We start from the raw sequence: 54,753 nt of genomic DNA on the forward strand, positions 1-54,753 counted from the left end.
CCTTGCCCCTGCCTGATCTGCAGCGTCGCGAAGGCGGTGACGGGATACCCGAGGGCCGTGGGATCCACCTGCGGGCCGAACCCCCGGATGACTCCATTCGACTGAAGCCGGTCCAGCCGCGCCTGCGCGGTCCCGCGCGCGACGCCGAGCCGCCGGGACATCTCCAGCACACCGATCCGCGGCTCCCGCGCGAGCAGGACCAGCAGCCGCCCGTCCAGATGATCGATCGCCATGACGGCCTCCCAGATGGTCATCCTGTACATAAAGCCCGGCCCCATAGGCCTATCAGTAGGCATATTGCCCAGCAGATCCGCCAACTATTGCGCACCTTGCGGAACGGAGAGAGCCTGCGGCCATGACACAGACCACGCACCACACCCCCGATACCGCACGGCAGGCAGATCCCTTCCCGGTCAAGGGAATGGACGCGGTCGTCTTCGCCGTGGGCAACGCCAAGCAGGCCGCGCACTACTACTCCACCGCCTTCGGCATGAAGCTCGTCGCCTACTCCGGGCCGGAGAACGGCAGCCGCGAGACCGCGAGCTACGTCCTGGAGAACGGCTCCGCCCGCTTCGTCCTCACCTCCGTCATCAAGGCCGCCACCCCCTGGGGCCACTTCCTCGCCGAGCACGTGGCGGAGCACGGTGACGGCGTGGTCGACCTCGCCATCGAGGTCCCGGACGCCCGCGCCGCGTACGCGTACGCCATCGAGCACGGCGCCCGCTCGGTCGCCGAGCCGTACGAACTGAAGGACGAGCACGGCACGGTCGTACTCGCCGCGATCGCCACGTACGGCACGACCCGCCACACCCTGGTCGAGCGCACGGGCTACGACGGCCCGTACCTCCCGGGGTTCACGGCCGCCGACCCGATGGTCGAGCCGCCCGCCCGCCGTACCTTCCAGGCCATCGACCACTGCGTCGGCAACGTGGAACTCGGCCACATGAACGAGTGGGTCGCCTTCTACAACAAGGTCATGGGCTTCACGAACATGAAGGAGTTCGTGGGCGACGACATCGCCACCGAGTACAGCGCCCTGATGTCGAAGGTCGTCGCCGACGGCACGCTCAAGGTCAAGTTCCCGATCAACGAGCCCGCCATCGCCAAGAAGAAGTCCCAGATCGACGAGTACCTGGAGTTCTACGGCGGTGCCGGCGTCCAGCACATCGCCCTCAACACGAACGACATCGTGGCGACCGTACGGACCATGCGGGCGGCCGGAGTGAAGTTCCTCGACACCCCGGACTCCTACTACGACACCCTCGGCGAGTGGGTCGGCGACACCCGCGTCCCCATCGACACCCTCCGCGAACTGAAGATCCTGGCCGACCGCGACGAGGACGGCTACCTGCTGCAGATCTTCACCAAGCCGGTCCAGGACCGCCCGACCGTCTTCTTCGAGATCATCGAACGCCACGGCTCGATGGGCTTCGGCAAGGGCAACTTCAAGGCACTCTTCGAGGCGATCGAACGGGAGCAGGAGAAGCGCGGCAACCTGTAAGCGCGGCAGCCCGCAAGGCCGTTGGGGGGCGCTGTCACACCGAGCGGTACCGAGTCTCACCGACTCACACCGAGCCCAGCGCCCCCAACGCCTTCTTCGCCGCCGGCACGCCCAGCGGCGAGAAGTACGGACTGATCCGCAGCGCCTCCTCCAGATGGCGGCGCGCGGGTCCCTCCAGCTCCAACTCCCGCTCGATCATGCCCCGGTGGTACGCGTAGGGCGCGCTGCGCACCTCGCCCCCGTGCTCCTTGTCCGTGGCCTTCGTGGCGAGGACGAGCGCCTCCTCGTCCTTCCCGGCGCGGTGCAACGCCCACCCCAACGCATCCGCGACCGCCACGGAAGGGTGCCGCTCCCACTCGCCCCGCAGCCGCCGCACGGCGGACCCGGGGTCACCGTGGTCCGCCTCGAAGAGGCCCGCGACGAGCTCGGAGTCCACCCCGCCGGCGGCACCCTCCCGCAGCCGGGCCCGCGTCGCCTCGTACTGGCCCCTCGCCTTCGCGCCCAGCCCCTTCGACTCGTACAACTCGCCCAGCTCCCACGCGTACTGGGGCAGCGCCCGCTTCTCCGACGCGGACCGGTAGGCGTGCGACGCCGCCGAGGTCCGCCCCAGCGCGGCCAGGGCCCGCCCCTGGCCCGCGAGCGCCGCGTGCCCGTCGGGATCGGCCCGCACCGCCTCCTCGAACGCGCGCAGCGCCTCGGCGGGCTCCCCCTGCTCCCAGGCCAGCTCCCCGGCCCGTACGAGACAGTCCGCCCGCTCGGCCGGAGCGGAGGCGAGCGCCACCGCGTCCCAGAGCGCGGCGGCGGCGTCCTCGCGGAGCCCCTGGTCCCGGTACACGAGCGCGGCCCGCGTCAGCACCCGGGCCCGCGCCGCCGCGCCTCCCGACGGCAGCCGGACGAGCCTGGCCAACGCGTGGCGCGCGGCCCTGTAGTCCCCGAGCCCCCGGTACGCGTCGATCAGCGACGGATAGGCCGTCCACCGCTTCGGCGCCGCGGCCACCGAGGCCTCGCCCCACTTCCGTGCCGTCCGGAAATCGTGCCGGGCGTTGGCGAGCGCGGCCAGAGCGTCGAGCGCCTCCACGTTCCCCTTCGGCTTCGCCCTCAACGACGTACGCAACGCCTTCTCGGCCTTCGGGAAGTACCGCGCCTCGCCGGTCCGCTCACCCCGCTCCGCATACGCCGCACCGAGCACGGCCCACGACCGCACATCACCCGGATGGGCCCGCAGATGCGCCTCGCGGTCCCCGATCAGCGCGTGCAGATCGGGCGGCGAGGCGGGCGCCCCGGCCCCGACGGCGGTCATGGCCCGCGCCACGGGACCGGGCGCGGGCGGCGGCCCGTCCGGCCCAGGGGGCACCGCCACCAGCACACCACCGAGCACGGCACACCCCACGACGGCCCCGACGAGCACCCACCTTCTGCCCCCACGACCCGCACGACGCCTCGCACGACGGCCCCCCGATCCACCCGCCGGACCCTTCCCCGAACCGTTCCCCGGACCATCCGCCGAATCCGAGGCCAGCTCTTTGCCCGTGCCGCTCTCGATGCCGTTACCGATACCGCTCTCCATGGCGCTCACTGTGCGCCAGTACGAAGAGCACACCCCGCCACCACCCCGGCACGGACAGCCACGCGCGGGCGGGGTTCACACCGATGGCCCCGAGTGCGACGCTGTGATCATGAGCCGTATCGAAGCCCCACGTGACGAGGTGACGAGCAACCTCGTCGACCGTCTTCTCGCGGGCCTGCCGGCCGAGGCGGTCATCACCGACCCGGACGTCACGGCCTCGTACGCCCACGACATGGCCAGCTTCTGCGAGGCCGGCGCCCCGGCCCTCGTCGTGCTGCCGCGCACGGTCGAGCAGGTCCAGCACGTCATGCGTATCGCCACGGAACTGCGCGTCCCGGTGGTCCCGCAGGGCGCCCGTACGGGCCTGTCGGGCGCGGCCAACGCCTCCGAGGGCTGCGTCGTGCTGTCCCTGACCAAGATGGACCGCATTCTGGAGATCAACCCGGTCGACCGGATCGCGGTGGTCGAGCCGGGCGTCATCAACGCCACACTCTCCCGCGCCGTCAACGAACTGGGCCTCTACTACCCGCCGGATCCGTCCAGTTGGGAGATGTGCACGATCGGCGGCAACATCGGCACGGCGTCCGGCGGCCTGTGCTGTGTGAAGTACGGGGTGACGGCCGAGTACGTCCTCGGCCTGGACGTGGTCCTCGCCGACGGGCGCCTGATGTCCACGGGCCGCCGTACGGCGAAGGGCGTCGCCGGATACGACCTGACCCGCCTCTTCGTCGGCTCGGAGGGCTCGCTCGGCATCGTCGTACGGGCCACTCTCGCGCTCAGACCGCACCCGCCCCAGCAGCTGGTGCTGGCCGCCGAGTTCGGGTCCGCGGCGGCCGCCTGCGACGCGGTCTGCCGGATCATGGAGGGCGGGCACGTGCCGTCCCTCCTGGAACTGATGGACCGTACGACGGTGAGGGCCGTCAACGCCATCGGGCACATGGGCCTGCCGGAGTCCACGGAGGCCCTGCTCCTCGCCGCCTTCGACACCCTCGACCCCGCCGCCGACCTGACGGCCGTGGGCGCGCTGTGCGAGGCGGCCGGCGCCACCGAGGTCGTACCGGCGGACGACGCCGCCGAGTCCGAACTGCTCCTCCACGCCCGCCGGTTGTCCCTCACGGCGCTCGACGCGGTCAAGGGCACGTCGATGATCGACGACGTGTGCGTGCCGCGATCGAGGCTCGCCGAGATGCTCGAAGGGGTCGACCGGATCGCCGAGAAGTACCGGCTGACCATCGGGGTCGTCGCCCACGCCGGTGACGGCAACACCCACCCGACCGTCTGCTTCGACGCCGGCGACCCCGACGAGACCCGGCGCGCCCGCGAGTCCTTCGACGAGATCATGGCCCTCGGCCTGGAACTCGGCGGCACGATCACGGGCGAGCACGGCGTGGGCGTCCTCAAGAAGGAGTGGCTGGCGCGCGAGATCGGCCCGGTGGGCGTGGAGATGCAGCGGGCGGTCAAGACGGCGTTCGACCCGCTCGGCATCCTCAACCCGGGCAAGCTGTTCTGAACGCCGGGCAAGCTCTGCCGAGGCACGTCCTCTCGTCCGGGGGCCCTGTGGCGGGCCCGTACGAGTGGAGAGGGCGCGGGGTCCGCAGCATTACGCGGGTTCGCGGAAGTTTTTCCGAGAGCGGTTCCACACCCGGGCGGCACACGACCGGCAGGCGATCGGCACCCGACCCGAAGTTGCCTGAAACGTGGCGGAACCTTGCTCGAAGGGGGAAGGTACGCGACGAGCGGCGGTGGTGGTTGCGCCGGTCTGATAGATGTGGACGTTCAACACGACCCCCGAGCAGATACGGGACGACGGACATGAGCGCCCCAACCCCGGCCCCCGGCGACGACAGGCCCCGCGAAGGGTATTACCCGGACCCGTCCATTCCTGGATATGTCCGGTACTGGAACGGTGCCTCGTGGGTGCCGGGAACCAGTCGGCCGGCGCCGTCCGGCGGCGAGCCGCTCTCACCCGCGGGCGGACCCGCCCCTGCCTCCGTGGAGGAGACGGGACCGCACTTCTTCGACGAGGACCCGCCGGCCGCGAGCCCGTCGCCCGCCGAAGCCCAGCACGGCAGCCGGCCCGAACCCGCGACCGCGTGGGGCGCCGACCGCTCACGGCAGACCGGCTTCGGCGGTGACCCGGACCGCAGGGTCCGCTGGGGCAAACCCGATCCCCGCCTCCCCGCCGACTCGGCCGAGTCCGGCCTGACCGGCCTGCCGTCCCGGCCCGACGGCAGGGCGGACCACACGGACGGCATGGCCACGTTCCAGTCGTACGAGTCCGAGTCCGGGGCGGATTCCGGGCCCGGGTCCGGGTCGGGGTCGGGGTCGGGGTCGGGTTCCGAGTCCGGCGGGGGCTCGGGGGCCGCGGGCTCGCCCGCCTCCAGCGGCAAGGTCGTGTTCCGCAGGCCCACCGGACCGGTCCGGCCCACCGGAGCCGCGGGCTCCGACCCGGCCACGGACCCGGCCACCGGGTCGGCCGGGGGAGCGGGCAGGGCGGCGGGTGGTGCCATGGGTGCGGGGCGCGCGCACCTCGCGGGCGCCGGTTCGGCCGCGTCCGGGGGCGGCGGCGCCGCGGGCCCCGACCGCTCCGGTGTCCCGGGCTCCCGTGAACCCCTCGCCTCCGAGGGCACGATGGCCTTCAGGCCCGTATCACCGCGCGCGGGACAGCAGCGCGGGGCGGGGCCTTCGGCGGCCCAGTCCGCCGCGGCCCAGTTTTCGGGAACGCAGCCTTCGGGGGCGCAAGGCCCCGCGACCGCCTCCCCTTCCGCCTCCGCCTCCGCCCCCGCCACCCCTCAGCAGTCCACCCCTCAGCAGTTCGCCCCCGGCGTCCCTCCGCAGTCCGGCACCGGCGCCCCCATGGCCCCGGGCGTCGGCGGCGGACAGCCCTCCTGGGCGCAGCAGGTGCACCGCCTGGCCGGGCCGGACGACGACCAGCCCGTCGTGCCGTGGAAGCCGGTGCGGGAGGACCCGTTCCAGGCGGCGGCCCGCTCGCAGGCGAACGCGCGCCCGGCGGGACTCGGGAAGCGGCTGGCGGCCCGCCTCGTGGACACGCTCGTGCTGGCCGCTGTCACCGGCGCGGCCGCCGTTCCGCTGGGCACCAAGGCCCTCGACCACGTCAACGAGAAGATCGACGCGGCCAAACTGTCGGGAGAGACCGTCACGGTCTGGCTGCTGGACGGCACCACCGCCGCCTACCTCGGCATCATCCTCGCCGTACTGATCCTCTTCGGTGTCCTCTACGAGGCGCTGCCCACCGCCAAGTGGGGCCGCACCCTCGGCAAGAAGCTGTTCGGCCTCCAGGTGCGGGACATCGAGGGTGGCGAACCCCCGTCGTTCGGCCTGGCCCTGCGCCGCTGGCTCGTCTACAGCGTTCCCGGTGTCCTCGTCATCGGTGTCGTGGGTGTCGTGTGGGGCCTGTTCGACCGGCCGTGGCGCCAGTGCTGGCACGACAAGGCGGCCCATACGTTCGTCGCGGGCTGACCGGTACCCCGGACGGCTGTCCGGCATTGCGGGGTCGGAGGGTTCGGGGTCGACTCGGGTTATGACGACCGAGCCGCCGCCCCCTCCGGATGACGATCCGTTCAAGAAGAAGCCGCCGGAGGAGAGCCCGTCCGGGGAGCCGCCACCACCCGGCGAGGGCCCGCCGTTCGATCCCACCTACGGCAACCAGCCCCCGCCGGGCACCGGTTCCCCGTACGGCGCGACACCGCCCCCGCCCTACGGTGGCGGTGACCCGTACGGCAGCGGTGGCGGTGACCTCTCTGGCGGCGGTCCGTACGGCGACGACCCGCTCGCCGGGATGCCTCCGCTCGCCGACAGCGGCAAGCGCACGCTGGCGCGGATCATCGACATGATCCTCGTCATCATCGTGGTGTGGCTGGTGACGTGGGCCTTCAACGTCAACGAGTACGACGTGGACTCGGACAAGATCAACTACGGCAGGTCCTTCGGACAGTCACTGATCGCCGCCGTGCTCTTCGTCAGCTACGACACCGTCATGACCGTCAGGGCGGGGCAGACCCTCGGCAAGAAGTGGCTGCATCTGCGGGTGGCGAACCTCGACAACGGCGCTACGCCCTCCGTGCAGACCTCGCTGGTCCGCGCGCTGGTCCTGTGGCTGCCGTTCGCGTTCTGCTGCGCGTGCGTCTGGACCGCGATCGCGGGCGGCTGGAGCTACTTCGACAAGCCGTTCAAGCAGGGCCTGCACGACAAGGCGGCCAAGACGGTGGTGGTCAGCACGGGCTGAGCCGGCAGGTCGTACGGTGACGCGGGCGACGGGCGGCGCGAGCGGCCGGAAGCGCAAGCCGCAAGCCGCGGGCGGCGGCGCACGCGGCAGGCGGCCGGAGGCCCAAGTGGCAGGCGGTGCAAGCGAACGGCGGGTCCGTGGTCAGCGGGCCCGCCGTTTCGCGTACTGGTGCCGGAGTCCCGGGGCTTCGGAGTCGGGCTCAGGCGCGCTCGCGTACCGGCTCAGGCGCGCTCGCGTACCGGCTCGGGCGCGCTGGCGGCCGCGACCGTCTCGCGCTGTGCCGGAACACGCTGTTCCGTCTGTGCCGCGACACGCTTCTCCGTAGCGGCGGCAGGCCGGGGCGGGGCGACGGACGCCGTCGGCGCGGCCGGCTTCGGTACGGGAACCGTCACGGCCACGAGGAGGCCGAGCACGAGGGCGGAGAGCGAGATCACCACGACTCCCAGGCCCGAACTCGTCTGTGACAGCAGCAGCATGGCAAGGGTCGAGAAGATCACGGTGCAGGAACCGTAGACGAGCTGTGCGGCGGTCGGACGAGGCATGGCTATTCCGATCCTCGGGGTGGGGGTCTCCCCCCGTGCCTCTCGCGATGGGGGAGGGGTGCGGATAAGAATCAGGGGTTCGACAACGGTGTCGGGTTGGCAAACCACCGGAAATCCGGCGAGCCGCCAACCGACTCTAATCGGCTGTCTGCCCTGGCGGAACGAGCGGTAAGCGTGACCTAACCCACGGTGCCGGTGCACAGGGGGCGCACGGAGTCATGACGTCCATCAAGTGGACGTTCGAACGCGCCTGTTGAGCGCTGCACCGTTCGGTCGTGAGCGGACGGATGCCCGTGCGCGGCGCACGACCGCCGGTGTATATATCACTTGACCTGTGCAAGTCAAGATCTGTCTTTTCTCCTTCAACTCCGGTCGAATGTCGTCACTTGTGACGCGCATAGAGCGCGCGCGGACTCCATGACCTGGATACCCCTCCATTCCGCGCGCCCGGGCGCGGGGGAGGACTGCATCAAGTGACCAGCAGACCATGGACGTTCAGAGCAGCCGCAGTAGGTGTGGCGCTCGCCGCGGCCGCTGCCACCTTCTCGACCTTCGCGGTGGCGCAGGCCGCCGCCGGCGACCAGGCGGCCGCGGCCGCGGGCCGCCAGGATCCGGCCGCGAACCGGCAGGATCCGGCACGCGCCGAGAACAACACCGAGCGGGAGCACGACCTGAAGGGCCCGCTGACCGAACGTCAGGAAGCCCAGCGCGAAGAGGCGCTCAAGCAGGTCATATCCGGCGACGCCACGGTCAGGAACCGCGGCGGCTCGCAGGTCGTCAAGCTCCAGGACGGCAAGTACGTCGAGCTCGGCCGGGAGAAGACCGACCAGATCTTCACGGTCCTCGTGGAGTTCGGCGACAAGACGGACCCCCGCTACGGCGGCACGCCCGGCCCGCTGCACAACCAGATAGCCGAGCCGGACCCCGCCCAGGACAACAGCACGGCCTGGCAGGCGGACTACAACAAGAAGCACTTCGAAGAGCTCTACTTCGGCACCGGCAAGGGTGTCGAGTCGATGAAGAAGTACTACGAGAAGCAGTCCTCGGGCCGCTACTCCATCGGCGGCGCGGTCTCCGACTGGGTCAAGGTGCCCTACAACGAGGCCCGTTACGGCTCCAACAAGTGCGAGCCCGACACCTGCGCGTGGAACGCCGTCGCCGACGGTGTCACCGCCTGGGTCGAGGCCCAGAAGGCGGCCGGCAAGTCCGACGCCGACATCAAGGCCGAGCTGGCCGCCTACGACAAGTGGGACCGCTACGACTTCGACGCCGACGGCATCTTCAACGAGCCCGACGGCTACATCGACCACTTCCAGATCGTGCACGCCGGCGAGGACGAGTCCGCGGGCGGCGGCGCCCAGGGCGAGGACGCCATCTGGGCCCACCGCTGGTACGCGTTCGGCACGGACGCCGGCGCCACCGGCCCCACGGGCAACAAGATGGGCGGTGCGCCGATCGGCGACACCGGCATCTGGGTCGGCGACTACACCATCCAGCCGGAGAACGGCGGACTCGGTGTCTTCGCCCACGAGTACGGCCACGACCTCGGTCTGCCGGACCACTACGACACCACCAACACCGCTGAGAACTCCACCGGTTACTGGACCCTGATGTCCTCCGGCTCCTGGCTCGGCACCGGCAAGAACGCCATCGGTGACCTGCCCGGCGACATGACCGCCTGGGACAAGCTCCAGCTCGGCTGGCTGAAGTACGACACGGCCAAGGCCGCGACGGGCTCCACCCACAAGCTGGGCGTGGCCGAGTACAACACCAAGAACGCGCAGGCGCTGGTGGTCGAGCTGCCGGAGAAGGAGGTCACCAACCCGGTGGTCACCCCGGCGGAGGGCGCCACCCAGTGGTGGAGCGGCAGCGGTGACGACCTCAAGAACACGCTGACCCGTTCCGTGGACCTCACCGGCAAGTCGGCGGCCACGCTGACCCTCGACGGCTGGTACGACATCGAGGCCGACTTCGACTACCTCTACACCGAGGTCTCGACCGACGGCGCCAACTGGACGCCGCTGGACGGCACGGTCGACGGCGCGGCCATCCCGCGCGACGGCAGCGGCAAGCCCGCGCTGACCGGCACCGTGGACGCGTACAAGAAGCTCTCGTTCCCGCTCGACGCCTACGCGGGCAAGAAGTTCGACCTTCGCTTCCGCTACCAGACCGACGGCGGGGTGGCCCAGAAGGGCTTCGCGGCCGACGTGATCACGGTGACGGCCGACGGTTCGCCGGTCTTCTCGGACAACGCCGAGACCGCCGACGCCGCCTGGAAGGCCACCGGCTTCTCCCGCATCGGCGCGGCCGTCACGGACGACTACGCGCAGTACTACATCGCCGAGAACCGCCAGTACGTGTCGTACGACAAGACCCTCAAGGTCGGCCCGTACAACTTCGGCTTCTCGACCACGCGCCCGTCGTGGGTGGAGCACTTCCCCTACCAGAACGGCCTGCTGATCTGGAAGTGGGACACCTCCCGGAACGACAACAACGTCAGCCAGCACCCCGGCTCCGGCCTGCTGCTGCCGGTCGACGCGCACCCGGCGCAGCTGAAGTGGTCCGACGGCACGCTGATGCGCAGCCGCATCCAGTCGTACGACTCGCCGTTCAGCTCCTACCGCACGGACGCTCTCACGCTGCACAAGGCGGACGTGGCCACGAAGATCCCCTCGCTCCCGGGCAACCGGATCTTCAACGACCGCACCAACACGTACTACGACGAGAGCAACCCGACCGCCGGTGTCAAGATCACTGACACCAACACCAAGATCGCGATCGTGAAGGAGCCCCGCGACGGCTCGACGATCACGGTGAAGGTCTCCGCCGCGACGAAGCAAAAGCCATAACCGCAGGTCAAACCATGATCGGCCGTGACCCCCTGGCGGGTCGCGGCCGATCGTGTTTAGGTGCGTGCTGTGACTCTCTTATTGACACCAGTTCTCACGGGGGTGTGACTGCATGGCCGCAGGAGGTTTCTGCAAGCTGCCGAACGGCACGGTGGTGGTGGCGTTGAACCTGCCCCGACCGACCGCCGCGGGCAGCGGCTCGGTACGCGTGCTCGTGCACGCCCAGAACCGTGCCCGCGCTCTGACGCGGCTGCGCAACCTGGGCATGCGGGCGGTGTACCTGCGCGGCAACGCGGAGCCCCCGACCCCGGACGAGATCACCGCGGTCCTGCACCACCCCGACGGCCTCATATGGCGCACGGCACCCGGCGCCGACGCCTGCGCGGCGGAGCTCTGGCACCCGATCCGGGCGCTGATGCGGCGTACGGCGACACCGCAGGGGTTCTAGCCCGAAGGGCACGAAGGGCACGAAGGGCTTGGAAGGGCTGGAAGGGCTACACGACCGGCTTGCCGCTCAGCTCCACGCCTGCCGCCCTCATCTCCTTCAGGGCCCGCTCGGTGGTCTCCTCGGCCACACCGGCCGTGAGGTCGAGCAGGACCTGCGTACGGAAGCCCTGACGGGCCCCGTCCAGGGCGGTGGCGCGGACGCAGTGGTCGGTGGCGATGCCCACCACGTCGACCTCGGTGATCTCGCGGGCGCGCAGCCAGTCGCCCAGCGGTACGCCGTTCTCGTCGATGCCCTCGAAGCCGCTGTACGCCGCCGAGTACGCGCCCTTGTCGAAGACGGCGTCGATCGCGCCGGAGGCGACCACGGGCGCGAAGTTCGGGTGGAAGCCGACGCCCTCGGTGCCCGCCACGCAGTGCGCGGGCCAGGAGTGGACGTAGTCGGGGTTGTCGGCGAAGTGGCCGCCGGGGGCGATGTGGTGGTCGCGGGTCGCCACGACGTGGCGGTAACCGGCGGGCGCCTGCCCGATCAGCTCCGTGATCGCGGCGGCGACGTCGGCGCCGCCGGACACGGCGAGGCTGCCGCCTTCGCAGAAGTCGTTCTGCACGTCTACGACGATCAAGGCGCGGCGCATGTCGGTGTCCTTCTGCGGGTTGTAGTGGGCTGAACGCGCAGTTCCCCGCGCCCCTTCAGGGCGCGCTCTCCGTGGAACCGAGCCTAGAGACTTCGAGGGCTTGACGGGAGGGTGCAATCGTTGCCGTTGCCATTCCCGCTCATCGCCTGTTCATGCCCGTTCGGGCACGGGATGGCCGGAGGCGTGCCTCGGGCACCCCCGGGAATCGGGTCCCACGCGTCTCACATGTACTCGGTCGGAATGACGGCTTCCCCGCGGGAGAGCTGGGTCGCCGACAGGGGCAGGTTCGCGCGGGCCGCCGCGTGCCGGTCGCGTACCACGTCGAGGGACTCGCGGGCGAGCACTTGCCCGCCCTTGACGAGTTCCACGAGGAGCTGACGGTCGCTGAGCTCGGCGGGGACGGCCCCGACACCGATCACCTCGGCCTCGGCGACCCCGTACGCGTCGAGCCGCCGCGCGGCCCATTTGCGGCCGCCGATGGACGTCTTGCCGCCCGTCGACTTCTTCGCCACCGGAACCAGCGGAGCCTTCGGGTCCGCCGACTCGGCACGGGCGACGAGCTTGTAGACCATCGAACATGTCGGATGGCCGGATCCCGTCACCAGCTGCGTACCCACGCCGTACGCGTCCACGGGCGCTGCGGCCAGCGAGGCGATCGCGTACTCGTCCAGGTCCGAGGTCACGATGATCCGGGTGTTCGTGGCGCCCATGTCGTCCAGCTGCTGGCGCACCCGGTGCGCCACGAGCAGCAGGTCGCCGGAGTCGATACGGACCGCCCCGAGCTCGGGCCCGGCCACCTCGACGGCCAGCCGGACGGCCTCGGCAACGTCGTACGTGTCGACCAGCAGCGTCGTGCCCCGGCCGAGCGAGTCCACCTGGGCCTGGAAGGCGTCCCGCTCGCTGTCGTGGAGGAGCGTGAAGGCGTGGGCGGACGTGCCGACCGTCGGAATGCCGTAACGGAAGCCCGCGGCCAGGTCGGAGGTGGTCGCGAAGCCGCCGACGTACGCCGCCCGGGACGCCGCCACCGCCGCCAGCTCGTGGGTGCGCCGGGCACCCATCTCGACCAGCGGGCGCTCCCCGGCGGCCGAGGCCATCCGGGAGGCGGCGGCCGCGATCGCCGAGTCGTGGTTGAGGATGGAGAGGATCACGGTCTCCAGGAGGACGCACTGGGCGAAGGAGCCCTCGACCCGCAGGATCGGCGACCCGGGGAAGTACACCTCGCCCTCCGGGTAACCCCAGACATCGCCGCTGAATCGGTAGGAGGCCAGCCACTTGAGGGTCGGCTCGTCCACCACGCTGCGCTCGTGCAGGAAGCCGAGGACGTCCGCGTCGAAGCGGAAGTTCTCGATCGCGTCCAGTACCCGTCCGGTCCCCGCCACGACGCCGTAGCGGCGGCCCTCGGGCAGCCGGCGCGTGAAGACCTCGAAGACCGAGCGCCGGTCGGCGGCCCCGCCCTTGAGGGCGGCCTGCAGCATGGTCAGCTCGTAGTGGTCCGTGAAGAGCGCGGTAGAGGGAACATCAACCGGCAGCCCTAGGTCCGCAGTGTTCATGGCAACGGATGGTACTCCTCATCTCGTCACTCTGACGATTTGTGGGGTTCGTTTGGCCGGGCACCCACCAGTGGTGGCAGCATGGGCCGTGTGACGGCTCCCGCACCCCTAGAGACCGAAAAAACCGAGTCGGCGGAAGAGGTCTTCGCCGTACCCGAGCCCGACGTCCCCTGGGTGACCATCGTCCACAACGACCCGGTCAACCTGATGAGCTACGTGACCTACGTCTTCCAGTCGTACTTCGGCTACCCGAAGGACAAGGCCACCAAGCTGATGCTCGACGTCCACCACAAGGGCCGGGCCGTGGTCTCCAGCGGCACCCGTGAGGAGATGGAGCGCGACGTACAGGCCATGCACGGCTACGGTCTGTGGGCCACCCTCCAGCACGACCGGAAATAGGCCGGAAGCAGACCGGAAGAAGCCGGGCGAAACACGGCCCGACCGGAAGCAGACCGGTGAGACACAGCCCGACCGGCAGTTGCCCGACGCCCGCGCAGTACTGGAAGTAGCGACGCACCTGATGCCAGGACACTTCGAACCGCTCCCCGGCGGCGGCGCGGCCGTCGCCCTCGACGAGGTCGAGATCTCCATCATCCGCTCCCTCGCCGTACAGCTCCTGGAGCTCATCGGACCGGGACCGGGCGAGGACGCCTCCGACGACCCGCTCGCCGAACTGTTCGCGGAGGGCCCGAGCGAACCGCCCTCCGATCCCGTGCTGAAGCGGCTCTTCCCCGACGCCTACAGCGGGCCCGGCGTCGAGGCCAACTCGCCCGAGCAGGCCGAGGAGCAGCGCACGTACTCCGCGGAGTTCCGCCGCTTCACCGAGAACGACCTGCGCGCGGCCAAGCGCGACAACGCGCTCACGGTGATCCGCTCCCTCGACACGCTCTCGGCCGTGGGGGAGGGCGGCGCGGTCCTCAAGCTGTCCGCCGAGGAGTCCGAGCAGTGGCTGCGCGCCCTCAACGACCTGCGCCTGGCCATCGGCTCCCGCCTCGACGTCATCGACGAGGAGGACACCGACCTCCTCTACCGGCTGCCGGACGAGGACCCGCGCAAGCCGATGGTGATGGCGTATCTGTGGCTCGGCGGCCTTCAGGAGACGTTGGTTGAAACGTTGATGTCCTGACACGTTTCGTTCGCTCAGCTCGTTCGCTCAGCGGACGCTCAAATCCGAATAACGATCCCGTCACCGTGACCGCGTCCTATGGGGCGCGGTCAGACTTTTGTCCGGTTCTCCCTGTGGTGTGCGCTACACGTACCCCGGGTGATCAGCGTTGCGGCCGTGATAGATCTTCACGACCGCCCGACAGGACACCACCCATGTCCGGCCGGGTGCGCCACCGAGCCGGCGGACCGCCGGCCAGGCACAGCTCCACGTATCCGGGGGGATCGGAACCCGATCCGAGGCCAGGCGACTGGCTCGGACCGGCATGGAGAAAGGCGCACGACGTGACCTCATCGCAGGTCGACAAGCAGGCCGACGGCAGTGAGGCCGTGGGCGGCGACACCCCCGAAGAGGGGTACGAGCGCGGGCTCGGCAGCCGTCAGGTCCAGATGATCGCGATCGGCGGCGCCATCGGCGTCGGCCTCTTCCTGGGAGCCGGGGCGAACATCGCCAAGGCCGGCCCCAGCCTCATCCTCATGTACGCCCTCGCGGGCGGCATCATCTTCTTCATCATGCGGGCCCTCGGCGAGCTCCTGCTCTACCGTCCGGTCTCGGGCTCCTTCGCGGAGTACTCCCGCGAGTTCCTCGGCCCGTTCTTCGGCTACTTCACCGGCTGGACGTACTGGCTGATGTGGGTCGTCACCGGCATGGCGGAACTCACCGCCGCTGCGATCTATGTCCACTACTGGTTCCCGTCGGTCCCGCAATGGGTGACGGCACTGGTGTTCCTGCTGGTCCTCTTCGTGGCCAACCTGATCTCGGTGAAGCTCTTCGGAGAGATCGAGTTCTGGTTCTCGATGGTCAAGGTCACCGCCCTCATCGGCATGATCGTGATCGGCCTGGGCGTCCTCACCTTCGGCTTCAGCTCGGCCGGTGACACGGCCGCGGTCGCCAACCTCTGGCAGTTCGACGGCTTCTTCCCCAAGGGCATCGGCTCGTCCCTGATGACCCTGCAGGGCGTGATGTTCGCGTACCTGGCCGTCGAACTGGTCGGCGTCACCGCCGGCGAGTCCGAGAACCCGGAGAAGACCCTCCCCAAGGCGATCAACACCCTGCCCTGGCGCATCGCCCTCTTCTACGTCGGCGCCCTCACGGTCATCCTCTGCGTGGTGAAGTGGACCGAGTTCGCGCCCGGCGTCAGCCCCTTCGTGGCGGCCTTCGCGAAGATCGGCATCCCGGCGGGCGCGGGCATCGTGAACTTCGTCGTCCTGACGGCGGCCCTGTCCTCCTGCAACTCCGGCATGTACTCCACCGGCCGCATGCTGCGCACCCTGGCGGACAACGGCGAGGCCCCGAGGATCTTCAACAAGCTCTCCTCGACCAGGACCCCGGCCTTCGGCATCACCGTCTCCGTGCTCTTCATGGGCATCGGCGTGATCCTGAACTACATCGTCCCGGAGAAGGCGTTCGGCTACGTGGTCTCGGTGGCCACCGCGGCCGGCATCTGGACCTGGCTGATGATCCTGATCAGCCACATCCTGTACCGCCGCGCGGTCGACGCCGGCCGCCTGCCCGCGTCCTCCTTCCCCGCCCCGGGCGGCGCGAAGTTCAGCTGGGTCGCGGTCGCGTTCCTGCTCTTCGTCACCGGCCTCATCGCGTACGACGCCGACTCCCGCGTCTGCCTGTACGTGATGGCGGGCTGGGCGGCGGCACTCGGCATCGGCTGGGCCGTACTGAAATCACGGAACCCGGAGGTCACGGAGCGCCGCGACCCGGCGTACGGGAAGGTCGGCTGACGCACCTCGCGCAAGGCCGCCCGGCACACCGCGTGTGAGACGTGCCGAGCTCGACGACTCAGCATGTGGGCCGCCTCGTACCACCCTTCGGTACGGGGCGTCCCGCCCGTCTCCCGCCGCCACCCTGCCTGACCCGCTCAGCGCGGCCCCATTTGATTCCTGCTTATCCTGACGACCATGCTGACCATCACCCAGGCCCTCGTCGACCAGATCGTCGCGCACGCGCGCCAGGACCACCCCGACGAGGCGTGCGGCGTGGTCGCCGGCCCGGAGGGCACCGGCCGCCCCGAGCGGTTCATCCCGATGCTCAACGCCGCGCGCTCGCCCACGTTCTACGAGTTCGACTCCGGCGACCTCCTCAAGCTCTACCGCGAGCTGGACGACCACGACGAGGAACCGGTCGTCATCTACCACTCGCACACGGCCACCGAGGCGTACCCGTCCCGCACCGACATCTCGTACGCGAACGAGCCCGGCGCGCACTACGTCCTGATCTCCACGGCGGACGCCGACGCCGCCGGACCCTTCCAGTTCCGCTCGTTCCGGATCGTGGAGGGCGAGGTGACGGAGGAGGAGGTCACGATCGTGCAGGCGTACTGATCTCGCCCCAGCTCAGCTTGCCTCGCCCCGCTGACCGAGCCGGTCGGGTTACGGTCCGTTCTGCCGGATCCCGCATTTCGGTCAGAATTCATCCACCATCTGAGATCACATTCCAGTACCCGGACCGGGAATCGATACGATGAGCCCATGGTTTCCCCTGACGTGAGCGACAAGACGCCGGGCATGCTGCTCGTGGCGCGGCTGCACGTCGACCTGTGCAGGCTGCAGAGCGCCATCTGTACGCGCTGACCCCTGCCGCCGTACGGCCGTGAGCCGCGGCGCTCACGATGTAGTGCCCGCTTTCTGCGCTGCCGCGCGCCCACCGACTGACTCACTCCCGACAGGAGCCCACAGCCATGGCCATCGAGGTCCGCATCCCCACCATCCTCCGCACCTACACCGACGGTCAGAAGGCCGTCGAGGGCGGCGGGGACACCCTCGCAGCGCTCTTCGCCGACCTTGAGACCCGGCACGCGGGAATCCAGGCCCGCATCGTGGACGGCGGCGAGCTGCGCCGCTTCGTGAACGTGTACCTGAACGACGAGGACGTCCGCTTCCTCGACGGCATCAACACCAAACTCACGGACGGCGACAACGTCACCATCCTGCCGGCCGTGGCCGGCGGCATGGTCTGACCGGCACCGGGCTCTGATCGCTGATGCGTTACGACTCCCCGCTGGCCGCGGTGGGCAACACCCCTCTGGTGCGCCTGCCGCGGCTCTCGCCGTCCGCCGACGTCCGCATCTGGGCGAAGCTGGAGGACCGCAACCCGACCGGCTCGGTCAAGGACCGCCCCGCGCTCCACATGATCGAGCAGGCGGAGAAGGACGGCCGCCTGACGCCCGGCTGCACCATCCTTGAGCCCACCTCCGGCAACACCGGCATCTCGCTCGCCATGGCGGCCAAGCTCAAGGGCTACCGCATGGTGTGCGTCATGCCCGAGAACACCTCCCAGGAGCGACGGGAGCTGCTCGCCATGTGGGGCGCCGAGATCATCCCGTCTCCGGCGGCGGGGGGCTCGAACACGGCGGTGCGGGTGGCGAAGGAGCTGGCCGCCGAGCACCCCGACTGGGTGATGCTCTACCAGTACGGCAACCCCGACAACGCGGGCGCGCACTACGCGACGACGGGCCCGGAGATCCTGGCCGACCTGCCCTCGGTCACGCACTTCGTGGCCGGGCTCGGCACCACGGGCACGCTGATGGGCGTGGGCCGGTTCCTGCGCGAGCACAAGCCCGACGTCAAGATCGTCGCGGCCGAGCCGCGCTACGACGACCTGGTGTACGGGCTTCGCAACCTCGACGAGGGTTTCGTCCCCGAGCTCTATGACGCGTCCGTCCTGACGACCCGCTTCTCGGTCGGCTCCGCCGACGCAGTGACGCGTACGCGGGAGCTGTTGCAGCAGGAGGGGATCTTCGCGGGGGTCTCCACGGGGGCCGCGCTGCATGCGGCGATCGGTGTCGGCAACAAGGCCGTGAAGTCGGGCGAGCCCGCCGACATCGTCTTCGTCGTCGCCGACGGCGGCTGGAAGTACCTCTCCACCGGCGTCTACACGGCCGCCACCACGGAAGAGGCCATCCAGACGCTGCAGGGCCAGCTCTGGGCGTAGCTCAACTCCGGAGGGGCTGATCTTCAGCCCGTCCGGCGTTTGAGGGAGCGCGTTCAGCGCGCGATACGGGGGTCTGGGGGCGGAGCCCCCAGAGAGGGATCCATGAAATCCATGGGATCCATGAAATCCATGGATCCCATGGATACGACGGCCCCGGCGTGACCCCGCACACGCTTGTGCACCCCGATGGCCCCCGAACCGGTGACACCGCAGGTGAGTTCCCCCACAACAGCCCTCGCTGGAGGCGCGACCGGACCTTTTGCGCCTTACGCTCGACGGACCGCACGACCCCCGTCTTCACTCCCCGCCAGCGGAGGTTTCTGCTTTATGAAGCTCACCGTCGTCGGCTGCTCGGGGTCGTTCCCGTCCGCGGAATCGGCCTGCTCGAGCTACCTCGTCGAGGCCGACGGCTTCCGGCTGCTTCTCGACATGGGCAATGGTGCCCTTGGCGAGCTGCAGCGCCACTGCGGTCTCTACGACCTTGACGCGATCTTTCTCAGCCACCTGCACGCCGACCACTGCATCGACATGTGCGCGTATTTCGTCGCGCGCTACTACCGCCATGACGGCGGCCGCTGCGATCCGATCCCGGTCTACGGACCCGAGGGCACGGAGCAGCGCCTCACCACCGCGTACGCGGACACTCCCTCCGCCTCCTCCATGAGCGAGGTCTTCGACTTCCACACGGTCAAGCCGGGCTCCTTCGAAATCGGCCCGTTCTCGGTGCACACCGAGAAGGTGTGCCACCCCGTGGAGGCGTACGGCATCCGTGTCGAGCACGGCGGGCGGTCGCTCACGTACTCCGGGGACACGGGCGTGTGCGACACGCTCGACGAACTCGCCCGGGACGCCGACCTGTTCCTCTGCGAGGCCGCGTTCACCCACGGCAAGGAGAACATCCCGGACCTCCACCTCAACGGCCGCGAGGCCGGCGAGACCGCGACCCGCGCCGCGGCCCGCCGCCTGGTCCTCACCCACATCCCGCCGTGGACGGACCCCCAGGCGAACCTGGCGGACGCCCGCGCGGTGTTCGCGGGCCCGGTGGAACTGGCGGCGCCGCGGGTGTCGTACGAGATCTAGAGCCCCTGCGCGTTCACAGTTCACCGCCCATACGCGGTGCACAGTCCGTACGAACGAGAAAGCCCCCGGAACGGTCTCCGGGGGCCTCTTCGTCTGAGCCGCTGAAGCGTTGAAGCGTTGAAGCGCTGAGTCGCGGTCTCGTGCGAACCGCTACTTGGCCTCGGCCTTCTGCAGCTCGGCCAGTTCCTCGTCGGACTCGCGGCCCGGGGTCGGGAGGTTGAACCTGGTGATCGCGAAGCGGAAGACCGCGTAGTAGACCACCGCGAAGCAGAGGCCGACCAGGGCCAGCCCCCACGGGTTGGTGGCGATGCCGAGGTTCAGGCCGAAGTCGACCGCGCCGGCTGAGAAGCCGAAACCGTCCTTCATGCCGAGCGCCCAGGTCAGCGCCATGGAGACACCGGTGAGGACCGCGTGGATCGCGTACAGGACCGGCGCGATGAACATGAACGTGAACTCGATGGGCTCGGTGACGCCCGTGACGAAGGACGTCAGCGCGAGGGAGAACATCATGCCGCCGACGACCTTGCGGCGCTCGGGACGGGCGCAGTGCACGATCGCGAGGCAGGCGGCGGGGAGCGCGAACATCATGATCGGGAAGAAGCCGGTCATGAACTGCCCGGCGCTCGGGTCACCGGCCAGGAAGCGGGCGATGTCGCCGCTCCTGCCCTCGTACTCGCCCGCCTGGAACCACGGGAAGGAGTTCAGCAGGTGGTGCATGCCGATCGGGATCAGCGCACGGTTGGCGACACCGAAGATGCCCGCGCCCACCGCGCCCGAACCGACCAGCCACTCACCGAAGTTGTGCAGACCCGTGCCCAGGACCGGCCAGATGTAGCCGAAGACGATGCCGATGAGCAGACCCGCGAAGGCGGAGAGGATCGGGACCAGCCGGCGGCCGCCGAAGAAGCCGGCCCAGTCGGGCAGCCTGGTGCGGTAGAAGCGCTGGTAGAGGAGCGCCACGACCAGGCCCATGACCACGCCGCCGAGGACCTTGGCGTCCACCGGAGCGTCGACCATGACGACCTTGCCGTCGACGGCCTTGGCCACCTGCGGCAGGTTCTTGTCGGTGAACGTGGCCAGCACGTTCTTGAAGACCAGATAGCCCACGACCGCCGCGAGAGCCGTCGAGCCGTCCGACTTCTTCGCGAAGCCGATCGCGATGCCCACGGCGAACAGCAGCGCCATGTTGTCGAGGATCGCGTTGCCGCCCGCCGCCATGAAGCCGGCGATCTTGGTGATGAACTCCGGGAACGACTCGCGACCGAGCATGTCGGTGTTGCCCAGCCGCACCAGGAGTGCGGCCGCGGGCAGAACGGCGACCGGGAGCATGAGGCTGCGGCCGATGCGCTGCAAGACAGCCATCGCGCCGGAGCCCTTCTTCTGCGCAGCCGCGGGAGCGGCGCTGGCCGTGGACACAACTTCCTCCAGTAGGCAAGACGCCGCCCTGGGACAGGGAAGGAGCGGGATGGCGGCGTCTCCGAAAGAACGCGGCCGACGACCGCGTGGTCTACACCATTCACTGGTGTAGACCTGTTGTAGCACGGTGAAGGCGAGATAAGGAACCCGCCAATTTTCCGGTCCCCGGAGTAGACGACGGCGAAGCGCAGGCCGATCGGAATGATCGCCCACGGCTGCAGGTCGCTCCGTCGCCCGCCCGCGGCCCCCGAACGGGGCCGGGCTTGGCGGCCGCTGAAAACTGGTGTAGACCAGTCGGCGAACGGTTGCGCTGTCGTGATCGCCATCATTCGGTACGGGTGACGTGATCGCTCGCGAACATGGGCCAACTGTGGGTTACTGCGACAAAGCGGTTCGGATCAGGGAGTAGGACATGGCCAGCAAGGCTGAGAAGATCGTCGCCGGGCTCGGTGGCATCGACAACATCGAAGAGGTCGAGGGCTGCATCACCCGCCTCCGCACCGAGGTCGTCGACCCGAGCAAGGTCGACGAGGCCGCCCTGAAGGCCGCGGGCGCCCACGGTGTCGTCAAGATGGGCACCGCGATCCAGGTCGTCATCGGCACCGACGCGGACCCGATCGCCGCGGACATCGAAGACTTGATGTGAATCATCGGAGTCCGGTCCGGACTCCGGTCCGGACACCGGTCCACGGCCCGCAGGTCTGACCGTCCGGCCCGAGCCTCACTCCTGAGGGGCCGCTTCCGTTACCCGGGGCGGCCCCTCACCCGTATACGACTAGGCTCGACGCCATGTCTCGAATCGACGGCCGCACGCCCGAACAGCTCCGCCCGATCACCATCGAACGCGGCTGGAGCAAGCACGCCGAGGGCTCCGTCCTCGTCTCCTTCGGCGACACGAAGGTCTTCTGCACCGCCTCCGTCACCGAGGGCGTCCCGCGCTGGCGCAAGGGCAGCGGCGAGGGCTGGGTCACCGCCGAATACTCCATGCTGCCGCGTGCCACCAACACCCGCGGCGACCGCGAATCCGTCCGCGGCAAGATCGGCGGCCGTACGCACGAGATCAGCCGCCTCATCGGCCGCTCCCTGCGCGCCGTCATCGACTACAAGGCGCTCGGCGAGAACACCATCGTCCTCGACTGCGACGTCCTCCAGGCCGACGGCGGCACCCGCACCGCCGCCATCACCGGCGCGTACGTCGCCCTCGCGGACGCCATCTCCTGGGCCCAGGGCAAGAAGATCATCCGCGCCGGCCGCCAGCCCCTGACGGGAACGGTGTCCGCCGTCTCGGTCGGCATCGTGGGCGGCATCCCCCTCCTCGACCTCTGCTACGAGGAGGACGTCCGCGCCGACACCGACATGAACGTCGTCTGCACCGGCGACGGCCGCTTCGTCGAGGTCCAGGGCACCGCCGAGGCCGAGCCGTTCGCCCGCGAGGAGCTCAACTCCCTTCTCGACCTGGCCGTTCTGGGCTGCGGAGAACTCGCTGTCGCCCAGCGCACGGCACTTGATACGGTCCTGGAAAGGTAAAGGACACACCAAGACAGCCGGACGCCGCGGGCAACCACGGCACCGGCCGTCGCGTCCCTACGGGTACGGGCGTACGGCACACCGCTGGTACGCCCGGCCAGCACCGCACGGGGGCCCTGGGGCCTACGAAACGGGGCCCTCACCCTTTTCCGGGGGCCTGACCAACGGGAGGACCGTTCCATGGCCGCGAGCCGCCGCCGAGTACGCCGTACCACCGCCATCGCCTCAGTCGTGGCGGCCGTCGCGCTGACGGCCGGGCTGACCACCGGCTGCGACGCCGTCAACAAGGCACTGGACTGCGTCCAGACCGCCGACACCATCGCCGACAGCGTCACCGACCTCCAGCAGGCGGTGGAGAACGCGGCGAACGACCCGACGCAGGCCGGCGAGGCGCTCGACTCCATCGACAAGAACCTCGACACCATCGGCGACAAGACCGACGACGCCGACATCAACAAGGCGGTGGACGACCTCCAGAAGGCGGTCACCAACGTCCGCGACGCCATCAAGAACGGCGACGAGACGCCCAACATCAGCCCCGTCACGGACGCGGCGGGCGAACTCACGAAGGTCTGCACGCCGTAGCGGCAACGCCCGCCCCTCCGCGGGGGCAAGCGATCACGGGCACCGGCCGCCAACCACGGGCACCGGCAGGCGGTCACGGGCCCGGGTGAGCGATCACAGGCATCGCAGGAGCGAAACGCCCGCCTGGCGCCGGCCAGGGCTGGCTAGGGTGACCACCATGACCCGCCTGATCCTCGCCACCCGCAACCCCGGAAAGATCACCGAGCTGAGGGCGATCCTCGCCGCCGCAGGTCTCCACCACGACCTCGTCGGCGCGGACGCCTACCCGGAGATCCCCGACGTCAAGGAAACCGGCGTCACCTTCGCCGAGAACGCCCTCCTCAAGGCGCACGCCCTCGCCCAGGCCACCGGCCTCCCGGCGATCGCCGACGACTCGGGCCTGTGCGTCGACGTCCTCGGCGGCGCCCCCGGCATCTTCTCCGCCCGCTGGTCCGGCTCCCACGGCGACGACCGCGCCAACCTCACGCTCCTCCTCGACCAACTCGGCGACATCGCCGACGAACACCGGGCGGCCCACTTCGCCTGCGCCGCCGCCCTTGCCCTGCCGGACGGCACGGAGCGCGTGGTCGAAGGCCGCCTGCGGGGCACGTTGCGCCACGAGCCCACCGGCACCCACGGCTTCGGCTACGACCCGATTCTCCAGCCGGACGGGGACACGCGGACGTGCGCGGAGCTGACTCCGGAGGAGAAGAACGCGATCAGCCACCGGGGGAAGGCGTTCCGGGGGCTGGTGCCGGTGGTGCGGGAGTTGCTGGGCTGAGGGTTGGGCACGGCGAAGGCCCAGCTCGTGGGGTAAGTGAGCTGGGCCTTCGACTCAGAGATGTGCGGCCGGTGGGACTCGAACCCACATGGGATTTCTCCCAAGGGCACCTAAAACCCTCGCTTATACCATTCAGCAACGGCCGCTAGTCGCAAGCCATCGTAGCGGGCCAGCGACGGTGGCGCTGCGGCGGCTTTAGCTCGAGCGCTGGCGCTGGCCCCCTCGGCACCAGGTGTCTGTGGTCGCGTGGCAGTTGGGGCACAGCAACCGGAGGTTCTCCGGGCGGTTGTCGCTCCAGTCTCCGTTGATGTGGTCCACCTCCAGCGTCATGGGTCTACCGAGCCACTCGGGGCCGATACCGCACTCGGTACACTCTTCAGGTAAGCCGATTTCGCGGAGCGCCCGCCGTAGTAGCGCAGTTCGCGTCCGGTGCTTGTCGTCACGCTTGACCAGAATCTCCTCCGGCTTCTTGATCAGCGCCGGGCGAGACTTCCCTCGCTGATGTGCCTGCCCCAAGAGGTGCGCGGTTGTGAGGCGCTCTTCGGCGATCCACTGACGCAGCAATGCGCGTTGCCTGCCGTTGTCCGGGCGCTCCAGGTGGCGGAGCGCCTCTGCAATGGAGGTCGACTTGGCGACTACGGTACGCAACTCGCCGGAAGTGGGCCGGGCTCGCTTGCCCCAAGGGCTGAAATGCGAGATTTCGATGCCGAAGTGAGCGAAGCGTCTGGCGAGGTAGCGGCGGAGTGTGGCGTACGGACGGGTGCCGAAGAAGGCGATGACCTCGTCGATGTCGGAACACTGAGCGGCGGCTTCGGCCAGTCGCTCGCGGGTGTACTGCACGCTGTTGCTCATGATGCTCCCCCCTTGGGGCGCCCCTTGCCGCGCCCTCGGTAACTATCCGTTGTCGAGTGGCAGTTGGGGCACAGAAACCGCAGGTTCTCGATGCGGTTGTCTCGCCAGTTGCCGTCGATGTGATCCACCTCAAGCGGGAGCGGACGGCCTCGCCAGATCGCCTCCGTACCGCAGAGGGCGCACCGCTCCGGTACGTCCAGAGTCGTCATCGCCCACTTGAGACGGTCGCTATGGATGCGTCGCGCGTGTGCGGGCTGCTGCTCGACGAGCAATCCTTCGGGCGTGCGGGGGTGCCGCACCTCGCCGCGCCGGGATGGCACCTGGAAGTGCGAGGTGTCGATGCCGTACGCCTTGATCCGGCCGCTGATGTGCGTGTGCTGCCCGCCCACCACCTCAAGCCCGAGATGGCGCAGCACCCCGCACATGTTCGTGGAGGCCGCAACAGCCCGCTCAAGGATCTCCCTCGTCCACTTGACCCCTTCGCGTTCGAAGTGCGACGTGTCCACCTCCAGCCTTTTCATCCGCTCTCTGATGTAGTGCCGCGTCGAACTCTTCGGATCCACCCCCAACTTCCCCAACGCCTCCGACAACGTCCGTGACGAACTCGCCGCCCCCTCCAGGCGCTCCCTGGTGTACGGGCTGACCGGCATGATTCCCCTCCGTTCCGGCCGCCTGTTCGCGACCTCGTACGGAGTAACGAACCGTTTATCGGATGGTCACGTCCAGAATGTGGAACGGCCCGCGCCGCTTGTCGCGGGGCGGGCCGTTCCGAGGGAGTGAAAGGCCACACGGCCCAAGGGGAGGTCGGTGCTCAGATCCCCAGGTCCTTGATGATCTTCGCCACGTGGCCCGTAGCCCGGACGTTGTAGAGGGCCCGTTCCACCTTGCCCTCCTCGTCCACGATGATCGTGGAGCGGATGACGCCCATGTACGTCTTGCCGTAGTTCTTCTTTTCGCCGTAGGCCGCGTACGACTCCGTGACCGTCTTGTCGGGGTCGGCGAGCAGGGTGATCCTCAGGTTTTCCTTGTCGCGGAACTTGGCGAGTTTCTCGGGCTTGTCGGGGGAGATGCCGATGACGTCGTAGCCCGCGCCGGCGAGGAGTTCGAGGTTGTCCGTGAAGTCGCAGGCCTGCTTGGTGCAGCCGGGGGTCAGGGCGGCCGGGTAGAAGTAGACGATGACCTTGCGGCCCTTGCGGTCGGCCAGCGAGACCTCCTTGCCGTCGGCGTCCGGCAGGGTGAAGGCGGGGGCGGTGTCGCCGGGCTGGAGTCGCTCGCTCATCTCGTTCGGTCTCCTTGCGAGGTGGTGGATACGCACCCGAGCGTAATGGGGGTGCCGGGCGGTGCGCGGCGGGCGGAGCTGACAGACTGTCGACCAGAGAAAAGGCCGAAGAGAACAGGCCACGGGAAGAAACGACCACGACCACGGAGGCAGCGCGTGTCGGACACGTCGAGCACGCCGGACACCAGGACTCCGGCGCAGATCGAGGCGGACATCAAGCGCCGTCGCGAAACCCTCGCCGAGACGCTCGACGAGATCGGTGTGCGGGTGCATCCGAAGACCATCGTCGGGGACGCCAAGGCCAAGGTGGTGTCCAGCGTCGACCACTCGCTCGGCCGTGCCTACGTCGGCGTCAACCGCGTCGTCGGCGATGTGAAGGGGCAGTTCGTCACGGAGGAGGGGGCGCCGCGTCTGGACCGCATCGTGCCCGTCGCCCTCGTCGTGGTCGGCGTCGTCGGGCTGCTCACCCTGGGCACCAGGCGCCGCAGGGGCTGACACGCCCGGAGCCCGTTCGTACTCCGCCCGTACCCCACCCATAGTCCGTCCGCACCGCGCGGGTGCAGCTGCCCACACCTCTCCGGCGCAGCCGCCCGCACCCCACGTACGTACGAGCCGTTTGAAGGCAGGTAGGTTCGAGACGTGAGCGAGAAGAACCATCACGACAAGCTGCCCATCCGGATGCTGCACGACCGTGTGCTCGTGCGGCAGGACACCGCCGAGGGCGAACGCCGTTCCGGCGGCGGGATCCTGATCCCCGCGACCGCGGCCGTAGGCCGACGGCTCGCCTGGGCCGAGGTCGTCGCGGTCGGGCAGAACGTACGGACCGTGGAGCCGGGCGACCGTGTCCTGTACGACCCGGAGGACCTTGCCGAGGTCGAGGTGCGCGGCACCGCGTACGTGCTGATGCGCGAGCGGGATCTGCACGCCGTGGCGGCGGACCGGTTCGAGGGCTCCGAGGACTCGACCGGCCTGTACCTCTGAACCAGAGGCCGATGGCGGAGGTGCGGAGGAGCGGAGGAAGGGGCTGGTGACCATCGTCACCAGCCCCCTTTGCTTGCCTTTGCTACCTTTGGAAGGACCCCGACGAGACGCGCCGTACCGGGACTCGCAAAGACGACGCACCCCTGTTGATCAACGCCTGTTGATCCGTTCACGGAGGTGCCTCATGGCCTGGGTCCTGCTTGTCGTCGCCGGTCTGCTGGAAGTCGGCTGGTCGATCGGCATGAAGTACACCGAGGGTTTTACGCGGCTCGTGCCGAGCGTCCTGACCGGCGCGGGCATCGTCGCCAGCATGTTCCTGCTGTCGTACGCGGCGAAGTCGCTGCCCATCGGTACCGCCTACGGCGTCTGGGTCGGCATCGGCGCGGCCGGGGCGGCGGTGTTCGGCATGGCGGTGCTCGGTGAACCGGCGACCGCCGCCCGGGTTTTCTTCGTCTGTTTGTTGCTGGTGGCCGTGGTGGGGCTGAAGGCGACTTCCGGTCACTAGCCGCCGCCACCAGCCGCCGCCACCAGCCGTCGCTACGGGAAGCTGCCCAGTGTCGTGCCCGTGGTCGCGTCCTCCTCGCCTCCGCCGTCCGTCGTGGCGCCGTCGGTCGTCGCGCCGGTGTCGTCGCCGGTGGTGCCGCCCGTGGTGCCCTCGGTGGTGTCGCCCGTCGTCCCGCCGTCGGTGGTCGTGCCGCCGTCGCCGGTGGTGCCACCGTCGGTGGTCGTCCCGCCGTCGCCCGTGGTGTCGCCCGTGGTCGTGCCGCCGTCCGTCTGGCCCTCGGTCGCCGGGGTCTCCTCGCCGCCGGTGGTCGCGCCGCCGTTGTCCTCACCGGCGTCCGTGCCCGGCTGGTCCGTGCCGGGGTCGGACGGGGGCAGTTGCTGTTCCTCCGCGCCGTCCTGGAGGTTCAGGTCGAAGTCCTCGACCTCGGCGCCGTTCAGCGCGTCCTTCGTGAACTGGGCCCAGATCTGCGCCGGATAGCCGCCGCCGTTGATCCGGGGCTGCCCGAGCGCCCCGTACAGCGACTTGTGGGCGCCCGTGTCGGGGTCCTGGCCCATGATGGCGACGACCGTGGCGAGGTTCGGGGTGTAGCCCGCGAACCAGGCCGCCTGGTCCTCCTCCGCCGTGCCGGTCTTGCCCGCCGCGGGCCGCCCGGCGGCCTGGGCGGCCGTGCCGGTGCCGCCCTCGACGACGCTCTGCAGGATCGAGGTCGTGGTGTCGGCGGCCTCGCGGCTCACCGCCTGCCAGGTCTTGCGCCCGGGCAGGTCCACCACGTCCGCGCCGTCCTTGGTGATCTTCCCGATCATCGTGTACGTGCCGCGCTTGCCATGGTTGGCGAGTGTCGCGTACGCCTCCGCCATGTCGAGGACGCTGGCCGTGGCCGTGCCGAGCGCGATCGACGGGGACGCGTTCAGGTCGGGGGTGTCGGACGGGATACCGAGGCCGACGGCCGTCTTCTCGACCTTCTCCGGGGCGACGTCCACGGCCATCTGCGCGTACACGGAGTTGACGGAATTGTCCGTGGCGGTGCGGACGCTGATCGGGCCGTACGAGGCCTGGTCCTCGTTCTCCGGGGCGTACGTGTCGCCGTTCCAGCCTTGTACGGGGCGCTCGTTGGTGCCGTCGTAGACGGTGTTCGGGGTGATCGTGCGGCCGTCCTGCGTGGTCGAGTCGTTCTGTACGGCGGCGGTGAACACGAAGGGCTTGAAGGTGGAGCCGACCTGGTAGTCCCGGCGGGTGGCGTTGTTGTAGTACTGCTTCGTGTAGTCGATGCCGCCGTACATCGCGAGGACCTTGCCGGTCTTCGGGTCGATGGAGGCGCCGCCCGCGCGGACGTAGTTGTCGACCTTGCGGCCCTTCTTGTCGAGCTGCTCCATCACCTGGTCGTCGACGGCCTTCACGAACGCGGCCTGCTTGGGCTTCTGCAGCGTCGTCGTGATGCGGTAGCCGCCGGCGTTCAGCTGGTCCTCGTCGACGATCTTGTTGTCGATCAGGTAGTCGTTGACGGCCTTCACGATGTAGCCGCGCTGCCCGGACATGCCGGCCGCGATCACCGTCTGCCGGGGCTCGGGGAGCTTGACGCCCGAGCGCTCCTCCGCGCTGATCCACTTCTTCTTGACCATGCCGTCGAGGACGTAGTTCCAACGGGCCAGTGCCGCGGGCTTGTTCTCGGGGTGGGCGACCACGTCGAACTCGCTCGGCGCGTTCAGCAGCGCGGCCAGGTACGCGCCCTGGCCGACCGTCAGGTCCTTGGCGTCGACGCCGTAGTAGGCCTGGGCGGCGGCCTGGATGCCGTACGCGTTGCGGCCGAAGTAGCTGGTGTTGAGGTAGCCCTCCAGGATGTCGTCCTTGCTCTTCTCGCGGTCCAGCTTGATCGCGATGAAGAACTCCTTCGCCTTCCGGGTGACCGTCTGCTCCTGGGCCAGGTAGTAGTTCTTCACGTACTGCTGGGTGATCGTGGAGCCGGACTGCTTGCCCTTGCCGGTCGCGGTGTTCCAGCCGGCGCGGACCATCGCCTTGGGGTCGACCGCCGACTCGGTGTAGAAGTCGCGGTCCTCGGCGGCCAGTACCGCGTGCTGGGCGTCCTTGGAGATCAGCGTCAGGGTCACGTTCTCCCGGTTGACCTCGCCGTCCCGGGCGAGCTGGCTGCCGTCCGCGTACAAGTACACGTTGCTCTGCTTCACCGCCGCCGAGTTCGCCGCCGGGATCTTCACCAGGTAATAGCCGAGTGCGAACGCGCCGATGAGCAGCAGGGTCACCGTGATGAGGGTGCCGAGCACCAGCCGCCAGGTCGGGATCAGGCGCCGCCATCCGGTGCGCCGGGGCCGCTTGGGCTTCTTGCCGGGAGTGTCCGGCCTCGCCGCGGAGACGGCCCCTGGTTCTCTCGGTACCCAGCCCTCGCTCGGTTGCTGCGGCTGCGGCTGGTCGTTCATGTTGTGCCGGACTCCCGTTTCGCGTCGTACGTCTCGTACGTCCTCGTACGCCTGTTGCGCCCCTCCTTTGAAGACTCTCGCACTCCGCGAAACGTTCCCGGCACGTGGCACGCATCCGGCGGCGAAAATGCCTGGCACGTGGATCGGAGTCGCGGCTAGTGCGTTGGCCACGAACGTTCGCCGGGTCTGGTGATACGCCGGTCGATGTCCGGGGTGCCTGGGTCTGTCAGTCTCACTCTCGATAGCGACGTGGTTGTCGTGGGGAGTGAGGTCATGCATGGCAGAGCCGGTCAGAGCACGGCGGTTGACTGATCAAGAGGGCCAGAGACTGCAGCAGATCGTCCGGCGGGGCCGCCATGAGTCCGTACGGGTCCGTCGGGCACTGATCATCATGGCGTCGGCGTCGGGCACTCCCGTGGCGGCGATCGCACGGCTGGCCGCCGCGCACGAGGACACCGTCCGGGACGTGATCCATGCGTTCAACGAGAAGGGCCTGGCCGCGCTGGACCCTCGGTGGGCGGGAGGCCGTCCCCGCCTGATCAGCGATGACGAACGCGAGTTCATCATCGCGACGGCCAGGACCCGCCCAGTCACGCTGGGACGCCCGTTCACGCACTGGAGCCTTCGCAAGCTCACCGAGTACCTGGCCCGCAACCGGGTCCGGACGGTGAAGGTCGGCCGGGAACGACTGCGGCAGATCCTGCGCGAGCACGGGATCTCGTTTCAGCGGACCCGCACCTGGAAGGAGTCCAGGGATCCCGACAAGGACGCCAAACTCGACCGCATCGAGCACGTGACCAGCCGTTTCCTGGACCGGTGCTTCGCGTTCGACCAGTTCGGTCCGCTGTCGATCCGGCCCTGCCACGGCTCCGGCTGGGCCGGGGAGAAGAAACCGGACCGGCTGCCGGCCACCTATCACCGCACTCACGGTATCCGGTACTTCCACGGCTGCTATTCCCTCGGCGATGACCAGTTGTGGGGCGTGACCCGCCGCCGCAAAGGCGGTGACCACAGCCTCTCGGCGCTGAAGTCGATCCGGGCCGCCCGCCCCGACGGCGCCCCCGTCTACGTGATCATGGACAATTTGTCGGCGAACAAGACCCCGGCCATCCGGACCTGGGCCAGGAAGAACAAGGTCGAGTTGTGCCTGACGCCGACGAGCGCGTCGTGGGCCAACCCGATCGAGGCTCAGTTCGGGCCCCTGCGCAACTTCGTCATGGGCAACTCCAACCACCCCAACCACACCGTCCTGTCCTGGAAGCTTCAGGACTACCTGCGCTGGCGCAACGCCAACGCCCGTCACCCCGACGTCCTGGCCGCCCAGCGCCGCGAACGCGCCAAGGTCCGCAGCGAACGCCAGCAACGCTGGGGCCGACCACGACCCAAAGCCGCCTGATCAAACCCGGCGAACGTTCGTGGCCAACGCACTAGGCTCTTGCGCTTTGGCCCGGATCGGTGGAAGGGGCGCGACGTGGGGACATGGCGGTTGTACGCGGCCGTCGCGGTGAGCGGGTTCCGGCGGTACGCGACCTATCGGGTGGCCACCGCCGCGGGTGTGTTCACCAACACCGTCTTCGGGCTGATCCTGGCGTACACGTACATCGCGCTGTGGGACGAAAGGCCTGGTCTCGGCGGGTACGACCAGTCCCAGGCGGTGACGTACGTGTGGCTGGGGCAGGGGCTGCTCGCGGCCGTCGCGGTGCTGGGCGGCGGTTTCGAGGAGGAGATGGTCGAGAGAATCCGTACGGGTGACATCGCGATTGACCTTTACCGGCCCGTTGATCTTCAGATGTGGTGGTTGGCGGCCGAGGCGGGGCGGGCCGGGTTCCAGTTGGTGGGGCGCGGTGTGGTGCCGATGGCGTTCGGGGGGCTCGTGTTCCATCTCGCGCTCCCGGCCGACGTCGGGACCTGGCTGGCGTTCCTCGTCGCCGTCGTCCTCGGCGTCCTCGTGAGTTTCGCGATCCGCTACATCGTGGCGCTGCTGGCGTTCTGGTTCATGGACGGGACGGGTGTGCAGCAGCTGGCCGTTCTCGCGGGGATCTTCTTCTCCGGGATGACGCTGCCGCTGAACGTCTTCCCGGGCGCCCTCGGCGAGCTGGCCCGCGCGCTGCCCTGGTCGGCGCTCATCCAGGCCCCGGCGGACATTCTGCTCGGCGAGCGCACGGGCTTGGGGCTGCTGCGTACGTACGTCTTCCAGGCCGCCTGGGCTGTGGGGCTGCTGGCGGTGGGCCGTCTGGTGCAGTCGGCGGCGACGCGCAGGGTGGTGGTCCAGGGTGGCTGATGTCGAGGAGCGGCGCGACGCGTACCGCGGCTTCGAGCCGGTCGGCGGCTCGCGGCTGGTGGACGGGCTGCGTGTCTACCGGCTGATCGCCTGGATGTGGATCCGCTCGACGATGGCGTACCGCGCGTCCTTCGCGATGACCGTCTTCGGGAACTTCGCGGGGACCGCGCTCGACTTCGCCACGATCCTGCTGATGTTCTCGCGGGTCGACGAGCTCGGCGGCTACACGCTGGGCGAGGTGGCGTTCCTGTACGGGCTGTCCAGTACCGCGTTCGGTCTCGCAGAGCTGATGCTCGGCTCGACGGACCGGCTGGGGCAGCGAGTGCGCGACGGCACGCTCGACACGCTGCTCGTACGGCCGGCACCGGTGCTCGCGCAGGTCGCCGCGGACCGGTTCGCGCTGCGCCGCCTGGGCCGGATCACGCAGGGGCTGCTGGTCCTCGGGTACGCGTTCGTCGTACTCGACATCTCCTGGACGCCGCTGAAGGCGCTGCTGATGCCGGTGATGGTGGTCAGCGGGGCCGCCATCTTCGCGGCGGTGTTCGTGGCGGGCGCGGCCTTCCAGTTCGTGGCGCAGGACGCGTCCCAGGTGCAGAACTCCTTCACGTTCGGCGGCACCACGCTGCTGCAGTATCCGCCGACGGTCTTCGCGAAGGACCTGGTGCGCGGGGTGACGTTCGTGCTGCCGCTGGCCTTCGTCAACTGGGTGCCCGCGCTGTACGTGCTGGATCTGCCGTACCCGCTCGACCTGCCCGAGTGGGTCGCGTTCCTGCCGCCGCTGGTGGCGGCCGTCTGCTGCGCGCTCTCGGGGTTCGCCTGGCGCGCGGGTCTTCGTTCGTACCGGAGCACGGGGAGTTAGCCGCACATGGACACGCAGACGGATGTCGGCCACGCCGACGATCACGCAGATGACTTCATTCGCCTCGACCGCGTCGAGAAGGTCTTCGACGTACGCAAGAAGACTGGCTTTCTGCGCAGTGAGCGGCGGCAGGTGCGGGCGGTCGACTCGATCTCCTTCACCGTGCCGCGCGGCGAGATGGTCGGCTACATCGGGCCGAACGGCGCGGGCAAGTCCACCACCATCAAGATGCTCACCGGCATCCTCACGCCGAGCGGCGGACGGCTCCGGGTGGCGGGCATCGACCCCTCGCGCGAGCGGACCCGGCTCGCGCACCGCATCGGGGTGGTGTTCGGGCAGCGGACGACCCTGTGGTGGGACCTCCCGCTGATCGACTCGTACCGGCTGATGCACCGCATGTACCGGATCCCGGACGCGCGGTACGCCGCGAACCTCGACCGGTGTGTCGAACTCCTCGAACTGGGCGCCCTGTTGGACGTGCCCGTGCGGCAGCTCTCGCTCGGGCAGCGGATGCGCGGGGACATCGCGGCGGCGCTGCTGCACGATCCGGAGGTGCTGTACCTGGACGAGCCGACGATCGGGCTCGACGTGATCAGCAAGGCGAAGGTGCGGGAGTTCCTGCGGGACCTCAACGCCGAGCGCGGCACGACCGTGCTGCTCACCACGCACGACCTGACCGACATCGAGCAGCTGTGCCAGCGGGTGATGGTCATCGACCACGGGCGGCTGATGTACGACGGGCCGCTGACCGGGCTGCACGAGATCGGAGAGAGCGAGCGGACGCTCGTGGTGGATCTGGAGCGCGAACTTCCGCCCATCGAGGTGGAGTTGGCGCGGGTGGTGAAGGTCGAGGGGCCGCGGCAGTGGCTGGCCTTCCCGGCGGCGGAGTCGGCGGCGCCGCTGGTGGCGCGGATCGCCGCCGAGTATCCGCTGGTGGACCTGTCGGTACGGGAACCGGACATCGAGGCGGTCATCAGCCGCATGTACGCGGAGAAGACGACCTCGTAGGCTTCTGTCCATGACGGACGAACTGCCCGACGAACGTCCCGACGGGCTTCCCGAGCTGCGCGCCTCCGACGCCGACCGTGAACAGGTCGCCGAAGTGCTGAGGGACGCCCTCGCGGAGGGCCGCCTCGACATGACGGAGTTCGAGGAGCGGCTGGAGGCGACGTACAAGGCGCGTACGTACAAGGAGTTGGCGCCCATCACCCGGGATCTGCCCGCGCCCGGTGTGACTCCGCCCTCCGTGCCCACGGTGTCGATGGTCAAGCGGCCCGCCGCCGAGGTGGGGAGCTGGGCGAGCCGGATCGTCGGCGGTGAGGGCTCCTCCCAGTGGGGTGTCTCGATCATGAGCGGGTTCGAGCGCAAGGGGCGCTGGACCGTGCCGAGGCGGTTCAACGCCTTCACGCTCCTGGGCGGCGGTGAGATCGACCTGCGCGACGCGAACTTCGCCGCCGGCGAGGTCGTCGTCAACTGCGTCGCGATCCTGGGCGGGTTGAGCGTGATCGTGCCGCCCGGTGTCGAGGTCATCGCCCGTGGCATCGGCATCATGGGCGGCTTCGACCACACGCAGGAGTACGAGCCGGGGGATCCTGGCGCGCCGCGCGTCGTCGTCACCGGGTTCGCCCTCCTGGGCGGGGTGGACATCGAGCGCAAGGTGACCAGGGCGGAGCGGCTCCGCCTGAAGGAGGAGCGGCGGCGGGAGCGGCAGGAGCGGCGGGAGCTTCGGCGGGGCCGGGACTGACTTCTGGGCCTGAGCCCGTGCCCGAGCCCGAGCGCTCCCGCGGGTGCGTCGTAGCGTGCGGGCCGTATGTGGCTTGTCGCGCCCACGCGGCGGAGCCGCATATCGACACAGCCCCGCGCCCCTAAGGGCGCTACAGCTGGGCCGGAGCCGCGCCCTTCAGGTCCTCCAAGTCCAGGATTTCCGCCATGCGTTCGTAGCCCTTGTCGCTGGGGTGGAGGTGGTCGCCCGAGTCGTAGTCGGAGCGGAGGCGGCGGGGGTTGTAGGGGTCGCGGAGTGCCTTGTCGAAGTCGACGTAGGCGTCGTAGACCTTGCCGGAGCGGATCTGGGCGTTGACGGCCTGGCGGGTGTCCTCCAGGTACGGGCGGTAGCCGCGGTGGCCCTGCAGGGGCATGAGGGTGGCCCCGACGACGCGCAGGCCCCGGGCGTGGGCCTGGCGCGTGAGTGCGCGCAGCCCGGCGGTGATCTTGTTCGCGTCGGTCTGCTGGGGCGTGCGGAGGATGTCGTTGATTCCGAGGGCGACCACGACCACCCTGACGTTCGTACGGCCGAGCACGTCACGGTGGAAGCGGATCAGGCCGCTCGGGTTCTCGGCGGGCCGGCCGAGGCCGCTGGCCAGGACGCGGTTTCCGCTGATGCCCTGGTTGACCACGCTGTAGCGGGGGCCGTCGGAGGTGTCACGCGGCTCGCGCAGCCGGTCGGCGAGGACGTCCGTCCAGCGCCGGTTCTCGCCCACGGACGAGGTCGAGCCGTCGGTGAGCGAGTCTCCGATGACGACGACCGTGCCGTCCGACTCGTGGCTCAGCACGTCCAGCGCGGTCACGTAGCGCCAGAGCGGTGTCTGCCCGGTGTACGCGGCGCCGCTCGCGTCCTCCGTGCGGTCGCCCGCCGCCGAGTACGAGATCTGCCGTGCCTGCGGGTGGATGGTGATCGGCCCGGACGGGGTCGGCGAGTACGTCGTCACCAGCATGTCCGTGTCGTGCGGGATCAGCAGGCGCACGGCGTCGCTGACCACCTGCTGCCCGGCCGGTACGACCACCGTCGGGCTGCCGCGGAAGGTGAGGCGGCGCATGGTGCCTGCGGCAGCGGCGGCGTTGTTCGCGGTGGCCGCGACGGCGATCGAGGCGTGCGTGATGGTGAGCGGCTGCTGCCCGTACAGGTTGGACAGGGTGATCCGGGCCGCGGTGCCGCCGACGGCGACATGCACCACGTTGCGTACCGAATGGCCCGCCATGCCGTTCACCTCGGTGCCGGGCTCCGCCCCGACCGGGGACGCCGACCAGGCGCCCACCCAGGTGCCGGCGGACGCGGGGGCCGCAGAGCTGTGCGGCGAACGGCCGCCGGTGAGCGGCCTCTCCTCGGCGTCGTCGGCGGCGACACCTACGTATATGGCGACTGAGATGGCCACGATCACCGCGAGGATCGCGGCCAGCAAGGCATAACCGTGACGCTTGGTCATGCGGTGCGTATCTCCTTGAGCCGTGGGAGCCCGGGGCTCCGATGTGATGACCTCATGATGAGGCATGGCGCGGGGGCAGGCGGACGGGACCCCCATTGCCCCCGCCGCCCGTATCCGGTCTTCTGACCGTCTGACCCCTCCCGGAAGACGCCGGGAACTCCTGTTCCGTTCCAGGAGTCGGTCAGGTTGGGACAATGGGTGCGGGGGACAGGGAACGGGTGGAGTGGATGGACAGCGCGAAAGCGGATCAAACGGATGGAGCGGGGCCCGAGGGGCAGCATGCCCGGCCCGGCGGTGTGGCGAACCGCACGATGCCCGGGCAAACGGCGCCCGGACGGACGATGCCTGGACGAACGGTGCCCGGGCGCGCGATGAACTCGTTCAGCCCCGCCGACGAGGAGAAGTTCCGCGGGGTGCGCCGAATGAAGCTCACGGCGACCGGCATGCTGCTGTTCGTCGCCCTCGTCTACGTACTCGCCAAGTGGGCCGGGAACTCCGGCGCGGGCGCCTGGACGGGCTACGTCGCCGCGGCCGCCGAGGCCGGCATGGTCGGCGCGCTCGCCGACTGGTTCGCCGTCACCGCGCTGTTCCGCCACCCCCTGGGCATCCCCATCCCGCACACCGCGATCATCCCCACCAAGAAGGACCAGCTCGGCGTCTCCCTGGGCGAGTTCGTCGGCGAGAACTTCCTCTCGCGGGACGTCGTACGGCAGCGGCTGCGCTCCGTCGGCATCGGCAGCCGCCTCGGTGCCTGGCTGGCCCTTCCGGAGCATGCCGACCGGGTGACCGCGGAGCTGGCCACCGCCCTGCGCGGAGCCCTGGCCGTGCTGCGCGACTCGGACGTGCAGGCCGTCGTCGGCGAGGCCATCAACCGGCGGGCCGACGCCCAGGAGATCGCTCCCGGCATAGGGAAGATGCTGGAGAAGGTCGTCGCGGACGGCGGCCACCGGCGGGTCGTCGACCTGGTCTGCGTACGCGCCCACGACTGGCTCGTCCTCCACAACGACCAGGTGATGGACGCCGTACAGGGCGGCGCCCCCGGCTGGACCCCGCGGTTCGTCGACAAGAGGGTCGGCGAGCGCGTCTACAAGGAACTGCTGCGCTTCATCACCGAGATGCGCGACATGCCCGCCCACCCGGCCCGCGGCGCCCTCGACCGCTTCCTCACCGACTTCGCGGGCGACCTCCAGTCCGACACCGACACCCGCGCGCGCGTGGAGCACCTCAAGCGGGAGGTCCTGGGCCGCGGCGAGGTCCAGGACCTGATCGCGTCCGCCTGGGCCTCCGTACGGCAGATGATCGTGTCCGCGGCGGAGGACGAGCGCAGTGAACTGCGGCTGCGCGTACGGGCCTCGCTGCTGTCGCTCGGCGCGCGGATGGCCACCGACCCGAAGCTCCAGGCGAAGGTCGACGGCTGGGTGGAGGGGGCGGCGGTGTACGTCGTGACGACGTACCGCGACGAGATCACCTCGCTCATCACGGACACGGTCGCGGGCTGGGACGCCGAGCACACCTCGAAGAAGATCGAGGCACACATCGGCCGTGACCTGCAGTTCATCCGGATCAACGGCACGGTGGTGGGCTCGCTGGCGGGGCTGTTGATCTATACGGTCTCGCGGGCGTTGGGGGCGTAGACCCGGCCACCGTCACGTGCCGTCACCCGCCACCGCCCGTCGGCCCCCGGCACCCCGCGCGACTGTCGGGCCGCCCTCCCGGATTCCCCGACGTCCGTCGGGTGACCTGCGAGGATGCCCCATGACACCGTTTCCGGTACGACGCAGCGACGTAACGACGCGGAGCCGCGACGACGGAAACGCGCGTCGAATCGGAGGACGAGATGACGACCTATCCGCTGGACCCGGAGCTCGCCGCGGCCCTGCCCATGCTGCCCGAGGCCGACTGCTCGGACATCGAAGGGGCCCGGGCCGAGGCGGTGGCGGGCATCGACGCGCTCCTTGAAGGTGTGGACACCACGGGCGTGGACGTCTTCGAAGTGGTGGCACCCGGGCCGGAGGGTGCCCCGGACGTGGTCCTGCGCGGCTACCGCCCGCAGGGCGTCGAGGGCCCGCTCCCCGTGATCTACGACATCCACGGCGGCGGCTTCATCCTGGGCAGCGTGGACTTCGACCACGGCACCAACACGGAGTTCGCGCGGGAACTGGGCGCCGCCGTCTTCTCCGTCGAGTACCGGCTCGCCCCCGAGAACCCGTACCCCGCCGGCCTGGAAGACGCGTACGCCGGACTCGTCCACCTCACCAAGAACGCCGCCGAGCTCGGCATCGACCCCGCCAGGATCGTCCTCTACGGGATCAGCGCCGGTGGCGGCATCGCGGCCGGTCTGGCGCTGCTCGCCCGCGACCGGGGCGGCCCCGCGATCACCTTCCAGTACCTCGGCGTCCCCGAACTCGACGACCGCCTCGACACCCCCAGCATGCGGGCCTTCACCGACACGCCCCTGTGGAACCGCCCCAACGCCGTCATCAGCTGGGACGCCTACCTCGGTACGGGGGTGCCCGGCAGCGCCGGTGTCCCGGTGTACGCGGCTCCCGCCCGGGCCACCGCTGAGCAGCTTGCGGGGCTGCCGCCGGCGTACGTCTCCGTCATGGAGTTCGATCCGCTGAGGGACGAGGGCATCGACTACGCCCGTGCGCTGCTCGCGGCCGGGGTGAGCGTGGAGCTGCACCTGTTCCCGGGCACCTTCCACGGCTCGGCGTTGGTCCCGCATGCGGAGGTCTCCCAGAGGGAGGCGGCGGAGGCGGTTGCTGTGCTTCGGAAGGCGCTGTAGCGCTCCGCTGGGTGGGGCGGGGGAGTGCCTGTCGTTTGTCGGGTGCGGGTGCGTTGTGGCTGGTCGCGCAGTTCCCCGCGCCCCTAAAAGACGCCGGTGTCGCCGTTGCTCTCTCGCGGCGCCCCTGAGAGCGTCCTAGTCCGCCAACCGCAGCGCGTACAGCGCCAGTTGGGCCCTGAAGCGGGCCTGTGGGTCGCTCAGGCGGTAGCCCAGTGCGGATTCCACTCCTGCGAGGCGGGCGGCGACCGAGCTGTGGTGGAGGTGGAGGTCGGTCGCGGCGTGGCGGAGGGAGCCGGTGCGCAGGAGGGCGGTCAGGGCGGCGAGGGCCGCCGGGCCGCCCTTGCCCTCGGCGAGTTCGGCCAGGGCGCGCACGTCGGGCTGGGCCCGCAGCCGGTCGACGGGAATGTCGGCGAGCAGTGCCACCGGCCCGAGGGTGTCGTGGTCGACGACGGCCTCGTCGGGCAGCCCGGCCGCGTCGACCGCGAACCGCAGGGCGAGCCGGGCCTGCGCCCAGGAGACCCCGGCGTCCAGGGCGGGCGCGCTGCCGCCGATCCCGATCCGTACGCCCTCGGCGCCCTGCTCACGGAGGAACGCCCGCAAGTCGTCGGCGGCCGACGCGGCACCCGGCACCAGCGCCACGGCGAGCGGGCCGACCGCGGCGACCCGCACACCGGGACGCAGTTCGCGTCGCCCGAGCACGGCCACCGAGGAGGTCCCGGCGACGGCGACGACCCGCAGCGGCTGTTCGGGCACCAGGCCCAGCAGGCGCAGCGCCCGCGCCCGGTCCTCGACGGCCTCGCGCTCCGACAGCACCCGCTCGACGAGCGCCGGGTCCGCCACCTGATGAGGCGCGCTGTCCTGCTCACGGCTGCCGTGTACGACGCCCGCGGCGATGGCCATCCACTCCAGCACCAACTCGTCGAAGGGCCCCGGCGCCCCCGGCCGCTCCAGCCACACCCGGCCGCCCGGCGCGAACTCGGCACTCCTGGAGACCGTGCCGACAGGCCCCGCCGGTACGGTCCCGGCCGGCCCGAACCGCACCACACGCCCGCCCACCTCAAGCCCCGCGGGACACTCGGCCAGCCCGGCCGTGGACCGCACGAGCGACTCGGCGTCGAGCCGCCCGGCCCCGAGCAGCGCCTCGAAGTGCGCGATGACCCGCAGCGCCGCGGCAGCGTCCGCGTCGAGGGCCGACAGCCGTAGCAGCAGTCCCTTCATGACCTGGGAGTCTAGGCCGTGGGTGGGGCGTACGGGTCGGTGGTACGGGTGGGTGGTACGGGCCGGTGGTACGGGCCGGTGGTACGGGCCGGTGGTACGGGTGGGTAGAACGGGTCGGTCGTGCGCTCCCGTCGTGCGCTCTCGTCGTGCGGCTGGGAGGAATGGCCCAGCGATCTGAGTACGCGTACTCTGTCGGCCCCGCGTACGACTGGGGAACTCTCGTTCCCATGACCGAGAAGCTGCTGGGCCTCCTGTCGAAGCGCCCCTGGACGGAACGCTGGCTGACCCGCCTGCTGGGTGCCGCCCTGTCCTCGGCGGCGTACCTCCTCTGTCTCCCCTGGGACCTGCGCAACCGCCCCGAGTCACCCGGTTCGACGACCGAGACGACCCCGGTGACCGTCCTCGGTGTCGCGGTCCTGGCCGTGTTCCTGCTCCTCCTGGCCGTGTACTTCGGTCACCGCGACGCCCTCGCCTGGCCCCTGCTCCTGGTGGCGGGGCCCCCGGCGACCCTCATGTACCTCTCGTTCCGCACGGACCCCGAGCCGCCGGACGCGTCCATGTGGCCGCTGACCTGGGCGTTCTCCACGCTCATCATGGCGGCGGGGGTGCTCGTCGCGGCGTCCGTGGCCCGGCAGTTCAGGCAGGACACGGGGGACTCCATGGAGGGGTTGGTGTTCGCTCACTCCTCGTCGGGAGCGGGCGGTGGTTCCTCGGCCGTCACGCGCCCGTCGTGGAACCCGGGCGGACGATCATGAGGATCGTGACGGTGGCCCAGAGCAGGTTGAAGATGCCGGTGAACATGGCGAGCCGGACGGTCACGCGGGAGTCCGTGGCGACGCCGGTGGCTGCCCCGGTGGTCGCCCCGGTGGTCGCGTCGGCACCGGCCGCCGCGGTCCCGTCCGCCGCCTCCACCGCTTCGAGGAGCTCCTCCTGACGCGGCAGCACCAGGGCCAGCAGGACCGCCGCCGCGATCCCGGTCAGCGCCATCGAGGCGATCAGCCAGGCGTCGTCGAGTACGCCCATGCTCATGGCCGTGGCGAAACCGAGGACGGGGACGGCGATGCCGAGGCCCGCGTACACCCGGCAGATCCGGTGCAGCAGCCGTAGCGTCTCCGCCGCGCGCTGGTCGCCCGGATCGGCAAGGGCGCGGCGCGCGCTGGGCGGGAACATGCTGGCCGCCACGGCGACGGGCCCGACGGCAACGATCGCGGCGAGGACGTGGAGAACGAGGAGGAACTTGGTCACGAGGGGACGGTAGACGGCGGACCGGATCTTGAGGAAGTGGCGGTATTGCCAAGGTCCAACGGATTTTCGCCAGCCCGGTGCCAGCGGTGCCAGCGGTGTCAGGGGCGGTTGTCAGCTGGTTCCGATGGGCGGTTCCCCGGCCGTCGGCCACGAGCGGCGGGCCGGCAGCAGGCTGACGCGCGGTTGGCCAGAATCCGCGCTACCCCTACTCTTTCGCCATGCACACCGTGGCCGTACTGGCACTCGACCAGGTCATCCCGTTCGACCTCTCCGCGCCGATCGACACCTTCAACTGGGCCCGGCTGCCGGACGGCCGCGCGCCCTACCGGATCAAGGTCTGCTCGGTGACCGAGGAAGTGAGCGCGGGCCCGTTCACCGTACGGGCGCCGTACGGTCTGGAGGCGCTGGCCGAGGCCGACACGATCGTCGTGCCGGGCACCACCGACCCGACCGTCCCGCTGCCGCCGGGAGTGGCCGAGGCCCTGTGCGCGGCGGCGGCGAACGGGACGCGCATCGCGTCGGTCTGCGTCGGCGCGTTCATCTTCGCCGCCACCGGTCTGCTGGACGGGCAGCGGGCGACGACGCACTGGATCGCGGCCGCGGACCTGGCCGCCATGTACCCGAAGGTGACGGTCGACCCGAACGTCCTCTACGTCGACAACGGCCAGTTCCTCACCTCGGCCGGCGCCGCCGCGGCGATGGACATGTGCCTGCACATGATCCGCCTGGACTACGGCTCGGCCGTCGCCGCACACGCGGCCCGGATGTCCGTGATGCCGCTCGAACGGGAGGGCGGGCAGGCCCAGTTCATCGTCCACGCCCAGCCGCCGGCCCCCGCCGGTACGACGATGGAACCCCTGCTGAGCTGGCTGGAGGAGCACTCCGACCGCGACCTGACCCTGGACGACATCGCAGCCCGGGCGGGCACGAGCGCCCGTACGCTCAACCGCCGGTTCCGCGAACAGACCGGGACCACGCCCTTGCAGTGGCTGCACCTGGCGCGGGTGCGCCGCGCCCAGCACCTCCTGGAGACCACGACCCATCCGGTCGAACGGATCGCGGTCCAGGCGGGGTTCGGCTCACCGACGGCCTTCCGCGACCGCTTCAAGCGGGTGGTGGGAACGAGCCCGCAGGCCTACCGGAGGGCGTTCCGGGGAGCGCCGGTGAGCTAGGCCCCGGCCCCTCCCTGCTTGTTGGCGCCCCCGTAGGGCGAGGCAATTGTCGTGTGAGTCCCAGCGACACGCCGGGTTCACGGCGTGTCGCTGGGACTCACAACCCACTTGCCGGGGATCTGACGGGATCGCCAACAGCGTCGGGGAGACCCCGGGGAGGGGCCGGAGCGGCCTCCGAAGGAGCCGACTCAGCCCCGCCGGTCGGCCACCGCCCAGGACGCCAGCGCCACGGCCCCGGCCACCCCGAACACCGCGGGCCACGCCCCCACCTTCTTGGCGAGCGGATGCGATCCGGCGAACCCGGCGACGTACGCGACCGTCAGCGCACCGGCCGCCCGCCCACCGGCCTGCTGCCGCCACCGCTGCGCCGCCGCGGCCCCGGCGACAGCGAGTACGACCCCGCCCAGCGGGCGCTTCTTGGTCCAGCGGGCGACCCCGTACCCACCGATGAGCCCACTGGCGGCCACCGCCGCGGCCGGTACCTTCGCCATCACTGCCTCCTGATGCTGCTTCCGTACGGGCTTCCGTACGGTCGACCGAGGCTAACCCGTGCCTATCGGGGGCCTGCCGTACCGGGTGCCCGCCCTACCCGTGCCCGCTCTACACGGGGGCGCCCGGCACCACCTCGTCCGAGATCGGCAGGCCCAGCCCCGCCACGGCACGGGAGACCAGCCGGGCCATCTCGACCGCGCCGCGCTCCTGGAAGTGGGTGTTGTCCTGGGCGCCGTTGGGGAAGTTCGGGTACTGCCCCGCGGCCAGCCACAGGAAGATCCCCTTGGACGCCTCGATCCCGATCCCGTCGAGGTAGGTCCGGCTGGCCGCCGAGAGGTCGACCAGCGGGGCACCCTCCTCCCGCGCGACCGCCCGCGCGGCATCCACGTACGCCGGGAAGGAGACGTTGAACTTCCCGGTCGCCGTGTTGTAGGAGCGCCGCGACACCGGTGTCACGACGACGGGCGTGGCACCCCGGGCCCGGGTCGCGCGGATGTAGTCGTTGCGCAGGTACTCCTTGTAGTCGGCGGGTGACGTGTACCGCTCGGGATTGCTCACGGTCGCGTCGTTGTGCCCGAACTGCACGAAGAGGTAGTCGCCGGACCTGATCACCTGATGGATCGCGGCAAGCCGCCCCTGCTCGATGAAGGACCGCGAACTCCGCCCGCCGATCGCGTGGTTGGCGACGGTGATGTTCGAGGTCAGATACGCGGACAGCTTCTGCCCCCAGCCCGCCTGGGGGTAGAAGCGGGAGTTGTACGTCTGGGCGGTGGAGTCGCTGGCGATGTAGACGGTGCCGGTCGCGGCCACGGCGGCTGCAGCGGCAGCGGTACCGGGCAGACCCAGGGCGCCGAGGGCTCCGGCGCCGACCGCACCCGCGGTACCGATGAGGAACCGTCTACGGCTTCTGCTCACACTGGCGTTGCGGCTCATCTGACCTTCCCTGCACAGGAGTTGGGGAACTGTCAGAGGAAGGTGGCAGCCGCACAGGGAAAGGTTGCCGGGGCCCCACGGGGTCTCACTGGCGTGCGTCCGTCAGCCAAGTGCGCCAGACGTGGCGGCTGTTGGGCATCTCGGGCCGGTCCAGCATCCACAGCACATACCCGGCGTGCAACTGAGCCCAGGGATTCTCCGAACGCCGGGCCCCCTCCAGCCGTACCCGCAGCGGGTCCCCGTCGACGACCCGGGCGATACGCACGTACGCGCGATCCTTACAGCGGTAGGCACGCCGTACGACGATCTCCACCAGGTCGATCAGTTTGGCCCGGGCCATCGGATCCTGTCCGACGGTGTCCGTGGCCAGATCCCGGATGAGCCCTTCCTTCGTCCCCCACGCCTTGGCATGGCTGGTCCACTCCTCCGGATACCGGGCCTCCCACTCCAGGAAGAGCAGCGCGTAGGGCAGCCCGGGCCACGAGACGAGGTCCTCGTAGTCCAGTCTGTCCCACACCCCGTCGGGCAACGAGCGGCTCCGGAACCGCAGGTACTCCTCGTGGGCCAACCGCAGAACCGGATCCTCGTACGGGTACTTCACCCCGCGCCCCTGCAGCGTCAGCAGCGTCTGGTTGAACCGATCCTGAGCCTCCGCGGTCGCTTTCCGGGCGGAGGCCAAGTGATCGAGAGCGGCGGCCCGTTCGGCCGGATCGCTCGCGATCAGTCCGTGTGCCCACGCCAGCCGCTCGTCCCACGCCCGGGCGTCGTCCATGTCCGCCCCGCGTCCTCTCCCATACCCCATGGGACCGATCATCCCCGAGCGCGCCGCGCTCCGCTCCTCCGGGCACCGGTACCGGGAGGGGCGGGGGTGGCGCGTCTCAGATCATCCGGCGCAGAGCGTGTCGGATCGGCGGACGCACAGCGTCCCGGATCGGCCGGGACAGGGCGTGTCGGATTGGCCGGCGCAGAGCGTCACATTGGCGGTGCCGCCTCTGGACACGGTCTTGGGGGTGTGGGGGTCCACCTGGATGACCGTGCCAGGCTCGCCGTACTTGCCGCAGTCGATCTCGCTGACCGTGCCCAGCCTGGTCTGGGTCTTCGCGATCTTCACCATGATCCGCCGGACGTAGGCGTCCGGGGCGTCCTTGGCCGCGATGGTGCGCCACTTGCGGCAGATCCGCTCCAGGGTTTCCTGGACCAGGTCCTCCGCCGTCTCACGGTTCCCGGTCAGAACGAGGGCGCCACGGAACAACGGGCCCGACCGCGCGGCGACGAACCCATGGAAGTCCATCTCCACCCACTCGCCCCCGGCCCTGCCCCTTACCCCGGCCCCGCCCCCGGCCTCACCGCGACCGGCACTCAGCTTCCCCTCGGTTACCAGATCCACACGCTCCTCCCTTCCTGTCACCCCCTCGACGCGGAAGCCGCGTTTTCTGCTGCACGGCGAGGGTGAGACCTGGGTCACAGGCGGGACGGCTTCGCCTGCGAGGCGCTGTCGCGAGGCGCTGTCGCGAGGCACGTAGTGCGTTCGCAGCCGGGCAGGCGCACTCTGGAATCAGTGGGGAACAGCTGGAGACAGCCGTCAGAGGCAGCTTGGAACAGCGGTTCCGGAGGTGATCGTGATGATGACGAAGACGATGAAGACCGCTGTCGGATGGCACATAGAGCTGGAATTCGAGGAGGACGACAACCGCACCCGCGCGGCCGCCCTCGTACGTCTCCCCGACGGAAACGAGGTACGGGCCCACGGCTACGCGAGCCGCCACCCCGTCGACTCGAACCAGCCGAGGGTCGGCGAGGAGGTGGCCGGCGCCAGGGCTCTCAACGAACTGGCGATGCAACTGCTGACCAAGGCCCACGACGAAATAGACGAGGCCTCGGGCCGGACATCACGCCCGCTGACCTGAGCGGCGGGGCAATGAGTTGTGTTCACCCTGAACGTGCAGGTCGCGAGGGTGGCGTGGGTGGGTGATGCCGTACTCGTGCTGGCTGTCGGGGGTTGTCCGCGGTGTAGATCGTCGGTCTGCGGGCGATCTCGTGCTGGTTGAGGATCACCAGCGCGTATTCGAGCCGTGAGCCCAGCCCACGTTCAGGCACAGCTTGGTCTGCTCTCGCTCGCAGCGGGTGTGGCCGAGCCGGAACACATAGCGGTGAGCGCCGCGGTGGCGCATGTCGCGAGCGCCGACCGTGACCAGGGCTTCCCGGAGCCAGACGGCCCGGTTGCAGCCGGCCCGCGACAGAGACCCTCACGCGGAGGAGACAGAGACCCTCACGCGGAGGAGACAGAGACCCTCACACGGAGGAGACAGAGACCCTCACACGGAGGAGCGGGGATGGTTCTGGTCGCGCCAGGCGCGAGGCGAGATTCCGTATGCCTGTTTGAACACCTTGCTGAAGTGGGTCGCCTCCACGAAGCCCCACCTTCGGCCTATCGCTGCGATCGTCCGCAGTCGGCCGTTCGGGCCGGCCAGCTCTCGCCTGCATTCGGCCAGGCGGCGTGTACGGATCCAGTCTCCGAGGGTGATGCCCGACCGGGACAGCACAGCGTAGAGATGACGCACGGAGATGGCGTGTGCGGCGGCTATCCGTGCCGCCGACAGATCGGGATCAGCCAGGTGCTCCCGGATGTAGTGAGTGATCCGCAGGCTGAGTGTCGCCTCCAACGGGCCCTTGGCCAGGCTGGAGTTACCGTGCTGGGACGCCAAGGCGGCACGGAGCAGTTCGATGCTGGGTTCCACGACGGCGTCGGCGTGCGCGCTCTGGTGCAATTCGTCGCTGACCGCCAGTTGGGAGAAATAGGTGAAGGCGAGGCGCGCAATGGGGTTGTCGGATCCCAGGGGGACCGCGGTGATGTCTCGTAGCAACCGGTCGGGGAGCGAGAGTGCCGCGCGAGGGAACCGGATGAAGCGGTGGTCGACTCCGTCGTCGAAGAGAAGTGTGTAGGGAGCGATCGATTCGTAGACGGCGCAGTCTCCCGGCCTCAGCAGGCACTCGCGGCCGTTCTGCACCACTACGCTGCTGCCCGTCATCTGAACACCGAGAGTGACGGCCGGCTCCTCGTCCTCCCGGGCGAACCGCTCCGTCCGACGGAGAGTGACCGCGGTCGCCCGCGCCGAACAGATCTTGATGGGCCCCACGGCGCCGAGCCCTATGCGAACGGAGATGTCCTCAGCCGGAGGGCGGTGGTCGATATCGACCGCCACCATGGATTGCCACACCGCGTTCCGGATCACTTCCTCCCGGTCCCGCGGCGGTATGAACGCGGTGTCCAGGACCGGGCTCATGAGGCAGACCTTCGTCTGCGTCGGTCATAGAGCCCGCCTTGCAGTACCTCGGCCCGTTCCCCCACAAGTTCCCCCTCGACACGGACGGTTCCCGCCGCCAGTTTGGCTGGATTCGATCTCGCTTTGCAATGGCTTCGACGGCAAACGCAGGGCCCTCGCCTGATGTGGCGTCAACTTGAGGCTGTGCACTACGGACAAGGTTCCCTGCACGGATGACAAAGTCCGATGGTCACGGTGACCCTATGGTCCATGGGCGAGGCCGTCACTGAGACGACATCACCGACCAGAAGGGTTGCATCGTGCAACGTGTATCCACGACACTCCGCATGCGGATCGGAGTGTTGGGGGCTTTGGCTCTCCTCTTCGCCGCCGGCCTGACGGCCAGCCCGATGATGACCACGCCGGCCCACGCCGCCTACGGTCCGTGCAACACGACGGTGAAGCGCGCATCTGGGATCTTGGCAACCTACACAGTTCCCGCGCGCACCGATAACGGTACGAGCTGTTACATGCAATATCACACGGGCAGCGAAAACGCCGTGAAGGTGCTGCAGCTGGCCATCCTTCGCTGCTACAGCGACACCTATGCCGCCAACCGGATCCGTGCCACCGGAGGAGCAGACGGGTTCTACGGCACCGGCACGGTGGATGCCGTTCGGTGGCTCCAATCAATGCTCGGCGTGAGCGCCGACGGCGTCTACGGGCCGGCGACCCGTAATGCCCTGAAGTGGCCGGCATATTGGCAGGACCCCATGACCGGGGACGATCGCATGAGCTGCGACACTCGGTCGTTCTAGTCACCACAACGTCTGTCGACGCTGACCTCCGCGCCGGAAGTCAGCGTCGATGGCTGCCTGTCAAGCGGGGCAGTTGTCACGTTGGTTGACCGCCTCACCAGCGGTGGACGGGCGGGGCGGCCGTTGGCGTACGTACACCCGGTATATGTACACCCGGTATACGTACACCGGGTCGGCGCGGTCCAGACGGCAGAACCACTGTTTCAGAGGTCGCAGGGCGCCTTCCGATAGGTTCGTTCGGGTTCGATCACGTCCCGTTGGGGGGACGGACCCGGACCGACGCGCGAGGGAGTTCGTATGGCATCCATCCACCGCACGACCATGACACCCACCAAGCTGGAGTTGCTCGCCGACTGGCTGCCGAAGCAGAGCTGGTACGTGGGCGGCGACGCGGAAACGCCGGAACTGGTCAAGTCCGGCGGATTCCGGCTGGACGATCCGGAGGGCGAGGTCGGGATCGAGTTCATGGTGGTGGTGGACGCGGCCGCGCAGGAGCCGGTGGCGTACCTGGTACCGATGGGCTACCGCGCCGAGGCGCTGGAGGGCGCCCCCGGCGAGGCACTGATCGGCACCTCCGAACACGGGGTGCTCGGCACCCGCTGGATCTACGACGGCGTCCACGACCCGGTGGTGACGGCACAGTTGGACGCCCTCCTGCGAGGCAAGGCGACACCGCAAGCCCAGAGCAAGAGCGACACCCCAGACCCGACGGTCACGGTGCACGAAACTGCCCCGGACGACGGCCAGGGCCCCGACGACCAACTCAACGACCAAGTCAATGTTCAGCTCAACGTTCAACTCAACGTTCAACTCAACCGCGTCCTGCGACCGGAGGAGCCCACGCAGAGGCCATCCACACGCCTGGTCGCCGGGTGGACTTGGCCAGACGGAACGGCTACCCGGGGCGTACTCGCCACGGTCGCGCCGCGGTAGAAGGCCGCTGGTAGGTGGGGCCGCGGTAGGTGGGGAGCGCGGTAAGTGGGGAGCGCGGAAGCGGCACGGCGCCGCCAGAGTGGTTCAGTCAGCCCCGGCATCGCGACGAGCTGTTCGTCCGACACCGCTGACGGCATCGCGCCACCGGCCGACTCCTCGACGGACCCGTGCGCGATCGTCGTCCTGCTCACTCGGCGTCTCTCCTTGATCAGCTTGATCGGCTTGATCAGCGGATCCGCCGTTGGCTGGACCCTCCCCGGCCCTGGGGGAACTGTCCAAGGCGAACCGCACGGTGGACAACCGCCGCCAGCCCCTGGATGTCCTCGGTGAAGGTGTCGACGCGGATCCGGCGTCCGCTGTGCAGCCGGATCTCGCACGTGGAGCCCATACCCCGAGCGTCGGCGAGCGGCCGGCTGTCACGGGGGGCGGTGGTGCTCACCTGCGCGACGTCCTTCCAGAGGATCACGGTGGCGGTGCCCGCCACCCGGTGGGTGAACCCCCGCTCGTGGATGTCGAAGCACTGTTCCCGGGTACGGAACGCCTGTACCAGGCGCCAGATCCCCAGCCCCCACCCCGCCAGGCCGACCCCGAGCAGCAGCCCCGCCACCTGCGGGGCCCCCTCGGTGGTGCCCACCGAGGCGATCGCCACCGGCACCCCGAAGGCCATGCCCACCGCCCCGACCCCCAGCCAACTGCCCGCCTGCCGCAGGCGTCGCGCGCCATCGGTGCGGTGCTCCCGCACGAATCCCCCCAGTTGCCTGGCCGCTTCCGTACGCCTCATCGGGTCCCCTCCCGGGTCGTGACCACTGCGAACCGTGCCCCCGCCGCCGACCGAGCCGACCGAGCCGACCCAGCCGGTCGAGCCGGTCGAGCCGGTCGTGGTGTCGCACGGCTCGGCTTCACCGTCCGCACCGTTTCCGCACCGTGTCCATAGGTACCCATCCGTTCGTCCGGTCGGCGAGGGTTGCCTGGGACGCGGTAATCGACGGCCACTCGTGCACGCCCGGCCGCAGTCTCATCCCGTACCTGACAGCACGTCACTCCGTGCGTCGCGCCAGTCGCACACGTCGTACAAGTCACACAAGGGGAGTTCCCATGTCGTCCTTGAACGCGACCTCCGTGAAGGCGTTGTCCGCACGCAGGTCGCGGGCGCCCGGGCTCGCCGACGTGGTCGCCGTACTGCTCACGGAGCCGGAAGCGCCGACGGCAGCGCGGGCGGCAGCGCGGGCGTCAGCGCGGGCCGAATTCGAGGGGTGGCGGTGTGAGGCCGCCGTACACTTCCGCTCATGTCGGTCGTCATAGTCCTGGAAGGCGCCGCCTACGACCGGTTCACGGTCACCGTGTCCCCACTCGCCGAGCTGGCCGCCAGCTTGCACGTGCTGACCGGACACGCCCACCACACCGAGCACGCCGACTGGGCCGAGCGGACCACCGCCGCCGCGCCGGCCGCCTTCAGGGCCGGCCTTGGACGGTTCGCCCCGCTGTGGACACCGCTGCGCTGGCGCGGCTTCTATCCGGGGCTTCCCACGCCGTCGGCGGAACTCACGGTGGACCGGTTCGCCGAGCTCACCGCGTACACCTGCGTCAGCGGCTACCGTGCCTACCGCTTCGGCAGGGTGCTCCACGACCGGGCACAGGCGCGTACGCTGCGCCGGGCCGCTTACGCGCTGCCGGATCCGCACTCCGCCCTCGCCGCGGACCTGCTGCGCGACCCGCAGGCCCTGCGCGCCGACGTCCTCGGCTTCCTCGACTTGTGCCGCCGCGTCTACTTCGACGAGCTGTGGACGCGGACCGAGCCTGTCCTGTCCCGGGCCGCACACCAGCTGCGCCGACGGCTCGCGGACGAGGGGCCCGAGGCGGCCCTGCTCTCGCTCAGCCCGTCCAGCTACCGCCTGGACAGCCCCGCCAGGGTCGTCCTCGACAAGGTGCACCACGCGGTGGTCAGCCCCGCCCGTACGCCGCTGCTGCTGATCCCCACCCACTACGGCGCCCCTCACCTGCTGGTGAAGGACGAGCCGGGGCTGCCCCCCGTCGTGCACTTTCCCGTCGACGCCCCTCGGATCGGCGTCACCCTGGCGCGCAGCCGCATGCTGGCGCTCACCGATCCGCGTCGGGTACGCCTGTGCCGCCTCATCGCACGTCAGGCGATGACGACCGCGGACCTGGCGGACCGGCTGTCGATGACCCGCCCGCAGGTCGCGCGTCATCTGCGCACCTTGCGCGACCTGGGCCTCGTCCAGGTGGAGCGCCACGGCCGCTATGTGCACTACGGGCTCGACCTCACCGCCGTCGAACGCATCGGACAGGACGTGGCGACGGCCCTCCAGTACTGACCATGACCAGGAGGGGGCCCGCATGATGGACCGTTACCCGATCGTCTGCCACCGCGAGCTGCGGCCACGGTGGCGGCGGAGCGCACGGCTGGAGCGGCGCCATCCGCTGATCGCCAGGCGCGATGAGGTTCTTGTGCACAACGTACGGGGGGCGTATACGACCGGGACGCCCGACCCCACCCGGCGTACCGCCGTGACCCTGGTCGATGTCCGCCCCGACAGAAGCGTGTTCGCCCACTGGAGGCTGACGGCATCCGGCGCCCGCAGCTTCCACGTCACCGTGACGTTCCGCTGTACGGTCGTCGCCCCCGCCGAGATCGCACGGAGGCGGCGGGAGGGCGCCCCGTGGGACGTGCAGTACATCCTCGCCCGGGACCTCAGGCCGCGGCAGTTGCAGGGGGAGTACTCCGAGGGCGATGAGGACCGCATGCGCCTGGCCCTGACCGAACTGTTCCAAGCACAACCGGCCCACCGAGACATCGCCGGTGTGCGGGTGCGATTCGCACAGGTGAGTGTGGAGCTAGCCTCGCTGTTTCGCTTGGGTACGACAGCTGTTGAGGTGGAAATACGAAAGTGCCTTCCTGACCTGGGACGATGAACCTTGCTGAGGGGTTCTGTCGGTCCAGGCGGAGGGCACTTTCTACGTGCAGGCTATCGGGTTGCGTCCCAGGGTTCAGGTCAGTGCCGACGGTTCGGGGGTGGTCGGTCATGCCGGGGCACGGGTACTGGCGGATCTCGCTGATGCCACCGGGCTGACCGCCGCGTACTCCGCCGCGCTCAGGCCGCTTCGGCCGCGCGGGACCGGACATGATCCGGGCCGGATCGCCACCGACCTGGCAGTGATGCTCGCCGACGGCGGCGAGGCCCTCGCAGACCTTGCCGTACTGCGGGACCAGGCAGCAGTCTTCGGCCCTGTCGCCTCGACACCGACGGCCTGGCGGCTGCTCGCCGATGTCGACGAGACGGCCCTCGCCGCGCTGGCTTCTGCCCGCGCCCAGGCCCGGGAAGTCGCCTGGCTGCAGGCCGCCGATCACGGTGAGGGCATCCCCGCAGCCCGGGCCGCGGGACGCCCACTGCCCGGTCTGGTCCTGGACCTCGACGCCACGCTGATCACCTGCCACTCCGAGAAAGCGCAGGCCGCACCCACCTATAAGGGCGGCTTCGGCTTCCACCCGCTGCTGTGCTTCCTGGCCAACACCGGCGAGGCGCTGGCCGGCCTGCTGCGGCCCGGGAATGCCGGCGCCAACACCGCGAGCGACCACATCACCGTGCTCGACCAGGCACTCGCCCAGATCCCCGACGCCCACCGGCACGGCACCGACATCCTCATCCGCACCGACAGCGCCGGATCCGCGAAAGCCTTCCTCGCCCACGTCCGCGACCTGCGCCAACGAGGCATCCTCACCTGCTTCTCAGTCGGATACGCCATCACCGGAACGGTCCGCCGCGCCATTCGGGCCATGCCCGACCGCCTCTGGCATCCCGCCCTGGACCAGGACGGAACGCTGCGTGAGGGCGCCGAGGTCGCCGAGCTGACAGGCATGATCGACCTGGACGGCTATCCGAACGGCACCCGCATCATCGTGCGCCGCGAGCGGCCGCACCCCGGAGCCCAGCTGTCCCTGTTCGACCAGGACGAGGGCCGGCGTCATCAGGTGTTTCTCACCGACACCCCCTACTCCGGCGGCGGCTCCGCCCAGTTCCTGGAAGTCCGCCACCGCGGGCATGCATGCGTCGAGGACCACATCCGGTGCGGCAAGACCACCGGCTTCGGACGCTTCCCCTCCCGCGACTTCAACGTCAACTCCGCCTGGCTCGAACTCAGCCTGACAGCGATCGACCTGCTGGCCTGGACGCGCGTTCTGCTGCTGGACGGCGAACTCGCGGCCGCCGAGCCGAAGAAGCTCCGCTACCGACTGCTGCACGTCGCCGCACGCCTTACCCGCGGCGGCCGCCGTCTGCACCTGCGGATATCAGCCACCTGGCCCTGGAGAAACGAACTCGCCGCGGCCTTCCATCGCCTGGCCGCGCTGCCCCGCCCGGCCGGCTGACCGGCAATACCACCTGACCGCCCACGACCCGAAGGACCTGGAGAACCCGACCACCGCGCCGGGCCTCCACCATGCCCGAGCACGCAAATCGCGTCGCCCACCCGACAGCTGACGATCAGCAACGTCTCATCACACCAACCGAAACGGCGAGGCTAGTGGAGGCGAGTGCGGAGACGCGAGACGAGTCCGACGACGACTACACCGAGGCGTGAAGCACCGAGGCGACCGCCGGACACGTACGAACCTGCCGCCGGGCAGCACGATTCCGGGAAACGATCTCCAGCTCCAGCGAGCCGGGAAGCGATCTTCGGGCGGCCATGGCGCCCATGTCAGCTACACCCGTGAACGCCCCTGCCGTACCGTCCGGTGCCGCACCGTGGTCATGGCAGTGCAGCACGGCGGCGACAGCCGGCGCTACCGCCTCGGCCCGGCGAGTGCCCGAGGAGGTGGCGCTGAGGCGGTGACGCTGAGGCGGGGCCATGCGCCTGCTCACGTGCAGTGCCCGTGAGCGTCGCCGTCGCTGAACCGTCTGGTTGCGGAGGCGGTGGGTTACGCAAGCGAGGCGTGTTTCCCTTCGGGGTGAGCAGCGTGCCAGGACGTCGGCAAGGGCAGAACCGCATGGCACATGGCGGTCCTGGTCCGTCTCCCCGGGGAGCAGCCTCAGACACGGCCGCGCCGCCGGGAGACACGCCAACTGGCCTGCCGCGGGGCGCACAGCCAGCCGGAGATCCGGGCGGCCGAGGGACGCGTTGAAGCACGCCTGGAAGCCCGGCCGTAATCCGGCTCATTCGACGTGCGGGTATGCCCCGTTGAGGAAGTCGCCGATCTGACGGCGCATGGAGAGGTGGATGCCGAGGTCGTCGAGGTCTTTCGGCAGGACCCACCGGACGCCGTCAGCCTCGTCGTTGATCGTTGGCTTCCCGCCGGTCGGTTTACCGATGGAGGTGACCTTAAATGCCTGGCGAATCTCTCCGTCGTCGTAGGCGACGACGTGGCCGGGAGGCGAGTAGACACCCAACAGTCCTGTGACCTCCGCGATGATCCCGGTCTCTTCTTCGCACTCGCGGACGGCGCACTGGGCGGGCGATTCGCCGATGTCCTGCGCGCCGCCCGGGAGTGCCCATTAGCCGGTGTCGCGGCGGCGTTGCAGCAGAATGGCGCCATCGTCCCTCGCGACCAGCAGGTTGGAGGCGGGGATCAGCGTGTTCGGCTTGGGCGCTGCGGGATCGTTCCAGTACTCGGTGCGGGCCACGCTCATACTCCTGACTCGGGTGTCCAGGGCTTCGCCGTGTTCCAGACGGCCTCGAAGTTG

55 protein-coding genes, 1 tRNA gene, 1 pseudogene and 1 riboswitch (1 of these 58 running past the window's edge) are annotated in these 54,753 nt (G+C 69.8%); of the genes and pseudogenes, 36 read left to right on the top strand and 21 right to left on the bottom strand.

Translation table 11 applies throughout. From position 1 onward, the window contains the following. On the bottom strand, positions 1-233 hold the beginning of the coding sequence (locus OHA11_RS29305; protein ID WP_266507544.1) for an Lrp/AsnC family transcriptional regulator. The gene continues 241 nt to the left of window position 1, outside the view; the window shows 233 of its 474 coding nt (coding positions 1-233); the start codon lies at positions 231-233; the stop codon falls past the left edge of the window. 122 nt (positions 234-355) lie between these two features. Between OHA11_RS29305 and hppD the strand changes: the two genes are divergently transcribed. Beyond that, the gene (hppD, locus tag OHA11_RS29310; RefSeq protein ID WP_266501475.1) at positions 356-1,501 is read left to right on the top strand and encodes a 4-hydroxyphenylpyruvate dioxygenase; all 1,146 of its coding nucleotides are present in this window, start codon (positions 356-358) and stop codon (positions 1,499-1,501) included. Between the two features lie 64 nt (positions 1,502-1,565). Here the strand turns inward: hppD and OHA11_RS29315 are convergent, their stop codons facing one another. After that, the gene (locus tag OHA11_RS29315; RefSeq protein WP_266501478.1) at positions 1,566-2,909 is read right to left on the bottom strand and encodes a tetratricopeptide repeat protein; all 1,344 of its coding nucleotides are present in this window, start codon (positions 2,907-2,909) and stop codon (positions 1,566-1,568) included. A gap of 262 nt (positions 2,910-3,171) precedes the next feature. Here OHA11_RS29315 and OHA11_RS29320 point away from each other — a divergent pair, with 262 nt between their 5' ends. The 3 genes from OHA11_RS29320 (at position 3,172) to OHA11_RS29330 (ending at position 7,314) form a co-directional block, all read left to right on the top strand. Then, on the top strand, positions 3,172-4,578 hold the full coding sequence (locus OHA11_RS29320; RefSeq protein WP_266507546.1) for an FAD-binding oxidoreductase: 1,407 nt from the start codon (positions 3,172-3,174) through the stop codon (positions 4,576-4,578). Between the two features lie 302 nt (positions 4,579-4,880). Then, entirely contained in the window at positions 4,881-6,548 is a 1,668-nt protein-coding gene (locus tag OHA11_RS29325) for an RDD family protein (RefSeq protein ID WP_266501480.1), read from the top strand. A 61-nt stretch (positions 6,549-6,609) separates the two neighbouring features. After that, the gene (locus tag OHA11_RS29330) at positions 6,610-7,314 is read left to right on the top strand and encodes an RDD family protein (RefSeq protein ID WP_266501482.1); all 705 of its coding nucleotides are present in this window, start codon (positions 6,610-6,612) and stop codon (positions 7,312-7,314) included. 221 nt (positions 7,315-7,535) lie between these two features. Here the strand turns inward: OHA11_RS29330 and OHA11_RS29335 are convergent, their stop codons facing one another. Next, the gene (locus OHA11_RS29335; RefSeq protein WP_266501484.1) at positions 7,536-7,856 is read right to left on the bottom strand and encodes a hypothetical protein; all 321 of its coding nucleotides are present in this window, start codon (positions 7,854-7,856) and stop codon (positions 7,536-7,538) included. 473 nt (positions 7,857-8,329) lie between these two features. On the opposite strand from OHA11_RS29335, the gene OHA11_RS29340 reads away from it, so the two are divergent. Together OHA11_RS29340 and OHA11_RS29345 are read left to right on the top strand one after the other, a co-directional pair. Further along, positions 8,330-10,705 (top strand): immune inhibitor A domain-containing protein, encoded by a 2,376-nt coding sequence (locus tag OHA11_RS29340; RefSeq protein ID WP_266501485.1) that lies wholly within the window; start codon positions 8,330-8,332, stop codon positions 10,703-10,705. Between the two features lie 112 nt (positions 10,706-10,817). After that, positions 10,818-11,153: a hypothetical protein gene (locus OHA11_RS29345; protein ID WP_266501486.1), complete on the top strand. Its 336-nt coding sequence runs from the start codon at positions 10,818-10,820 to the stop codon at positions 11,151-11,153. Positions 11,154-11,199: 46 nt separating this feature from the next. On the opposite strand, the gene OHA11_RS29350 is transcribed toward OHA11_RS29345, so the two are convergent. Together OHA11_RS29350 and OHA11_RS29355 are read right to left on the bottom strand one after the other, a co-directional pair. Next, positions 11,200-11,784, bottom strand: a complete 585-nt coding sequence (locus tag OHA11_RS29350; protein WP_266501488.1) for a nicotinamidase — start codon at positions 11,782-11,784, stop codon at positions 11,200-11,202. A 221-nt stretch (positions 11,785-12,005) separates the two neighbouring features. Beyond that, the gene (locus OHA11_RS29355) at positions 12,006-13,334 is read right to left on the bottom strand and encodes a nicotinate phosphoribosyltransferase (protein WP_266501491.1); all 1,329 of its coding nucleotides are present in this window, start codon (positions 13,332-13,334) and stop codon (positions 12,006-12,008) included. An 81-nt stretch (positions 13,335-13,415) separates the two neighbouring features. Between OHA11_RS29355 and clpS the strand changes: the two genes are divergently transcribed. From clpS to OHA11_RS29390, 8 genes are all read left to right on the top strand, one after another. Further along, on the top strand, positions 13,416-13,733 hold the full coding sequence (gene clpS, locus OHA11_RS29360) for an ATP-dependent Clp protease adapter ClpS (RefSeq protein ID WP_055617033.1): 318 nt from the start codon (positions 13,416-13,418) through the stop codon (positions 13,731-13,733). 121 nt (positions 13,734-13,854) lie between these two features. Next, positions 13,855-14,460, top strand: coding sequence for a DUF2017 domain-containing protein (locus tag OHA11_RS29365; protein WP_266501498.1), 606 nt, complete (start codon positions 13,855-13,857; stop codon positions 14,458-14,460). Positions 14,461-14,783: 323 nt separating this feature from the next. Then, complete coding sequence (locus OHA11_RS29370; RefSeq protein ID WP_266501501.1) at positions 14,784-16,235, top strand: amino acid permease; 1,452 nt, start codon at positions 14,784-14,786, stop codon at positions 16,233-16,235. A gap of 177 nt (positions 16,236-16,412) precedes the next feature. Beyond that, positions 16,413-16,835, top strand: a complete 423-nt coding sequence (locus tag OHA11_RS29375; RefSeq protein WP_266501504.1) for a M67 family metallopeptidase — start codon at positions 16,413-16,415, stop codon at positions 16,833-16,835. Positions 16,836-16,982: 147 nt separating this feature from the next. Beyond that, on the top strand, positions 16,983-17,084 hold the full coding sequence (locus OHA11_RS48415) for a putative leader peptide (RefSeq protein WP_323186695.1): 102 nt from the start codon (positions 16,983-16,985) through the stop codon (positions 17,082-17,084). 107 nt (positions 17,085-17,191) lie between these two features. Next, positions 17,192-17,470 carry a MoaD/ThiS family protein gene (locus OHA11_RS29380; RefSeq protein ID WP_266501507.1) on the top strand — a complete coding sequence of 93 codons (279 nt, stop codon included), beginning with the start codon at positions 17,192-17,194 and terminating at the stop codon, positions 17,468-17,470. Positions 17,471-17,493: 23 nt separating this feature from the next. After that, positions 17,494-18,444, top strand: a complete 951-nt coding sequence (locus tag OHA11_RS29385) for a PLP-dependent cysteine synthase family protein (RefSeq protein ID WP_266501509.1) — start codon at positions 17,494-17,496, stop codon at positions 18,442-18,444. A 327-nt stretch (positions 18,445-18,771) separates the two neighbouring features. Further along, on the top strand, positions 18,772-19,524 hold the full coding sequence (locus OHA11_RS29390; protein ID WP_266501511.1) for an MBL fold metallo-hydrolase: 753 nt from the start codon (positions 18,772-18,774) through the stop codon (positions 19,522-19,524). Between the two features lie 150 nt (positions 19,525-19,674). Here OHA11_RS29390 and OHA11_RS29395 read toward each other — a convergent pair whose 3' ends face one another. Next, positions 19,675-20,940, bottom strand: a complete 1,266-nt coding sequence (locus OHA11_RS29395; protein WP_266501513.1) for a PTS transporter subunit EIIC — start codon at positions 20,938-20,940, stop codon at positions 19,675-19,677. Between the two features lie 412 nt (positions 20,941-21,352). Here OHA11_RS29395 and OHA11_RS29400 point away from each other — a divergent pair, with 412 nt between their 5' ends. The 4 genes from OHA11_RS29400 (at position 21,353) to rdgB (ending at position 23,812) form a co-directional block, all read left to right on the top strand. Next, positions 21,353-21,586 (top strand): PTS glucose/sucrose transporter subunit IIB, encoded by a 234-nt coding sequence (locus tag OHA11_RS29400; protein ID WP_266501515.1) that lies wholly within the window; start codon positions 21,353-21,355, stop codon positions 21,584-21,586. Between the two features lie 143 nt (positions 21,587-21,729). Beyond that, on the top strand, positions 21,730-22,467 hold the full coding sequence (gene rph / locus OHA11_RS29405) for a ribonuclease PH (RefSeq protein ID WP_266501517.1): 738 nt from the start codon (positions 21,730-21,732) through the stop codon (positions 22,465-22,467). 180 nt (positions 22,468-22,647) lie between these two features. After that, complete coding sequence (locus OHA11_RS29410; protein ID WP_266501519.1) at positions 22,648-23,052, top strand: hypothetical protein; 405 nt, start codon at positions 22,648-22,650, stop codon at positions 23,050-23,052. Between the two features lie 157 nt (positions 23,053-23,209). Further along, entirely contained in the window at positions 23,210-23,812 is a 603-nt protein-coding gene (gene rdgB, locus OHA11_RS29415) for an RdgB/HAM1 family non-canonical purine NTP pyrophosphatase (RefSeq protein WP_266501522.1), read from the top strand. Positions 23,813-23,875: 63 nt separating this feature from the next. Here the strand turns inward: rdgB and OHA11_RS29420 are convergent. From OHA11_RS29420 to bcp, 4 genes are all read right to left on the bottom strand, one after another. Then, positions 23,876-23,958: transfer RNA gene (locus tag OHA11_RS29420), tRNA-Leu, on the bottom strand. A gap of 49 nt (positions 23,959-24,007) precedes the next feature. Continuing rightward, positions 24,008-24,664 (bottom strand): HNH endonuclease, encoded by a 657-nt coding sequence (locus OHA11_RS29425; RefSeq protein WP_266501524.1) that lies wholly within the window; start codon positions 24,662-24,664, stop codon positions 24,008-24,010. Beyond that, complete coding sequence (locus OHA11_RS29430) at positions 24,661-25,314, bottom strand: HNH endonuclease (RefSeq protein ID WP_266501526.1); 654 nt, start codon at positions 25,312-25,314, stop codon at positions 24,661-24,663. The genes OHA11_RS29425 and OHA11_RS29430 overlap by 4 nt, the downstream gene beginning before the upstream one ends. 161 nt (positions 25,315-25,475) lie before the next feature. Further along, positions 25,476-25,943: a thioredoxin-dependent thiol peroxidase gene (bcp, locus tag OHA11_RS29435; protein WP_266501527.1), complete on the bottom strand. Its 468-nt coding sequence runs from the start codon at positions 25,941-25,943 to the stop codon at positions 25,476-25,478. Positions 25,944-26,099: 156 nt separating this feature from the next. Between bcp and OHA11_RS29440 the strand changes: the two genes are divergently transcribed. From OHA11_RS29440 to sugE, 3 genes are all read left to right on the top strand, one after another. Further along, positions 26,100-26,438 carry a DUF3618 domain-containing protein gene (locus OHA11_RS29440; RefSeq protein WP_266501529.1) on the top strand — a complete coding sequence of 113 codons (339 nt, stop codon included), beginning with the start codon at positions 26,100-26,102 and terminating at the stop codon, positions 26,436-26,438. Positions 26,439-26,621: 183 nt separating this feature from the next. Further along, positions 26,622-26,924: a co-chaperone GroES gene (locus OHA11_RS29445; protein ID WP_055611843.1), complete on the top strand. Its 303-nt coding sequence runs from the start codon at positions 26,622-26,624 to the stop codon at positions 26,922-26,924. 71 nt (positions 26,925-26,995) lie between these two features. Next, a riboswitch (guanidine-III (ykkC-III) riboswitch) is annotated at positions 26,996-27,066 on the top strand. Between the two features lie 42 nt (positions 27,067-27,108). Further along, complete coding sequence (gene sugE / locus OHA11_RS29450) at positions 27,109-27,429, top strand: quaternary ammonium compound efflux SMR transporter SugE (protein WP_266501530.1); 321 nt, start codon at positions 27,109-27,111, stop codon at positions 27,427-27,429. Between the two features lie 32 nt (positions 27,430-27,461). Here the strand turns inward: sugE and OHA11_RS29455 are convergent, their stop codons facing one another. Next, on the bottom strand, positions 27,462-29,858 hold the full coding sequence (locus tag OHA11_RS29455) for a transglycosylase domain-containing protein (protein ID WP_266501532.1): 2,397 nt from the start codon (positions 29,856-29,858) through the stop codon (positions 27,462-27,464). Between the two features lie 277 nt (positions 29,859-30,135). Between OHA11_RS29455 and OHA11_RS29460 the strand changes: the two genes are divergently transcribed. From OHA11_RS29460 to OHA11_RS29480, 5 genes are all read left to right on the top strand, one after another. Then, a complete protein-coding gene (locus OHA11_RS29460; protein WP_266493617.1) occupies positions 30,136-31,254 on the top strand; it encodes an IS630 family transposase in 1,119 nt (372 codons plus the stop codon). A 75-nt stretch (positions 31,255-31,329) separates the two neighbouring features. Continuing rightward, positions 31,330-32,139 (top strand): ABC-2 family transporter protein, encoded by an 810-nt coding sequence (locus OHA11_RS29465; protein ID WP_266501535.1) that lies wholly within the window; start codon positions 31,330-31,332, stop codon positions 32,137-32,139. After that, positions 32,132-32,998 carry an ABC transporter permease gene (locus tag OHA11_RS29470; RefSeq protein WP_266501537.1) on the top strand — a complete coding sequence of 289 codons (867 nt, stop codon included), beginning with the start codon at positions 32,132-32,134 and terminating at the stop codon, positions 32,996-32,998. Before OHA11_RS29465 ends, OHA11_RS29470 begins: the two co-directional genes overlap by 8 nt. Positions 32,999-33,004: 6 nt before the next feature. Beyond that, positions 33,005-34,006 carry an ATP-binding cassette domain-containing protein gene (locus OHA11_RS29475; protein WP_266501539.1) on the top strand — a complete coding sequence of 334 codons (1,002 nt, stop codon included), beginning with the start codon at positions 33,005-33,007 and terminating at the stop codon, positions 34,004-34,006. Positions 34,007-34,016: 10 nt separating this feature from the next. Beyond that, positions 34,017-34,742, top strand: a complete 726-nt coding sequence (locus OHA11_RS29480) for a DUF1707 domain-containing protein (RefSeq protein WP_266501541.1) — start codon at positions 34,017-34,019, stop codon at positions 34,740-34,742. 130 nt (positions 34,743-34,872) lie between these two features. Here the strand turns inward: OHA11_RS29480 and OHA11_RS29485 are convergent, their stop codons facing one another. Next, a complete protein-coding gene (locus OHA11_RS29485) occupies positions 34,873-36,198 on the bottom strand; it encodes an SGNH/GDSL hydrolase family protein (RefSeq protein ID WP_266501543.1) in 1,326 nt (441 codons plus the stop codon). A gap of 227 nt (positions 36,199-36,425) precedes the next feature. Here OHA11_RS29485 and OHA11_RS29490 point away from each other — a divergent pair, with 227 nt between their 5' ends. Next, on the top strand, positions 36,426-37,832 hold the full coding sequence (locus OHA11_RS29490) for a DUF445 domain-containing protein (RefSeq protein WP_266501544.1): 1,407 nt from the start codon (positions 36,426-36,428) through the stop codon (positions 37,830-37,832). Positions 37,833-38,035: 203 nt separating this feature from the next. Further along, positions 38,036-38,983, top strand: coding sequence for an alpha/beta hydrolase (locus tag OHA11_RS29495; RefSeq protein WP_266501546.1), 948 nt, complete (start codon positions 38,036-38,038; stop codon positions 38,981-38,983). A gap of 135 nt (positions 38,984-39,118) precedes the next feature. Here the strand turns inward: OHA11_RS29495 and OHA11_RS29500 are convergent, their stop codons facing one another. Continuing rightward, the gene (locus OHA11_RS29500; RefSeq protein WP_266501548.1) at positions 39,119-40,201 is read right to left on the bottom strand and encodes a CdaR family transcriptional regulator; all 1,083 of its coding nucleotides are present in this window, start codon (positions 40,199-40,201) and stop codon (positions 39,119-39,121) included. Between the two features lie 227 nt (positions 40,202-40,428). Here OHA11_RS29500 and OHA11_RS29505 point away from each other — a divergent pair, with 227 nt between their 5' ends. Next, complete coding sequence (locus OHA11_RS29505) at positions 40,429-40,956, top strand: hypothetical protein (protein ID WP_266501551.1); 528 nt, start codon at positions 40,429-40,431, stop codon at positions 40,954-40,956. Here the strand turns inward: OHA11_RS29505 and OHA11_RS29510 are convergent. Beyond that, positions 40,919-41,446: a protease gene (locus OHA11_RS29510; RefSeq protein ID WP_266501554.1), complete on the bottom strand. Its 528-nt coding sequence runs from the start codon at positions 41,444-41,446 to the stop codon at positions 40,919-40,921. The two genes, OHA11_RS29505 and OHA11_RS29510, sit on opposite strands and share 38 nt — an antisense overlap. 218 nt (positions 41,447-41,664) lie before the next feature. Here OHA11_RS29510 and OHA11_RS29515 point away from each other — a divergent pair, with 218 nt between their 5' ends. After that, positions 41,665-42,618 (top strand): GlxA family transcriptional regulator, encoded by a 954-nt coding sequence (locus tag OHA11_RS29515; protein ID WP_266501557.1) that lies wholly within the window; start codon positions 41,665-41,667, stop codon positions 42,616-42,618. 188 nt (positions 42,619-42,806) lie between these two features. Here the strand turns inward: OHA11_RS29515 and OHA11_RS29520 are convergent, their stop codons facing one another. From OHA11_RS29520 to OHA11_RS29535, 4 genes are all read right to left on the bottom strand, one after another. Further along, positions 42,807-43,109 (bottom strand): hypothetical protein, encoded by a 303-nt coding sequence (locus tag OHA11_RS29520; RefSeq protein ID WP_266501558.1) that lies wholly within the window; start codon positions 43,107-43,109, stop codon positions 42,807-42,809. Between the two features lie 109 nt (positions 43,110-43,218). Next, positions 43,219-44,043: a rhamnogalacturonan acetylesterase gene (locus OHA11_RS29525; RefSeq protein WP_266501561.1), complete on the bottom strand. Its 825-nt coding sequence runs from the start codon at positions 44,041-44,043 to the stop codon at positions 43,219-43,221. 85 nt (positions 44,044-44,128) lie between these two features. Next, positions 44,129-44,815 (bottom strand): hypothetical protein, encoded by a 687-nt coding sequence (locus tag OHA11_RS29530; RefSeq protein ID WP_266501564.1) that lies wholly within the window; start codon positions 44,813-44,815, stop codon positions 44,129-44,131. Between the two features lie 111 nt (positions 44,816-44,926). Next, positions 44,927-45,334, bottom strand: a complete 408-nt coding sequence (locus OHA11_RS29535; protein ID WP_266507547.1) for a sigma factor — start codon at positions 45,332-45,334, stop codon at positions 44,927-44,929. Between the two features lie 334 nt (positions 45,335-45,668). Here OHA11_RS29535 and OHA11_RS29540 point away from each other — a divergent pair, with 334 nt between their 5' ends. Then, positions 45,669-45,950 (top strand): DUF1876 domain-containing protein, encoded by a 282-nt coding sequence (locus OHA11_RS29540; protein WP_266507549.1) that lies wholly within the window; start codon positions 45,669-45,671, stop codon positions 45,948-45,950. A gap of 408 nt (positions 45,951-46,358) precedes the next feature. On the opposite strand, the gene OHA11_RS29545 is transcribed toward OHA11_RS29540, so the two are convergent. Next, positions 46,359-47,327, bottom strand: a complete 969-nt coding sequence (locus tag OHA11_RS29545; RefSeq protein WP_266501567.1) for a helix-turn-helix domain-containing protein — start codon at positions 47,325-47,327, stop codon at positions 46,359-46,361. A 326-nt stretch (positions 47,328-47,653) separates the two neighbouring features. On the opposite strand from OHA11_RS29545, the gene OHA11_RS29550 reads away from it, so the two are divergent. Both OHA11_RS29550 and OHA11_RS29555 read left to right on the top strand, forming a co-directional pair. Next, positions 47,654-48,124, top strand: coding sequence for a peptidoglycan-binding protein (locus OHA11_RS29550; RefSeq protein WP_266501570.1), 471 nt, complete (start codon positions 47,654-47,656; stop codon positions 48,122-48,124). A gap of 297 nt (positions 48,125-48,421) precedes the next feature. Next, the gene (locus OHA11_RS29555; protein ID WP_266501571.1) at positions 48,422-49,057 is read left to right on the top strand and encodes a 1,4-alpha-glucan branching protein; all 636 of its coding nucleotides are present in this window, start codon (positions 48,422-48,424) and stop codon (positions 49,055-49,057) included. A gap of 226 nt (positions 49,058-49,283) precedes the next feature. Here the strand turns inward: OHA11_RS29555 and OHA11_RS29560 are convergent, their stop codons facing one another. Further along, the gene (locus OHA11_RS29560) at positions 49,284-49,838 is read right to left on the bottom strand and encodes a hypothetical protein (protein ID WP_266501573.1); all 555 of its coding nucleotides are present in this window, start codon (positions 49,836-49,838) and stop codon (positions 49,284-49,286) included. 505 nt (positions 49,839-50,343) lie between these two features. Between OHA11_RS29560 and OHA11_RS29565 the strand changes: the two genes are divergently transcribed. From OHA11_RS29565 to OHA11_RS29575, 3 genes are read left to right on the top strand one after another with little or no spacing between them, the layout of a single operon-like run. After that, entirely contained in the window at positions 50,344-51,390 is a 1,047-nt protein-coding gene (locus OHA11_RS29565) for a DUF5937 family protein (protein ID WP_266501575.1), read from the top strand. A gap of 22 nt (positions 51,391-51,412) precedes the next feature. Beyond that, positions 51,413-51,988: a hypothetical protein gene (locus tag OHA11_RS29570; protein WP_266501578.1), complete on the top strand. Its 576-nt coding sequence runs from the start codon at positions 51,413-51,415 to the stop codon at positions 51,986-51,988. Between the two features lie 16 nt (positions 51,989-52,004). Next, positions 52,005-53,441, top strand: coding sequence for an IS1380 family transposase (locus OHA11_RS29575; RefSeq protein ID WP_266507551.1), 1,437 nt, complete (start codon positions 52,005-52,007; stop codon positions 53,439-53,441). Between the two features lie 784 nt (positions 53,442-54,225). Here OHA11_RS29575 and OHA11_RS29580 read toward each other — a convergent pair. Then, a pseudogene (locus OHA11_RS29580) lies at positions 54,226-54,693 on the bottom strand (NUDIX hydrolase). Positions 54,694-54,753: the final 60 nt, after the last annotated feature.

Origin of the sequence: Streptomyces sp. NBC_00878, assembly GCF_026341515.1 — a bacterium.
Lineage (GTDB): Bacteria > Actinomycetota > Actinomycetes > Streptomycetales > Streptomycetaceae > Streptomyces.

Coding starts and splice junctions, on each gene's coding strand:
- hppD (WP_266501475.1), top strand. CDS start 356: ATGACACAGACCACGCACCACACCCCCGATACCGCACGGCAGGCAGAT.
- OHA11_RS29325 (WP_266501480.1), top strand. CDS start 4,881: ATGAGCGCCCCAACCCCGGCCCCCGGCGACGACAGGCCCCGCGAAGGG.
- OHA11_RS29330 (WP_266501482.1), top strand. CDS start 6,610: ATGACGACCGAGCCGCCGCCCCCTCCGGATGACGATCCGTTCAAGAAG.
- OHA11_RS29335 (WP_266501484.1), bottom strand. CDS start 7,856: ATGCCTCGTCCGACCGCCGCACAGCTCGTCTACGGTTCCTGCACCGTG.
- OHA11_RS29345 (WP_266501486.1), top strand. CDS start 10,818: ATGGCCGCAGGAGGTTTCTGCAAGCTGCCGAACGGCACGGTGGTGGTG.
- OHA11_RS29350 (WP_266501488.1), bottom strand. CDS start 11,784: ATGCGCCGCGCCTTGATCGTCGTAGACGTGCAGAACGACTTCTGCGAA.
- OHA11_RS29355 (WP_266501491.1), bottom strand. CDS start 13,334: ATGAACACTGCGGACCTAGGGCTGCCGGTTGATGTTCCCTCTACCGCG.
- clpS (WP_055617033.1), top strand. CDS start 13,416: ATGGGCCGTGTGACGGCTCCCGCACCCCTAGAGACCGAAAAAACCGAG.
- OHA11_RS29365 (WP_266501498.1), top strand. CDS start 13,855: ATGCCAGGACACTTCGAACCGCTCCCCGGCGGCGGCGCGGCCGTCGCC.
- OHA11_RS29375 (WP_266501504.1), top strand. CDS start 16,413: ATGCTGACCATCACCCAGGCCCTCGTCGACCAGATCGTCGCGCACGCG.
- OHA11_RS48415 (WP_323186695.1), top strand. CDS start 16,983: ATGGTTTCCCCTGACGTGAGCGACAAGACGCCGGGCATGCTGCTCGTG.
- OHA11_RS29380 (WP_266501507.1), top strand. CDS start 17,192: ATGGCCATCGAGGTCCGCATCCCCACCATCCTCCGCACCTACACCGAC.
- OHA11_RS29385 (WP_266501509.1), top strand. CDS start 17,494: ATGCGTTACGACTCCCCGCTGGCCGCGGTGGGCAACACCCCTCTGGTG.
- OHA11_RS29390 (WP_266501511.1), top strand. CDS start 18,772: ATGAAGCTCACCGTCGTCGGCTGCTCGGGGTCGTTCCCGTCCGCGGAA.
- OHA11_RS29400 (WP_266501515.1), top strand. CDS start 21,353: ATGGCCAGCAAGGCTGAGAAGATCGTCGCCGGGCTCGGTGGCATCGAC.
- rph (WP_266501517.1), top strand. CDS start 21,730: ATGTCTCGAATCGACGGCCGCACGCCCGAACAGCTCCGCCCGATCACC.
- OHA11_RS29410 (WP_266501519.1), top strand. CDS start 22,648: ATGGCCGCGAGCCGCCGCCGAGTACGCCGTACCACCGCCATCGCCTCA.
- rdgB (WP_266501522.1), top strand. CDS start 23,210: ATGACCCGCCTGATCCTCGCCACCCGCAACCCCGGAAAGATCACCGAG.
- OHA11_RS29425 (WP_266501524.1), bottom strand. CDS start 24,664: ATGAGCAACAGCGTGCAGTACACCCGCGAGCGACTGGCCGAAGCCGCC.
- OHA11_RS29430 (WP_266501526.1), bottom strand. CDS start 25,314: ATGCCGGTCAGCCCGTACACCAGGGAGCGCCTGGAGGGGGCGGCGAGT.
- bcp (WP_266501527.1), bottom strand. CDS start 25,943: ATGAGCGAGCGACTCCAGCCCGGCGACACCGCCCCCGCCTTCACCCTG.
- OHA11_RS29445 (WP_055611843.1), top strand. CDS start 26,622: ATGCTGCACGACCGTGTGCTCGTGCGGCAGGACACCGCCGAGGGCGAA.
- sugE (WP_266501530.1), top strand. CDS start 27,109: ATGGCCTGGGTCCTGCTTGTCGTCGCCGGTCTGCTGGAAGTCGGCTGG.
- OHA11_RS29455 (WP_266501532.1), bottom strand. CDS start 29,858: ATGAACGACCAGCCGCAGCCGCAGCAACCGAGCGAGGGCTGGGTACCG.
- OHA11_RS29460 (WP_266493617.1), top strand. CDS start 30,136: ATGGCAGAGCCGGTCAGAGCACGGCGGTTGACTGATCAAGAGGGCCAG.
- OHA11_RS29475 (WP_266501539.1), top strand. CDS start 33,005: ATGGACACGCAGACGGATGTCGGCCACGCCGACGATCACGCAGATGAC.
- OHA11_RS29480 (WP_266501541.1), top strand. CDS start 34,017: ATGACGGACGAACTGCCCGACGAACGTCCCGACGGGCTTCCCGAGCTG.
- OHA11_RS29485 (WP_266501543.1), bottom strand. CDS start 36,198: ATGACCAAGCGTCACGGTTATGCCTTGCTGGCCGCGATCCTCGCGGTG.
- OHA11_RS29490 (WP_266501544.1), top strand. CDS start 36,426: ATGGACAGCGCGAAAGCGGATCAAACGGATGGAGCGGGGCCCGAGGGG.
- OHA11_RS29495 (WP_266501546.1), top strand. CDS start 38,036: ATGACGACCTATCCGCTGGACCCGGAGCTCGCCGCGGCCCTGCCCATG.
- OHA11_RS29500 (WP_266501548.1), bottom strand. CDS start 40,201: ATGAAGGGACTGCTGCTACGGCTGTCGGCCCTCGACGCGGACGCTGCC.
- OHA11_RS29505 (WP_266501551.1), top strand. CDS start 40,429: ATGACCGAGAAGCTGCTGGGCCTCCTGTCGAAGCGCCCCTGGACGGAA.
- OHA11_RS29515 (WP_266501557.1), top strand. CDS start 41,665: ATGCACACCGTGGCCGTACTGGCACTCGACCAGGTCATCCCGTTCGAC.
- OHA11_RS29520 (WP_266501558.1), bottom strand. CDS start 43,109: ATGGCGAAGGTACCGGCCGCGGCGGTGGCCGCCAGTGGGCTCATCGGT.
- OHA11_RS29525 (WP_266501561.1), bottom strand. CDS start 44,043: ATGAGCCGCAACGCCAGTGTGAGCAGAAGCCGTAGACGGTTCCTCATC.
- OHA11_RS29530 (WP_266501564.1), bottom strand. CDS start 44,815: ATGGACGACGCCCGGGCGTGGGACGAGCGGCTGGCGTGGGCACACGGA.
- OHA11_RS29535 (WP_266507547.1), bottom strand. CDS start 45,334: ATGGACTTCCATGGGTTCGTCGCCGCGCGGTCGGGCCCGTTGTTCCGT.
- OHA11_RS29540 (WP_266507549.1), top strand. CDS start 45,669: ATGACGAAGACGATGAAGACCGCTGTCGGATGGCACATAGAGCTGGAA.
- OHA11_RS29545 (WP_266501567.1), bottom strand. CDS start 47,327: ATGAGCCCGGTCCTGGACACCGCGTTCATACCGCCGCGGGACCGGGAG.
- OHA11_RS29550 (WP_266501570.1), top strand. CDS start 47,654: ATGCGGATCGGAGTGTTGGGGGCTTTGGCTCTCCTCTTCGCCGCCGGC.
- OHA11_RS29555 (WP_266501571.1), top strand. CDS start 48,422: ATGGCATCCATCCACCGCACGACCATGACACCCACCAAGCTGGAGTTG.
- OHA11_RS29560 (WP_266501573.1), bottom strand. CDS start 49,838: ATGAGGCGTACGGAAGCGGCCAGGCAACTGGGGGGATTCGTGCGGGAG.
- OHA11_RS29565 (WP_266501575.1), top strand. CDS start 50,344: ATGTCGGTCGTCATAGTCCTGGAAGGCGCCGCCTACGACCGGTTCACG.
- OHA11_RS29570 (WP_266501578.1), top strand. CDS start 51,413: ATGATGGACCGTTACCCGATCGTCTGCCACCGCGAGCTGCGGCCACGG.